Origin of the sequence: Streptomyces pilosus (genome assembly GCF_014649835.1) — a bacterium.
In the GTDB taxonomy this organism is placed as follows: domain Bacteria; phylum Actinomycetota; class Actinomycetes; order Streptomycetales; family Streptomycetaceae; genus Streptomyces; species Streptomyces pilosus.
The window spans coordinates 455,093-512,571 of record NZ_BMTU01000002.1; the positions used below are offsets into that span (position 1 = coordinate 455,093).

Below are 57,479 nucleotides of genomic sequence, written 5' to 3' on the forward strand. Positions count from 1 at the left end.
CACGCTGACAGCGCTCGCGTGCAATTGCACGAGAAATTGCGCGACTTTTTTCGCCATGTGCGGAGGGGGCCGGGCGCGACGGGACGTGAACAGCAAGGAGGCAGCGGTGCCAGGAGCGCGCAACGGAGTCCGGGCCAGCCAGTTGGACGCCCGCTGGATCAAGAGCCGGCACAGCAACGCCGAGGGCAACTGCGTCGAGGTGGCCCCGCTGTCCGGCGGGGACGTCGCCCTGCGCAACTCCCGAGACCCCGACGGCCCCGCCCTCGTCTACACGGCCGCGGAGCTGGCGGCCTTCCTGGCCGGAGCCAAGGACGGCGAGTTCGACCACCTCGTCTGACCGTCCGGAAGGCGACTGTCCGGGCGCGGCCGTCCCGGGGGGCCGACGCCTGTGAACCGGTGCCCCTGAAGCGGAGGCGGCCCACCCACTTCCTTGGAGCCTCCTCCGCGTGGATGCGGTGAGGCACCGTCAGGTGCGATAGTGTGAATCGCCCTTGTGCCGGTCTGCTGGGAGTCAGGATGTCCGCCGCGTCGCCTCGAATCTCCCGCCTGGAACCCTATCTCGACAGGGCCGAGCCCGCGCCCACCCTGCTGAAGATGCTGGTCGGCGTGCAGCTGGCAGGCTTCCGCGAGGACGCCGGGCTGTCCCAGGACCAGGCGGCGCGCACCGTCGGCTTCAGCGGGGCGAAGCTGTCCCGCATCGAGTCGGGCAAGGGCCGCCGCCCGCCCACCGAGCACGACGTCCGGGCGCTGCTGACGCTGTACGGCACCGACGACTACGAAGCCTCGGTACTGCTCAAACTGCTCAAGCGGGCCGGAGAGCCGGGCTGGTGGCAGCGGTACGACAAGCGGCTGATGCCCGAGTGGTTCGACCGGCTGGTCGGTCTTCAGGAGGCCGCCGCAACCATCCGCACCTTCGAGATCCAGTACGTCCCCGGGCTGCTGCAAACCGCGGCCTACACCCGCGCCGTGGTCGAGCGGGGCCTGCCCAACGCTCCGGCAGCCGAGGTGCAGCGGCGGGTGGAGCTGCGCATGCGCCGCGCGGAACTGCTCCGGCGCGAGGCGGCACCGCAGCTCTGGGCCGTCATCGACGAGTCGGTCCTGTGGCGCGTGCTGGGCAGTCCCGCGGTCATGCGGGAGCAGCTCGAGCACCTGGTGACGATGGCCGAGCGGTCCAACGTGACGGTGCAGATCGTTCCGCTGGACGTGACCAACGCGTCGGCGCCGGCGATTCCGGTGACCTATCTGCGCTTCGGCGGACTCGACCTGCCCGACGTGGTCTACCTGGAGCACATCAGGAGCGCCAACTTCCTCGAGGACCGCGACGAGACCGAGGAGTACCGGATCGCGCTGGACCGCCTCGCCGACGAGGCCCTCCAGCCGCGCGACTCGGTGGAACTGCTGCGCCGGACGGCCAGGGAACGCTACTCCGCCACCTGAACGGCCGCGCCGCGGCACCGGCCGGGACGCCGGTGCCGTCGGGAGCGCTACAGCGGGATCCGGCCCACGCCGCCGAACTCGATCCACTCCTGCGTCAGCTGACGGGGCGCCACCTCGGTGTCCGGACGCCAGGTGGACACCTCCACCAGGCCCGGATCCAATATCTCCAGACCCTCGAAGTAGGTCTCGACGTCCTTCGGCTCGCGCACCCGGCCCCAGTGCCCCTGGGTCGCCCGGTCCATGAAATCGGTGACGAACGTGCGGACCTCCGGGTCCTCGCTCACCAGCTGGCACATCACCATGAAGCTGCCGGGGGCGAGGCGTTCGCGGACCCTGCGGGCCACGGCGAGCGGGCCGTCGGCGTCACTGTCCGGGATGCAGTGGAAGACCGAGTTGAACAGGACGCAGACCGGCTCCGAGAAGTCGATCAGACGCTGCGTCTCCGGGTGGCCGAATATCCCGTCGGTGTCACGCATGTCGGCCTGGATGACCACGGTGCGCTCGTCCTGCTCCAGCAGCGCCCGGCCGTGCACCAGCACCATCGGGTCGTTGTCGGTGTAGACCACGCGCGTGCTCGGATCGATGCGCTGGGCGACCTGGTGGACGTTGTCCTGGGTGGGCAGACCGGAACCGTGGTCCAGGTACTGGCGGATGCCGTACTCCTGGGTGAGGATGCGGACCACCCGCTGGAGGAAGCGCCGGTTGTTCAGGGCCAGACGGCGGGTGCTGGGCACCACCTTGTCCAGTTCCTCGACGGCCGCGCGGTCCGCGGCGTAGTTGTCCTTGCCGCCCAGGTAGTAGTCGTACATGCGCGCGGCCGTCGGCACCGTCGCGTCGATCTCGGTGGACAGCTGCTTACCGGTGTGCATCGTTCCCCCTGCGGAGTACCGCGCCAACTGGGCTGGCTGGACAGGGAGTCCATCCTAGGGAGCGCCGCACGGGCCGTGCCAGCCCGTCGGCGAAAGCGCTCGAAGGAATGGAGGGCACCGGCGTCCGTTACTACGGACGGTGCCTGTTGGGTAACGTGGCGTGAGGGTCCGGCGGGGTGAGGGAAGGGGTACCCGCGGGGGCAACGCCGTCATCCACGGGAGGCCGGATCTTGAGCAGCACGCCGGAGCGGATCGCCGACCCCTGGGGTCCACGCACCCCTTACGCGCCCGGCACCCCGTGGCCCGTCCGCACCGACACGCACCTGGCGAACGGGGTGGGGGAGGAGGACGTGCAGCGATGGGTGCGCTCCGCCTCGATCCTGCATTCCAACGGCGACGCGCTGGACATCGCGGTGCGCGACGGCCGCATCGTGGGCGTCCGCGGGCGCGCGAACGACCGTGTCAACCGCGGCCGCCTCGGCCCGAAGGACCTCTTCGGGTGGCAGGCCAACCACTCGCCCGACCGCCTCACCCGGCCCCTCGTCCGGGAGAACGGGCAGCTGGTGGAGTCCGACTGGCACACCGCCATGGACCGCGTCGTCTCCCGGACCAGAAGCCTGCTGGACGAACGCGGCCCCGGTGCCGTCGGCTTCTACACCTCCGGCCAGCTCTTCCTCGAGGAGTACTACACCCTCGCCGTCCTCGCCCACGCCGGCATCCGCACCAACCACCTCGACGGCAACACCCGGCTGTGCACGGCGACGGCCGCGGAGGCCCTCAAGGAGACCTTCGGCTCCGACGGCCAGCCCGGCTCCTACGAGGACGTCGACCACGCCGACGCCATCGCCCTGTTCGGACACAACGCGGCGGAGACCCAGACGGTGCTGTGGATGCGGATCCTGGACCGCCTGGAGGGCTCCGACCCGCCCCGGCTGCTCTGCGTCGACCCCCGGTACACGCCCGTGGCCCAGCGCGCCGACGTGCACCTGGCGCCCCGCCCCGGCACCAACGTCGCCCTGCTCAACGCCCTGCTGCACGAGATCATCCGCACCGGCCGCATCGACCGCGCCTTCATCGACGCGCACACCGTCGGCTTCGACGAGCTCGCCTCCCGCGTCGAGCCGTGCACCCCCCGATGGGCCGCCGGGATCTGCGACGTCCCCGCCGCGCAGATCGAACGGGCGGCGGAGCTGCTCGGCGGCGCGCGGCGGCTGCTGTCCACTGTCCTGCAGGGCGTCTACCAGTCCCACCAGGCCTCCGCCGCCGCCGTCCAGGTCAACAACCTCCACCTGATCCGGGGCATGCTGGGCCGCCCCGGCTGCGGGCTGCTCCAGATGAACGGCCAGCCCACCGCCCAGAACACCCGCGAATGCGGTGCCGACGGCGACCTGCCGGGCTTCCGCAACTGGCAGAACGACCGGCACGTGGCGGAGCTCGCCGAGATCTGGAACGTGGAGCCGGACGCCATCCCGCACCACGGCCCGCCCACCCACGCGATGCAGATGTTCCGCTATGCCGAGCAGGGCTCGCTCGGCATGCTGTGGATCAGCGGCACCAACCCGGCCGTCTCCCTGCCCGAGCTGGCCAGAATCCGCTCGATCCTCGCCCAGGAGCGGCTGTTCACGGTGGTGCAGGACCTGTTCCTGACCGAGACCGCCCAGCTCGCCGACGTCGTCCTGCCGGCCGCGACCTGGGGCGAGAAGACCGGCACCTTCACCAACACCGACCGCACCGTGCACCTGTCGGAGAAGGCCGTCGAACCGCCCGGCGAGGCCCGGCCCGACCTCGACATCTTCCTCGACTTCGCCGCCCGCATGGACTTCCGTGACAAGGACGGCGGCCCGCTGATCGGCTGGCGCGACGCCGAGGGCGCGTTCGCCGCCTGGCAGCGGTGCAGCGCCGGACGCCCCTGCGACTACACCGGCCTGAGCTACGACAGGCTGCGTCACGGCAGCGGCATCCAGTGGCCCTGTACCGAGGACGCCCCCGACGGCACGGCCCGCCTCTACACCGACGGCTTCACCCACGCCCACCCCGACCGGTGCGAGAGCTACGGCAAGGACATGGTGACCGGCGCGACCGTCACCCCGGTCGAATACCGCTCCCTCAACCCGGACGGGAAGGCCGTGATCAAGGCCGCCGCATACCTGCCGCCCCACGAGGACAGCTCACCCGAGTACCCCCTCCAGCTGATCACCGGCCGCACCGTGTACCACTTCCACACCCGCACCAAGACCGGCCGTGCGCCCGAGCTCGATGCCGCCGCCCCCGACGTGTGGGCGGAGATCTCACCGGCCGAGGCCGCCGCGCAGGGACTCGCCGCCGGTGACCTGGTCCAGGTCACCACCCCGCGCGGGGCGATCCGGGCCCGACTGCGTACCACCGCGATCCGCGACGGCGTGGTGTTCGTGCCGTTCCACTACGGCTACTGGGACACACCGCGGGGCCACCGGCCGCCCGACGACCGCCCCGGCCGCGCCGCCAACGAGACGACCGTCACCGACTGGGACCCCCTCTCCAAACAACCCCTGTTCAAGACCTCCGCGGCCCGCATGACGCTGGTCTCCCGCCGCGGCACGGCGACGGACGGCACCGATCGCACGGGGAGCACGGCATGAGCGGCATCGACACCGTCCTGCGCACCCTGCACGACGACGAGCGCGACCTGGAGCAGGATCTGCTGGCCGCCGCGGAGCGCCACCGCGCCGAGCACGAGTTCCACCACGTCGCGACCGATGTCGCCCGCTGGTCCAGGGAACACGCCACCCGGCTCGCCGCCCTCGGCCGCGACCTGTCCGGACCCCGTGAGCACCCCTCTCCCGGCGCGCTCGCCGCCCTGCGGGAGAAGGCCTCGCAGGCCCTCGGGCGCCGCCCGGAGACCGGCCTGCTCCTCCTGCACGATCTGCGGGACCTGCACCTGGCCGCGGTCCGCAACTCCCTGCACTGGGAGATGCTCGCCCAGGCGGCGCAGGCCACCCGGGAGCGGAACCTGCTGGAGCTGGTCTCCGCCTGCCACCCGCAGACCCTGCGCCAGATGCGCTGGACCAACACGATGATCAAGGTGCTCTCGCCGCAGCTCCTCGTGAGCGCGTGAACGGGTGAGCAAGCGGCGGCGTCCGGTTCCGCGCTGACGTCTGCGCGAGCGCTCGTGCCCCGCTATCGTCGGTTTCGTCCCCACGGGGCGTCCGCCGCCGGCGCGGCAGCGGACGGCCCATCCGCTGTCCCGGGAGGCAGGCACCCATGGACGACTACTACGACCTCGGATCCTACGGCCGCCCCGTGACGACGTCCTCCGCCGCAGCCCAACTCTGGTTCGACCGCGGGCTGATGTGGACCTACGCCTTCAACCACGAGGAGGCGGTCGCCTGTTTCGAGAAGGCCGCCGAAGCCGACCCGGACTGCGCCATGGCCCACTGGGGCATCGCCTACGCCCTCGGACCCAACTACAACAAGCCCTGGGAGGCGTTCGACGGCGAGGAACTCACCCGCACCGTCGAACGCACGCACCGGGCGGTGGAGCGTGCCCACGAGAGGTCCGCGCGCGCCACCCCGGTCGAACGGGCACTCGTCGAAGCCCTGCGGGCCCGCTACCCCCAGGCGCGGGCCACCGGGGACTGCTCGGTGTGGAACGAGCCGTACGCGGACCGGATGCTCGCCGTGTACGAGAGCGCCCCGGGCGACCTCGACGTGGCCGTCCTCTGCGCCGACGCCCTGATGAACCTCACTCCCTGGCAGCTGTGGGACCTCAGGACCGGGCGCCCCGCCGACGGCGCCCGCACCCTGGAGGCCAAGGCGGTCCTCGACGGCGCGCTCTCCACCGACGCCGGCTCCCGGCACCCGGGGGTCCTGCACCTGTACGTCCACCTGATGGAGATGTCACCGACCCCGGAGGCGGCTCTGACCGTCGCCGACCGGCTGCGCGGAGCCGTACCCGACGCGGGGCACCTGCACCACATGCCCTCGCACCTGGAAGTGCTGTGCGGCGACTACCGCAGGGTCGTCTCGGACAACACCCGCGCCATCGCGGCCGACGAGAAGTACCTCCGGCGGGCCGGCGCCATGAACTTCTACACGCTCTACCGCGCCCACAACCACCACTTCAGGATCTACGGCGCCATGTTCGCCGGTCAGTCGCGAGTGGCCCTGGACGCCGCGGCCGGGCTCGAGGAGGCCGTTCCGGAGAAGCTGCTCCGGGTGCAGAGCCCGCCCATGGCCGACTGGCTCGAGGGGTTCCTGGCGATGCGCTTCCACGTCCTGATCCGCTTCGGCCGCTGGGAGGACATCCTGGCGCTGCCGTTCCCCGAGGACGGGGACCTGTACTGCGTGACCACCGCCATGCTGCACTACGCCCGGGGTGTGGCCCTCTCGGCGACCGGCGCCACCGAGCAGGCCGAGGCGGAACGCGAGCACTTCCGCGCCGCCGTCGGCCGGGTCCCCGGCACCCGGATGCTCTTCAACAACACCTGCCACGACATCCTGGCCATCGCGTCGGCGATGCTGGACGGCGAACTCGCTTACCGCAAGGGCGAGTACGACACCGCCTTCGCCGCGCTGGAGCGGTCCGTGGAACTCGACGACAACCTGCCCTACGACGAGCCCTGGGGCTGGATGCAGCCCACCCGGCACGCCTACGGGGCGTTGCTGCTGGAGCAGGGCCGCGTCGCCGAGGCCGAGGCCGTCTACCGGGCGGACCTGGGGCTGGACGCCACTCTGCCGCGGCCGCTGCAACACCCGAACAACGTCTGGGCGCTGCACGGCTTCCACGAGTGCCTGCTGCGCACGGGCAAGGACGGCGAGGCCCGGATCATCGCCCGGCAGCTCACGCAGGCGGCCGCACTGGCGGACGTCCCGATCGAGGCGTCCTGCTTCTGCCGGACGCGGACCCGGGGGCCGGCGGCCCACGGGGAGGACCACCCCTGCCACTGAGCGGCCCGGCCGGCCACGAGGGCCGGCCGGACCGAGGCACTCCGTCCCGGGCGGTCAGCCGGTCCGGGTCGCACCGGTACGTCGCGGGCCCTTCAGCGGGACGCCACGACGGCCTGGAACGACTGCATGCAGGAGAAGCAGTGCCGGTCCGTCGTGTCACGCCGGGGCGACTCCTCCTCCTTGTCCACTCCGCACAGGGTCGATGTCTTGTCCGGGGTGAGGACATGCCACACCGGCTCCCCCGAAGTGTCTGCACCGCACCACATCTCGTGCATTCCCAGCTCCCTCCGGGTAGGCATGGAGGCCGCTGCCCATACGAGCACGGGACGCCCGCGCACCGCTCGTCCGGCGGGCCAGTCGGGTGACATGCGGGGCCGGGATGCATACCGGAGGCCGCCGCCGGATGCTGGAAGGATGAAGAAGGCGCCGATCGTGGTGCACCCGCCGCTCGGTTCGGGCGGACGCCGGGTGACGGTACGCGGTGAGATCGTCGGCCTGGCGGGCTCCGACCGCGACGTGGTGGAGTTCCTGAGGCGCGCGGGACTGCCGGACGGCGAACGGCTGCTGGACGATCCCGCCTGGGTCAGGTGGGCGGGCGGCCGGGCCCACGTCTACGACGCGGCCTGACGAGACGCACGCGCGTCACCACCGGCATTCCCGCGCGCACCCTGGTGTTCCCCCGCGCGGCGGTCGCCCGCGCCTGCACGCACGGCGGTCACCGTCGGCGCCGACTCCGACGGTGACCGCACCCGTCCGGGTACCCCCGCTTCTCCCCGCCACGCCCTGACGCGGCCGCCGCCCGCGCACGGACGGCCCGCGCACGGACGGCCCGCGCACCGACGGTCCTCACACGTGTGGTCCTCGCACGTGTGGTCCTCGCACGTGTGGTCCTCGCACGTGTGGTCCTCGCGCGTGCGGCCTCCGCACGGACGGTACGGCGCACGAGACCGGTGAGATTGCCGGTCCGCACCGGCCGCCTCCTCTCCGACAGTGGCACCGCCAGTCCATCGGCGCCGCCCCCGGCCGGGGCACGGTCCCCAGCCACGCCACAGTCCCGCACCCCGGCCGGCCGGGCGGTTCGCCGCGACAGAGAGGACCACTCGTCGTGCAGCAGCACCCCCACACCCGCAGGCGCACGTCCGGCCGCTTCGCCGGACTGACCGCGGCCCTCGCCGCCGTCGTCGCTCTGAGCACCCTCGGCGGCCCCGGCGCCCACGCGGCGGACAACCCCTACGAGCGCGGCCCGGCTCCGACCGAATCGAGCATCGAGGCGCTGCGCGGCCCCTACGCCGTGTCGGACGTCTCGGTCTCCTCGCTCTCCGTCTCCGGCTTCGGCGGGGGCACGATCTACTACCCGACCAGCACCGCCGACGGCACCTTCGGCGCGATCGCCGTCTCGCCCGGCTTCACCGCCTACCAGTCCTCCATCTCCTGGCTGGGCCCGCGCCTGGCCTCCCAGGGGTTCGTGGTCTTCACCATCGACACCAACACCACTCTCGACCAGCCCGCCTCCCGCGGCGACCAGCTGCTCGCCGCGCTGGACTACCTCACCCAGCGCAGCTCGGTGCGCGGCCGGATCGACAGCAGCCGCCTCGGCGTCATGGGCCACTCGATGGGCGGCGGCGGCAGCCTCGAAGCCGCCAAGGACCGGCCCTCGCTCCAGGCCGCCATCCCGCTGACGCCCTGGAACCTCGACAAGACCTGGCCCGAGGTGCGCACCCCCACCCTGATCTTCGGCGCCGACGGCGACACGGTCGCCCCGGTCTCCTCCCACGCCGAACCCCTCTACACCGGCCTGCCGTCCTCGCTGGACCGGGCCTACCTCGAACTGAACGGCGCCACCCACTTCACGCCCAACTCGTCGAACACGACGATCGCGAAGTACAGCATTTCCTGGCTGAAGCGGTTCATCGACAACGACACCCGCTACGAGCAGTTCCTGTGCCCGCTGCCGCGGCCCAGCCTGACGGTCGAGGAGTCCCGGGGCAACTGCCCGCACACCTCCTGAGGTTCCGGACACCCGGTGGCGGCCCGCGCGACGGCGCGGGCCGCCACCTGCGTTGTGCCGGTGCACCGCCGGGCGGCGGACAGCTTGGGCCGCGGCACACTCCGCCCGCCGCCGTACCGGGGAAGACCCGCTGGTGAAGCGGCAGTTGACCGTTCACCCAGAGGTGGACGGATTCCTTCCGTACGACCTTACGCGTGAGTAAGGTCCGGGGAATGACCGGACAGACGACCCTGCGGCAGCAGGTGATCTCCGAGCTGCTGGACACGCTCCGCACCGACGGCGGTGTCCGCGTGGTGACCGGTGAACCCGGCTGCGGCCGCACGGCGTTCCTCCGGCACGCCGCACGCCTCTTCCGCGCCGGGCCGGTGTGGCACCTGCGGCCCGCGGACGGCTCCACCGCGGAGGCGCTGTCCGACGCCCTGTGCGCGGCGGCCCGCACGGCACCCCTCCTGGTCTGCGCGGACGACGCCCACCTGTGGGACGAGGCGGCCCGCGCGGCACTCGCCCGGGCGGCCGCCCGGGTCCACGCGGCGGGGATCCGCGCGGGGCTGCTCCTGACCGTGCCCGGGCACCGGCCCGTCGACCCGGAACTGGCGGCGCTGCCGGTGCTGCGGCTGGGCCCGCTCACGGCCGGGGACGCGGAGCGGCTGGCCGACGACGCGTCGCACGGCGCCGTCCACCCCGCCGTGCGCGAGGAACTGGTGACGGCGGCGGAGGGCAACCCCGCGCTGCTGCTGGCGCTGGTCGACCGGCTGGCGCCCGCCCAGCTCGCCGGGCACCGGGCACTGCCCCGGCCGCTGGCCGACGGAGAGGTCCTGGCCGGGGTCGTCGGCGGGGCTCTGACCGGTGTGCCGCCCGATCGGAGGAGCCTGCTGCTGACCGCGGCGGCCGCCCTGTGGGCGACGGGGGAGCCGGACGCCGACGCGGACCTCGTCCTGCGGGCCGACGGGACCCGTGCGGCGGAGCCGTTGCCCGAGGTGCTGGTCCGGGCCGGTGACCGGCTCCGCTTCCGCAGCCCGCTGCTGGGGCGGGCGGTGTACGCCGGCGCGCCGGCCGAGCGGCGCCGTGCCGCGCACCGCGCGCTGACCGGCGCGCTGCCGGACCCCGAGGGCATCCTCGCGCTGCTGCACCGCTCGTGGACGGTCACCGGCCACGCCCCCGCCCTCTCCGACGCGCTGGCCCGCGCCGCCGCGGATCCGGCGCCGGAGCTGCCACCCGTCCTGCGCCACCGGGCGCTCACCAGGGCGGCCGCCCTCACCCCGGACGACGCGGCGCGCGTCCACCGGTGCACCGCCGCCGCGGAGCAGGCCGCCCTCGCCGGCCACCCGTCCAAGGCCCTGCGCCTGCTCGACGCCGCCCGCCGCCGTCCGGCGCCCGCGGCGGCGCGCGGCGGCGCGGAGCTGCTGCGGGGCGCGGTGCTGCTGGCCGACGGCCCGGTGGACGACGCCCGTGAATCCTTCCTGCTCGCCGCGACGCTGCTGTCGGCCACCGACCCGGAGGCCGCCGCCACGGCGACCCTCGGCGCGGCCGACGCCGCCTGGTCCGCCGGCGACCCCACCGCCTGCCTGGAGGTCCTCACCCCCGCTCCCGCGCCACCGGCCCGCACGCCCCCGTCCGGCACGGACGGCACCGACGCCGCCGCGTCCCACGAGGCCGTGCTGCGCGACCACCGGGACGGGATGCGGGCTGTGCTGCTGGGGGAGTTCGGCCGGGCCGCAGTGCCGTTGCGCCGGGTCGTCGAACGGGGGCTGTCCGGAGGTGACCCCGAGCGGCTGCTGCGCTCCGCCTCCGCCGCCCTCATGCTCGGGGACGTGACCACCGCCCGCCGCGCCGGCGCACGGGCCCTCGCGGCGGCCCGGACCCACGGTCGCGCCGCCCTCGAACCGAGGGCGCTGGAGTACCTCGCGTACGCCGAACTGCGGGCCGGGCGCCACCAGCTGGCCCGCACGCACGCCGAGGAGGGCCTGCGTACCGCCTCGCGGACCGGGCAGCGGAACACGGCCGCCCACCACCACGCCGCGCTCGCGCTCGCCGCGTCGATCGAGGGCGAGCGGGAGGTCGTCGCCGAGCACACGGCGGCCGCCCTGCGCACCGCTCGCCGGCACGGTCTCGCCCAGGCGGCGGCACTCGCCGAGTGGGCCGCCGCCCGCGCCGACCTGGGCGGCGGCCGTCCGCGGGAGGCCGCGGACCGGCTCGGTCCGCTGGTGCGGCCCGGTGCGCGGCGCGGCCACTTCGCGGTGTGGATGCTGGCCGTCCCCTGTTTCGTGGAGGCAGCCGCCCTCGCCGGGCGGCCCGAGCACGCACGCGCGGTCGTCGACGACTTCGCGCTGTGGGCCGCCTGCGGAGCCGACCCGCAGGCCCCCGCCCAGCTCCTGCGCTGCCGCGCGCTGCTGGCCGCCCCGGAGGCGGCAGACGCCCTGTACCGGCGCGCCCTGGAGCGCCACGAGGACACGGCCGGCGACTTCGAGCGGGCCCGCACCGCCCTCCTCTACGGCAAGTGGCTGCGGCGCAGACGTCGGCTGCGCGAGGCGCGGGCCCGCCTCGGTGAGGCCCTGATGGGCTTCGAACGGTGCGGTGCGCACCCCTGGATGCGGCAGACCGCCGCCGAACTGCGCGCGGGCGGCGCGGCCCCGGCCGGCGGCGGGTCCGGGGCGCTGTCCCGGCTGACGCCGCAGCAACTGCGCATCGCGCGGTGCGTCGCCGAGGGCGCCACCAACCGGGAGGTGGCGCTGAGCCTGTCCGTCAGCACCCGCACCGTCGACTACCACCTGCGGAACGTCTTCGCGACGCTGGGCGTCCGTTCCCGGGTCGAGCTTGTCCGACTGGTCGAACACGGGGAAAAGACCGGTGCACAGCTCTAGGGACCGACCGGACGGTATGCCATCCTTCACGGCAGGACGAGTCCGGTGGCGGCCGGCCCATGGGCTCCCCGTCCGGCCGGGCGCCGGTGAGGGGACCGCCGCACGGGCACCGCCGGGAAGCCGACCCTGGGGGAGATGCGCGATGCAACACGCCGTACGGCCACGTACTCTGCTCCGCCCCGGACCCACGCCCGCCGCTCCGCGTCCGCGGGCACCGCGCGTGCGGTCGCTGATCGACGCCGACGCGCTGCGCGTGCTGCACCGGGCGGCCCGTGTGCTGCTGGACGACCTGCCACAGGTCACCGACCGGCTGATCGCCGTACTCCTGGAGCAGGAGCCCGCCTACCGCACCGCGGTGGAGGGCGACGCCCTCGCCACCTGGCAGGAGGTGCACCGCTCACTGCGCCACAGCATCTCCTCGCTGCTCGATCCGCGGGGCGCCCGGGACGGGGCGCGCCGGTGCTCCTGGAAGATCGGTGCCACGCGCGCCGAACAGGGACTGCCGCTGGACGCGGTCCTGCACGCCTTCCGGCTGGGCGGCTCACTGGTGTGGCAGGGCCTCGTCGACGAGACGTCCCGGGCCGCGCCGGAGGACGTCCGGCTGCTGGTGCACGTGGCGTCCGACGTGTGGAACTTCGTCGACGAGCACTGCACGCTCGTCGCGGACGCCTACCGGCAGACCGAACGGCAGCTGGCATGGCGGAGGGAGAACAGGGTGCGTCTGCTGGCGGCGGCCCTGCTGGACGGCACGAGCAGGATCGCCGACCTGCCCGAGGCCGCTGTGGCGCTGGAACTGCCCGAGCACGGGCGCTACGTGGTCGTCGCGGCCGCCGGCGGCGGGCTCGCCGGTTGTCCGGGTGCCCAAGCGGCGCTCGCCCCGGGTGTGCGCGTGCACTGGCACACCGGTGCGGACGCCGATTACGGCATCGTTCTGGTCGAGGACGGTGAGGAGTCGATCGTGCAGGAGGAACAGGCACCCGGGACACGGGTGGGCGTCGGCAGCGCGGTCGAGGGCCTGGCCGCCGTGGGCGAGGCACGGCGACTGGCGGACACCGCGCTGACCCTGTGCCCGGAAGCGGGCGGAACCGTCCGGCTGACCGAGCACCTCCCGGCCGCACTGGTGGCGTCGAGCCCGGAACTCGGCGCCGCGCTCGCCGACCGGCTCCTCGGGCCGCTGGCCCACCTCGAACCCGCCGACGCGGAGGTCCTGCTGGACACCCTGGCCACCTGGCTGGCCTGCGACGGCTCCGCCCAGCGGGCGAGCCGCCGCCTGTACTGCCACCGCAACACCGTCCTCAACCGCCTGCGCCGCTACGAACAACTGACGGGCCGCTCCCTCTCCCGCCCCGCCGACCTCGTCGAGGTCAGCCTCGCCCTCACGGCCCGCACCCTCCTCAACCGCTGAACCCTCCCGAGGGGCGCGGGGAACCGCGCGCAGCGGGGTCCGGGAGCGCGGCCCCCAGGGAAGGGAAGGGGCGGCGGGGGCGGCACCCCCATCCCCACGCCTCCGATGTCACCCCGGCCCGAAGCCGTACCGGCCCCGCCCACCCGCCTGGGCACCCGCACAACCCCCGCCCACCCCCATTGGTACGCCGCAGCGAGCGCCCCTCGAACGCTGTACCGGCCGGTCGCGACCGTGCTGTCGTGGGCTCCCCTTCCCCCGAAGCCGTGCCGCCGCCCGCGGCGCGGTCCCGAGGAGCCGTGATGCCCGAAGCACCACCGGACGGCCTGCCCGCGCTGCGCGTCGAGAACGTCGACGTGACGTACGGGCGTGCGCTGTCCGCTCTCCGTTCCGTGTCCCTGACCGTGCCACCCGGCGCCGTCGTGGCGCTGCTCGGCGCCAACGGGGCCGGCAAGACGACCCTGCTGCGCGCGGTGTCCGGCACGTTGCGCCTGCACCGCGGCGCGGTCACGGCCGGCCGTATCCGCTACGGCGAGACGGTGCTCGACGGCAAGGACCCCGTCGCCGCGGTACGCGCCGGAGTCGTCCAGGTCCCCGAGGGACGGCGGGTGTTCGCCGGACTCTCGGTCGACGAGAACCTCCGGAGCGGAGGTCTCGGCCTCGGCCGCCGCGGCCGCGCCCAGGTCCAGGAGGCCCGCGACCGCGTGTTCGCGCTGTTCCCCAGGCTCGCCGAACGCACCCACCAGGCGGCCGGCCTGCTCTCCGGCGGCGAGCAGCAGATGCTCGCCATCGGCCGCGCCCTGATGGCCGCCCCCCGCCTGCTCCTCCTCGACGAGCCGTCCCTCGGGCTCGCCCCGCAGATGGTGCACCGGATCGCCGAGGTGATCCGCGAGATCAACGCCCAGGGCACCGCCGTGCTGCTCGTCGAGCAGAACGCCGGCATGGCGCTCTCCCTCGCCGACCACGCGCACGTCCTGGAGGTCGGCGAGACCCGGCTGTCCGGCCCCGCCGACGAACTCGCCCGCACCGACGCCGTACGCCGCCTCTACCTGGGCGAGTCGGCCGAGGACCAGGGGGCCGCGTGAACGACCGCACCACCACCGCACCGCCCGTGCTCGACGTACGGGACGTCACCGTGCGCTTCGCCGGACTCACCGCCCTCGACGGCGTCTCCTTCACCGTCACCCCCGGCTCCGTGCACGCGCTCATCGGCCCCAACGGCGCCGGCAAGTCCACCTGCTTCAACGTTCTGTCCGGCCTGTGCCGCCCGGCCGAGGGCACGGTGACCCTCGGGGAGACCGAACTGACCCGGCTCGCCCCGCACCGCATCGCCGCACTCGGGGTGGCTCGCACCTTCCAGAACATCGTCACCACCCACGGCACGGTCGCCGACAACCTCATGCTCGGCCGCCACGCCCTGACCCGCGCCGGCTTCGCCGCGAGCGCACTGCGCCTGCCGAACGCCCGCCGCGAACAGCGCGAGCACCGCGACCGGGCCCGTGAGATCGCTGAACTCACCGGACTGGGAGCACTCTTCGACAGCCCGGTCGCGCTGCTCTCGTACGGCGACCGCAAGCGCGTCGAACTCGCGCGCGCCCTCTGCCTGGAGCCGCGCGTACTGCTCCTCGACGAACCCGTGGCCGGCATGAACGCCTCCGAACGCGCCCGCACCGCCCGGGTCGTGGGCGAACTGCGCGCCGAACTCGGCCTGTCCATCGTCCTCGTCGAACACGACATGGGCCTCGTCATGCGTCTCGCCGACGACGTGACCGTGCTCGACTTCGGCCGGCGCATCGCCCACGGCACCCCCGACGAGGTCCGCCAGGACCCCGAGGTGCTGCGCGCCTACCTCGGCACCGACGCGACCGAGGAGGACGCGGCATGACGGTACTTCTCGACAACATCCTCGGCGGACTCGCACTCGGCGCGGTCTACGCGCTGGTCGCCCTCGGTTTCGTCGTCATCTTCAAGGCCTCCGGCGTCCTCAACTTCGCCCACGGTTCCCTGCTCCTGTTCGGCGGCTACCTCATCGCCGTCCTCCACGACGACCTGGGCTTCGCCGGGGCACTCGCCCTGGCGGTCCTGACCACGGCCGCCCTCGCGGGCGCGCTCGACCGCTTCCTGCTGCAACGCGGCGGTCAGGACGCCCACTCCGCGCACGTGCAGACCATCGTCACCATCGGCATCGACATCGTCCTGCTCACGGACCTCGCCCGGCGCATCGGCGGCGACCTGCTGACCCTCGGCGACCCGTGGGGCGACGCGGTGACCGAACTGGGGCCGCTCACCGTCGCCGACAGCCGGCTCGCCGCGATCGTGGTGTCGGCCGTGGTCATCGGCGCGGTGTTCGCGCTGTTCCGGTTCACCTCGTGGGGGCTGTCCCTGCGGGCCGCGGCCGAGGACCTGGAGGCCGCCGCGCTCATGGGCGTACGGCTCGGCCGGGTCCGCGCCGGAGCCTGGTGCCTGGCGGGCGCGCTCGCCGCCCTCGCGGCGGTGTTCCTCGCCGCGTTCCCCGCACCCGGTCTGGAGCGCACCACCGGCCAGATCGCCCTCAACGCCTTCCCCGCCGCGATCCTCGGCGGACTCGCCTCCCCGGCCGGCGCCCTCGCGGGCAGCCTGATCATCGGTCTCACCGAGGCCCTCGTCGTCGGCTACCAGTCCGAACTGCACGTCCTCGGCGAGGGATTCGGCGACGTCGCCCCGTACGCGGTGATGCTGCTGGTGCTTCTCGTACGGCCCACCGGGCTGTTCGGAGCGAAGGGAGCGGCCCGTGTCTGACCGCCTCCTCCACACCCTGACCCGCCGGCGCGGCCGGCTGCTGCTGCTCGCCGCCGTCCTGTGCCTGCCGCCCTTCTACCTGGACGCCTTCTGGCTGCGGATCGGCCTGTTCTCCATGGCCGCCGCCATCGGAGCCGTCGGGCTCGCCCTGCTCAGCGGCACCGCCGGCCAGCTCTCCCTCGGCCACGCCTTCTTCCTCGCCGTCGGCGCCTACGGCTACTCCTGGTTCGCGGGCGACCCCGGCCCCGGACTGCCCCCGGCGCTCGCCGTGCTCCTCGCGGTGCTGCTCGCCGGGGCGGCCGGGGGACTCTTCAGTCCCGTCGCCGCCCGGGTCAAGGGGATCTACCTCGGTATCGCGACGCTCGCCCTGGTGTTCCTGGGCCACCACGTCCTGCTGACCGCGGACTCCGTCACCGGCGGCTTCAACGGCCGCTCCGTGCCCCCGCTCAGCCTCGGCGGGTTCACCTTCGCGGAGAGCGACCCCGAACTGACCGTCATCGGTGTGCCGTTCGGTGCGGAGGAACGGCTGTGGTACCTGGGACTCGCCCTGTTCGCCTTCACCTGGTTCACCGCACGCGGCCTGCTGCGTTCGCGCCCCGGCCGGGCGCTGGCCGCCCTGCGCGACAGCGAGACCGCTGCCGCCGTGATGGGCGTCGACGTCGCCCGCCACCGCTCCGCGGCGTTCGTGGTGTCGTCGATGTACGCCGGGCTCGCGGGCGTGCTCCTCGCGCTCGCCTTCCGCCGCGTCGTCCCGGACTACTTCTCCCTCGTCCTGTCCGTCGACTACCTCGCCATGATCGTCATCGGCGGACTCGGTTCCGTCGCCGGAGCCACCGCCGGCGCCGTCTTCGTCACGGCGCTGCCCCTGCTGATGACCCGCTACGCCGACCAGCTGCCGCTGGTCGCCGCCCCCGGCTCGACCGAGGGCGCCGTGGGCCCCACCGAGGCCGCCCGCTACCTCTACGGCGCGGCCATCGTCCTGGTCCTGCTGTACGCCCCCGACGGTCTGCACGGCCTGGCACGCCGGGCCGGCGACCGCGTACGGCGCCTCCGATCCCGTCCCCCCGCCGACCCGACCGACCGTCCTTCGTCCCCGCAGCCGACCGCAGCCGCACGACCCAAGGAGCACACCCCGTGAACACCACGCACCACAGGCCCCGCAACGGGCGCCGCACCGCCGGCACCGTCCTCGCCGGCGCCCTCGTCCTGCTGCTCGCGGCCACCGGATGCAGCTCCAAGGCGGAGGACGGCAAGGGCGGCGGCGAAGCCGCCGACGGCGTCCGCACCGGCCCGGGCATCGGCGCCGACACCATCAGACTGGGCGCCCTCACCGACCTGACCGGCCCCTACGCCACCCTCGGCAAGAGCATCGTGCAGGCCCAGCAGATGTGGGCCGACGAGGTCAACGCCGACGGCGGCATCTGCGACCGCAAGATCGAGATCGTGGTCAAGGACCACGGCTACGACGTGCAGAAGGCCGTCACCGCCTACGCCGACATCGCCCCCGACGTGGTCGCCCTGCCCCAGGTCATCGGCTCCCCGGTGGTCGCCGCCCTGCTCGACGACATCCAGCAGGACAAGATGCTCACCTTCCCGCAGGCGTGGGCCGCCTCCCTGCTCGGCAAGGACGCCATCCAGGTGCTCGGCACCACCTACGACGTCGACATGATCGCCGCCGTGGAGTTCCTCACCCGCACCAAGGGCCTGAAGAAGGGCGACACCATCGGTCACGTCTACTTCGAGGGCGACTACGGCGCCAACGCCCTGGAGGGCTCCACCTGGGCGGCCGGACAGGCCGGCCTGAAGGTGACCGGACAGAAGATCAAGGCGACGGACACCGACCTGTCCGCCCAGGTCTCGGCCCTGAGCAAGGAGGGCGTCAAGGCCGTCCTGATCAGCGCCGGGCCCGCCCAGACCGCCTCCCTGGTCGGCGTCGCCGCCTCCCGCGGGCTGAAGGTGCCCGTCGTCAGCAGCGCCCCCGGCTTCGCGCCCCAGCTGATGAAGACGCCGGCCGCGCCCGCCCTGGCCGCCATGCTCAGCATCGTGAGCGCCGCGCCGGCCGTCAGCTCCGAGCTGCCCGGCGTGCAGCGCATGGTGGCGTCGTACCAGAAGAAGTACCCGGACTCGCCGGTCGACTCCGGCGTGCTCTCCGGGTACAACGCCGCCCAGCTGATGGGCGCCGACCTGAAGAAGGCCTGCGAGTCGGGCGGCCTCGGCCGGGAGGACGTCGTCAAGGCGCACCGGTCACAGGCCAACGCCGACACCGGCCTCGGCACCCCGCAGAACTTCTCCGACGTCGACCGCCCCGCGAGCGTCAAGACCTACGTCCTCAAGCCCGACGCCAAGGCGGTCGGCGGCGTGGTGAACGCCGAGGACGCGCACGCGGCGCCGGGAGTGGAGGACTACCTGTCCGGGCGGTGACGGACGGCCGCTCCGGGCGGCCGGCCCCGGCGGACCCCAGGGGAGGGGACCGCCGGGGTCAGCCCCCGGCCGCCTCCGGGTCGCGGTCGGACGACGGCCAGACGTACGGCAGGTCGTCCGGCTCGTCCGGGAAGCGTTCCGCGTACACGTCCGGGTCCTTGCGGAGCAGCGCCGAGCGGTGACTGCGGTGCACCGCCTCGTCCCCGAGCCAGGGCGGCAGCTCACCGGCCCCCGCCAGCTCCCGCTGTGCGCGCACCGGCGCGCCGGGCCGCACCCGCGCCAGGTCGGCCACCAGCGTCGCGGCGCAGCTGTCCTGGTGGCCGAGGTCGCGCCACACCCGGCAGACGTCCAGGCCGTAGCGGACCAGTGCCTCCTCGTAGCCGGTCCACATGCGCACCGCGGGATGGCGGCGCCACCCGTACCCCGGCACGATCAGCCCGCGCAGCACCTGGATGGCCTCGACCCGCTGCTTGCCGAGCCGGCGCCGGTCGAGGACCAGCGCCGACTCCTGGAAGTCGGGGTACGGCAGAAAGGTCTGCATGCGTCCGTCCCTACGGGCCGGGGACCGCCGTGCCGTCGGCGCACGGCTCACCGCACCGCAGTTCCCCTTCCCCGGCGGCCCACACCCCGAGGGGCCCGCACGGCTCAGCCCATCGTGCCCAGACGCGCCTCGCGCCACAGGTCGACGCCGCCGTCGGTGGCGTACGTGTCGATCTCGGCCAGCTCCTCGGCGGAGAAGTCGAGGTTCTCCAGCGCGGCCACGTTCTGCTCCAGCTGCTCGGTGCGGGAGGCGCCCATGACCAGCGAGGTGACCCGCCGGTCCCGGAGCGCCCAGGCGAGCGCCATCTGCGCCAGGGTCTGTCCGCGGCGGGCCGCGATGCCGTTCAGGGCGCGGAGCCGGCCCAGCATCTCCTCGGTCAGCCATCCGCTGTCGAACGACTTGCCCGCCGCCGCCCGGGAGTCCCGCGGCACACCGTCCAGGTAGCGCCCGGTCAGCAGCCCCTGCGCGAGCGCCGTGAACCCGATGACCCCGAAGCCCTCCTCCTGCGCCGCGTCCAGCAGACCGTCCGTCTCGATCCAGCGGTTCAGCATGCTGTAGGACGGCTGGTGGATCAGCAGCGGAGTGCCGAGGTCGCGGAGGATGGCCGCGGCCTCCCGGGTGCGCTCGGCGTCGTACGAGGAGATGCCCACGTAGAGGGCCTTGCCCTGGCGGACCGCCGTGTCCAGGGCCCCCATGGTCTCCTCCAGGGGCGTGGTGGTGTCCAGGCGGTGCGAGTAGAAGATGTCGACGTGGTCCAGGCCCATGCGCTTCAGCGACTGGTCCAGGGAGGCCAGCATGTACTTGCGGGAGCCGCCGCCCTGTCCGTACGGGCCGGGCCACATGTCCCAGCCGGCCTTGGTGGAGATCACCAGCTCGTCCCGGTAGGGCGCGAGGTCCCGGCGCATCAGCCGGCCGAAGTTGACCTCGGCGGAGCCGTAGGGCGGGCCGTAGTTGTTCGCCAGGTCGTGGTGGGTGATCCCCAGGTCGAAGGCGCGCAGGGCGATCTCGCGCTGCGTCTCGAAGGCCCGGTCGTCGCCGAAGTTGTGCCAGTAGCCCAGGGACAGCAGGGGGAGGTCGAGGCCCGAGCGGCCGGTGCGCCGGTAGCGCATGGTGCCGTCGTAGCGCTCGGGGCGGGCGATGTGGTTCATCGGCTGGTCTCCGGTGGTGCGAGTGGGGGCGTCCCGTGGGATGGTGTTGCTCCTCGCCCACACTGCCCCCGCGTGATCCGGAAGTCCAACCGATCCCTTCCATGGAATTCAGCGGTGCCGCTTCTGAATCCCCAGGAGGTCCGCCATGCGCATCCGTTCGCTGACCGTCGGCCTGGCCGCGGCATTCGCGGTGTCCTGCCCGGTCCTGACCGCCCCTTCCGCGGCCGTCCCCTCCGCCGTGACCGCCCAGCCCCTGGTCGTCGACCGGGTGCTCACCTACGACGCGAGAGCCGCCGCGGAGTTCCGGGCCGCCGTCGACCGCGGCGCGGCGATCTGGAACGCGAGCGTCGACGGCGTGGAACTGCGCCCGGCCGGGGCCGGGCAGCGCGCCGACATCCGCGTCGTGGCGGACGACGGCTGGCCGCGCTCCCTCCCGGACTCCCTGGGCCGGGGCACCGTCTACATCGGACGCCAGGCCATCGACCAGGGACACTCGGCGGTCCGCGTCGCGGCCCACGAACTCGGCCACATGCTGGGCCTCCCGGACCGCAAGCCCGGCCCCTGCTCCCGTCTGATGTCGGGCGCCAGCGCCGGGACCTCCTGCACGAACCCGTACCCGAACGCCGCGGAGCGGGCCCAGGTGGAGGAGAACTTCGAGGGAGCCGCCGCCGGGGCGTCCATGTGACGATGTGACAACCGAGGCGATCACCGCTACGGTTGTCACAGGTCAGGGCGAGGAGAACCTCCCACCCCGGGCCGTGCGTTGGTGGTCCAAGGAAAGACGCCCCGCTTCCTGCGGGGAGATGCAGGTGCAAGGCCTGCCCGGCGCTCCGCAGTCGAGCCCCGTCCCGGAGTCCCGGGACGGGGCTCGTGCCGTTGTCGCCGGGTTCAGCGCTGCGCCGGCAGGGTCCAGCAGTTGGAGCGGGTCGGTTCGCCCCGGAGCCGGTCGGTCAGCCACTCCACCGCGTCGCCCTGGTCGGTGAGGAGCGGAGCCAGGTGGTTGGTGAGGATCTTGTCGCCGAGGTTGGGCAGCCGGACCGCCTTGTAGGTCACGTCGCCGCCCTTCTCGCACCAGTCCACGGCCAGTTGGCGGGCCTGCTCGTGGGGGACGATGTCGTCCTGGACGCCGGTGACGAGCCGGACCGGCCCGGTGGGCCTCATCGTGCTGATGCGCTGCTTGTCGAGGGCGGCCTGGGCGGCGGGCTCGGCGGCGATGATCTCGGCGAGGGACTTGCCGCTCGTGGTCCACTTGGTGCTCTTGGTGAAGCCGTGGCCGAGGATCGCGTCGCCGACGCAGGCGGTGGAGACGTCCTTCAGCGCCGCGCGTCCGGCGGCGTTGACGTTCGCCTCGACGACCCGGCGCAGTTCGGGTTCGGCCTGCGCGAAACCGTTGATCGACCAGCCCAGCGCGCCGGCCAGCGCACTGCCGTCGATGCCCTTCATCACGGCCGTCAGATCGGCGGGCGGCGCCCCGCTGTAGGTGCCGGCGAGCGGGACGTCGGGGGCGTAGGTGCTCTGGAGTTCGGCCGCGGAGGCGGTGGCGCCGCCGCCCTGGCTGTAGCCGTACATGCCCACGCGGGAGGCCGGGGTGACGGACGCGCCCGGCACGGCGCGCGCGGCCCGGGCGGCGTCCAGCATGGCGTGTCCCTCGTCGACACGGTTGACGTAGGTGTGCAGCCGGTCCGTCGCCCCGAGGCCGGCGTAGTCGGTGACGACGACGGCCGCCCCGGTGGCGAGCAGCCGGTAGACGGCCAGCGTCTCGTACCCGAACGACACGGTCCGGCCGTTGAGCGTCAGCGGGTTCTGCAGGGCCAGGGAGGGAGCGCACTGGTCGCCCTGGCCCATGGTCCCGGAACCGACGACCACCAGGGGCCGGGGTCCGGCGCCCTTCCAGGCGGCGGACGGCTCGATGTAGGCCCCGGTGACGGCCACCGGCTGCCCGGCCGAGTCGGTGGAGGTGTACATGAGCCGGGTCGCCGTGCCCGGCAGGGTGCGGCCGTCGAGGCCGGGCAGGCTCAGGCCGAGACGCAGCGGCTCGTGGCGGACCAGCACGCCGTTGCCCGCGGGGAGTTCGGCGGGCGGGGTGTAGAAGGCGGGGATGGTGACGCCCCGCGAGACCACGGGGTCGGTCGCGGCGGCGGGCGGCGCGGACACGCACACACAGGCCGTCGTGGCGACGACGGTGGTCAGCGCGCTGCTGATACGGCTCACGGCTCACTCCTCGCTCTGCTCCTGAAGGTGAAACGTGAAACTAACAGCGCTCGCTTACCGCCGGTAACCCATGGGTAAGTTACGTCACGGTAACTTTTGGCCCGCCGCCCGGGCGTGACCCTGGGCGCACACCGGAGCGGGCCCCGCCGGACGGTCGTCCGGCGGGGCCCACTCGTGAACTGCCGGGTCGTCAGGCCGTGTGCAGCGTCAGCCCGTAGCGGTTGAGGATCTCGTTGACCGGCTGGAACCAGGTCTCGCCGCCGCTGGAGCAGTTGCCCCAGCCGCCGGAGGTGACGCCCTGCGCCTGGTCGCCGCTGATGAACGAGCCGCCCGAGTCACCGCCTTGGGCGCACACGCTCGTCTTCGTCATCTGGTGGACCGCGCCCTGGCTGTAGTTGACGGTCTCGTTCTTGGCCAGCACCCGCCCGCAGTGCCAGTGGGTGGTGGAGCCGGAACGGCAGATCGAGGCCCCGACCGGCGCCTCCGCCGAACCGCGCACGAGCTGGTCCGGAACCGTGCCCCAGCCGAGCACCACCGGCACCGTCCACCAGCCGCTGCCCACGTTCACCCAGGCGTAGTCGTTGCCGGGGAACGAGGAGCCCTGGAAGTTGCCGATGTAGGAGCCGTCCCAGCCCCTGACCTGCTGTCCCACCCCGCCGCAGTGCCCGGCCGTGACGAAGCCGCCGTGCACCGAGAAGCCTATGGAGCAGCGGACGTTGCCGGTGTAGTAGGGATCGCCGCCTACGGTCCCGGCGGCGAAGGTCACGGCCGGTGCGGGCACGGTCCGCACGGTGACCGGGCCCGCTTCCCTCGCCTTGTCGACGAAGGCGCGGACATCGTTGTCGGACCGCTCGCCCTCGACCACGTTCACCACGACCGTGTTGCCGGCCGGGTCGACGGACCAACTGCTGACGCCCGACGGCGCGTCGAGGCGGTCGATGCGGGCCTTGGCCGCGTCCAGTCGCCGCGCGCTGTGTTCGACGGTGCGGACGGTGGCGCCGGCCGAACGCAGCGCCTCGACCGTGCCGGCTCCGGCGTCCCGGGTGACGGCGACGGTCAGCTTCTCGCTCCCGGCGTCGAACCAGGCACCGCCGTAGGCCGGTCCCGCGGTCCTGCGCGCCTCGGGTGCGAGGTCGGTGGCCCGGCGTTCGGCGGCCAGCCGGTCCGCCGCCTCGGCGCGGGTCAGGCCGAAGTCCCGCCGCATCGCGTCCAGCAGGGCGGTGGAGGCGGGTGCGGAGTCCGTGCTGCGGGCGGCGGGGGAGTCGGGGGCGCCCTGCGCCGAGGCGGGCACGGTGCCGGCCGCTGTCCAGCTGCCGATCAGGAGCAGGGCGGCCACGCCGGCACGCGTGAATCTGATGCGTCTCATGGAAGGTTGCCCTTCGTCGTTCCAACAAGGTGGGGGCGGAACAACCGCGTGTGAGAGCGCTCTCACCGCGAGGTGAGCCGAGCGTAGCGAGGCGATGGGTGTCAGGTCTATGCCAATGCACGGCCTCATTTGGCTGACGCCCCGTCAGCCGCGTGAGCCCGGCGGCTCCCTTCCGGTCCGGCCGAGGGCGCGACAACCGGCCGCCCGGGCCGCCCCGTTCAGCGCGCGCCCTGCTCGGCCCGCTCGGCCTCCGCGGCGGCTTCGTCCGCCTCCCGCCGGGCCCGGTCCAGGGCGTCCGCAGCCGTCCGGTCCCGCTGCTCCGCCTCGCGCTGCTCCCGCTCGGCCCGTTCCAGCGCCGCGCGTCCCTCCTGGAGCTGTGCCTCCAGCGCCGACACCCGCTCCCCGGTCTCCCGACGGCGCTCGCGCGCCGCCGCCAGCGACGCCGCGGTGTCCTCCCGCTCCACGCGCCGGGCACGCAACTCCTCCTCGGCCGCCCGGGCCGCCTCCCGCGCACGGGCGAGCCGCTTCGCACGCTGTTCCGCGAGCCGGTCCCGCTTCCCCGCCGTGACCGGCCGGTCGCGGGGCGCCCCCCGCGCCGGGCCGGTCCCTTCCGCCGTCTCCGCCGGAAAACCCGACGGCGGGGTCAGCGCGCTCTCCACCCGGCCCGTCGCCCACAGGCCGGCCGCCTCCGGATCGGCGAGCACGGCGCGCAGGGTCGTCTCGACGTCCCGCCGCACCGGCTCCGACAGCGGATGCCCGGCATCCCGCGCCAGCTCCGCCGCCTGCCGGGACAACGCGGAGACGATGCGCCGCCGCTGGGCCGACAACTCCTTCATCCCGCTCGGATCCAGTGTGGCGTGGGCCTCGCGCAGCGCCCGTCCCAGTTCCAGGAACCGCTCCGCCTCGTCGGGCCGGGAGCGCCGGAGCAGATTCGCCGCCCAGGCCGCGAGGGTGGGGCGGCGGGCGGCGTGGATGCGGCGGGCATCGTCGGCCCGCCCGGCCGTCCGGGCGGCCGCGGCCCGTTCCTCGCGCCGGGTGACGAAAGCGGACGGCGGCAGCGCGTACAGCTCGTCGAGGACCGCCTCCACGTCCTCGCCCCCGCCGTCCCTCACACCCTTGCGCCGCATGATCCCCAGACTCCACCGAACCCCGCGGCCGCGCACGCGGGGCGGCACCCCCCACGGTGCCGGCCCGGTCGGGAGGCTCCGGCGAGCGGCGCCGCGAGAGGAGACCGGGCCCGGGGAACGGTGCCCGGGCCGACGCGGTCCGGCCGTCGAGGCCGTCGTCACGAGCCGCCCGGGGGAGCCGCCCCGCGCCCTCCCGGGGCCCGCGGGCCGTTCACGCCGGCTGTCCCGCCACGGACGGGAGCTCCCCGGGACGGCGGCGGCCGGCACGGCGAGGCACCCGTCTGCCGCACCCGTCAGGATTGAATGCCACGTCAGCGGGCACTCTGGGGCCCCGACCGGGGTACACCCCCACGACCGAGCGGGCCGCTGCCGACGGCCGAATTCCACGAAGGAGTTGGTGCGGTGCTGTTCCTGCTTGCCGCCCATGCGGGTGTCGCGGCGGCGATCCCCTGGTGGCAGCGGCGGCTGGGCCGTGCCGTGTGGATCGTGGCGGCCCTGGTGCCGCTGGCGACGGTGGCCTGGGCGGGCACGTGGACGGCGGAGGTCCTGGACGGCGGGGACCACCGGGAGTCCCTGTCCTGGGCCCCGGCACTCGGGCTGACGATCGACCTGAGGCTGGACGCCCTGTCCCTGCTGATGCTGTGGATCGTCGCCGGCGTCGGAGCCCTGGTCCTGCTGTACTGCCGGTACTACGTCGAGCGGGACGCGGGCCGGCAGGCCGCCCTGCTGCTGGCCTTCGCCGGGACGATGGCGGGACTCGTGCTGGCCGACAACCTCTTCGTCCTGTACGTCTTCTGGGAACTGACCACGGTCGCCTCCTTCCTGCTCATCCAGCAACGCGGTGAGCGGGAGGAGGAGCGCCGCGCCGCCCGGCAGGCGCTGCTGGTGACCACGGCCGGCGGCCTGGTCATGCTGCTCGGCTTCATCATGCTCGGGCAGGCCGCGGGCACCTACCGCGTCTCGGAGATCCTGGCCGACCCACCGCGCGGCGGCACGGTGTCCGCCGCGGTCGTGCTCGTCCTGATCGGCGCGTTCGCCAAGTCCGGGCAGATGCCGCTGCACGGCTGGCTGCCCGCGGCGATGGTGGCCCCCACACCGGTCAGCGCCTACCTGCACGCGGCCGCGATGGTCAAGGCCGGGGTCTACCTGGTGGCCCGGCTGGCACCGGCCCTCGCCGAGGTGCCGCCGTGGCGGCCGATGGTGCTGGCCGTCGGTCTGACGACGATGGTGCTTGCCGCCTGGCGTGCCCTGCGCGCGACCGACCTCAAGCTGCTCCTGGCCTACGGCACGATCAGCGAACTCGGCATGCTGACCGCCCTGCTGGGAGCCGGCACGCGGACCGCCGCGCTCGCCGGCACGGTGATGCTGCTCGCCCACGCGGCGTTCAAGGCGGCGCTGTTCCTGACGGTGGGGATCCTGGACCACCGGACCGGGACCCGGGACATCCGGGAACTGTCGGGGGCGGGACGCCGTATGCCGGTGCTGTGCGCGGTCGCCGTGCTCGCCGCCGCCTCGATGGCCGGTCTTCCGCCGCTCCTGGGATTCGTCGGCAAGGAAGCCGCCCTGGAGGCGTTCTGGAAGGGCACGGACATCGGCGGCAACGAACTGCTGGGCGTGGCCCTGGTCATCGGCTCCGTCCTGACCGTGGCGTACGCGGCGCGGTTCGTGACGGGTGCCTTCGGCGGACGCCCGAACGCCGCGGTGGACGGGGCGGAGCGCCCCGAGCCCGGCTTCGTCGCACCGGTGGCCGTCCTGTCGGCCGCGGGCCTGGTGCTCGGCGTGGGACACGCGGCCACCGCGGCCGTCACGACCGCCTACGCGGACGTGTACCCGCCCGGACCGCACGGCCCGTACGAGCTGTCCCTGTGGCACGGCTTCACACCCGTGCTCGGCCTGTCGGCGCTCACCCTGCTCCTGGGCGCTCTCGTGCACGCGGTGGGCCCCGGCAGGTGGGCGGTGCCCCGGCTGCCGGACGTGCAGCGCGCCTTCGACCGCGCGACCGCGGGACTGGACCGGCTGGCCACGGTCGTCACCCGGCACACCCAGGTGGGGTCGCTGCCGGTCTACCTGACCGTGCTGCTGGTCACCCTGGTGGCGGTGCCGGGTGTCGCGCTGGCGGCCGCGGCACCCTCGCCGGGCTCCCCGCCGCTGTGGTGGTCCCCGGTCGAGCCGTTCCTCGCGGTGGTGATCCTGGGGGCGGCCGCGGCCGTCGTCGCCACCCGGTACCGGCTGACCGGGGTGCTCCTCGCCGGCGCGGCGGGCTACGGGGTGGCGGCGGTGTTCGTGGTGCGGGGCGCGCCCGACCTGGCGCTCACCCAGTTCCTCGTGGAGACCATGACGCTGGCCATGGTGGTCTTCGTACTGCGCCGCATGCCGCCCCGGTTCAGCCCGGGCCGGGTCCGCCGGCGCGCCCGCCTCGTGCGGGCCGCGGCGGCCGGGGCCGTGGGCGTCCTCGTCACCTGCTTCGCCCTGGTCGCCTCCGCCGCCCGCACGGCTCCGGCGATCTCGACGGAGTACGCGCGGCAGGCCGCGGAGACGGGTGCCAAGAACGTCGTCAACGCCATCATCGTCGACTTCCGCGCGCTGGACACCGTGGGAGAGATCGCGGTGCTGCTGGTCACGGCGGTCGGCGTCATGAGCCTGGTACGGGTGCGCGGAGCCGAGGAGCGGATCCCGGGCGGCGGCGCGCCCGGCACGTTCCCGACCGCGCACTGGGACGAACCGGCGCGGACCTGGCTGCCGGGCGCCGGCGAACGGCCCGGCGGCGAACGGTCGGTGCTGCTGGAGGTGGCCACCCGTCTGCTGTTCCCCTCGATCCTCCTGCTGTCGCTGTTCCTGCTGTTCTCCGGCCACTACCGCCCGGGTGGCGGCTTCTCCGGCGGCCTGGTGGCCGGCCTGGCCTTCGTGCTGCGGTACCTGGTGGGCGGACGGGCGGATCTCGGGGCGGCCGTCCGGGTGCCGGCGGGCGCGGTCGCCGGCTCGGGCCTGATGCTCGCGGCCGGCGTCGGCCTCGCACCCCTCGCCTTCGGCGGCGTACCGCTGGAGAGCGCGCTGGTGACGGTCCGTCCGCCGCTGCTCGGCACGGTCGAGATCGCCACCAACCTGTTCTTCGACGTCGGTGTCTACCTGCTCGTCGTCGGAGTCGTACTGAAACTGCTGTCGGGAGTGGGCGTCTCGCTCGAACACGACGGCACCCCGGCGGACGGGGAGAGGGAGGGAAGTCACCGGTGAACTCGGTCGACGTGACGATGGCACTGGTGGTCGGCGGCCTGTTCACCGCGGGATTCCACCTCATGCTCCAGCGGTCACTGATGCGGATCGTCTTCGGCTTCATCCTGCTCGGCCACGGCACCAACCTGCTGCTGCTGGTGGTCGGGGGCAGCCCGGGACGGCCACCGGTCGTGCAGGGGGAGGGGACCGCGCCGACGGCCGACCCGCTGCCGCAGGCCATGGCCCTCACGGCGATCGTGATCACCTTCGGTCTCACCGTCTTCCTCGTGGCCCTGGCCTACCGGTCCTGGCGCCTGTCCGGGCACGACGAGGTGCGCGACGACCTGGAGGACCGGCGGATCGGCACCGCCCGGGAACGCGCCGGGAACGACCCAGGACCGGAACACGGTGCGGTGGACGGCACGACGGACGGAGCGGACCGATGACGGGCGTCCTGCCGGCCCTTCCCGTCCTGCTGCCGGTCCTGGGCGCCGGCCTGACCCTGTTCCCCCTGTCCCACGCCGTGGTGCGCGCCCTCAGTACGGGCGTCCTCACCCTCGTCCTGGCCTGTGAGGCCGCACTCCTCGTGCTGGCCGACACCCGCGGACCGCAGGCGCTGCACGTCGGCGGCTGGCCCGCCCCGCTCGGCGTCACCCTCGTGGCCGACCGGCTGTCGGCCCTGCTGCTCACCGTGTCCACACTGGTCGCCCTGGCCGTGCTGGTCTTCGCCATCGGCCAGGGCACCGCCGAGGACCGCACCCCCTCCGTGGTGGTCTTCCACCCCGCCTTCCTGCTGCTCATCACGGGCGTCAGCCTGGCCTTCCTCTCCGGCGACCTGTTCAACCTCTTCGTCGCCTTCGAGGTGATGCTCGCCGCGTCGTACGTGCTGATCACCCTGGACGCCGACGAGAACCGCACCCGTGCGGGAATGACGTACACGATCGTCAGCCTGACGTCGTCCCTGCTGTTCCTCTCCCTGATCGCCCTGGTCTACGCGGCCACCGGCACCGTCACGCTGGCCCAGCTCGGTCCGCGGCTCGCCGAACTGCCCGACGGGCTGCGCGGCGCGTTCGCCCTGCTCCTGCTGACGGTCCTCGGCATCAAGACGGCCGTCATCCCCCTGCACTTCTGGCTGCCCGACAGCTACCCCACCGCCCCCGCGCCGATCACCGCCGTGTTCGCCGCCCTGCTGACCAAGGTCGGCGTGTACGCGCTGCTGCGCACCCAGACGCTGCTCTTCCCCCGCACCGACGTGTGGACCCTGCTGGCCTGCGCGGCGATCATCACCATGATCGTGGGGATCCTCGGCGCCATCGCCCAGGACGACCTCAACCGGCTGCTGTCCTTCACCCTGGTCAGTCACATCGGTTTCATGCTGTTCGGGCTGGCGCTCTTCGACGCGCGGGGCCTGACCGGCTCCATCCTCTACGTCATCCACCACATCGTCGTCCAGGCGGCCCTCTTCCTCGCCGCCGGGCTCGTCGTGGGCCGGACCGGCACCGCGGCGCTGCACCGGATGGCGGGGCGGTGGCCCCCGGGCGTCCTGGTGATCGCGCTGTTCGCGGTCCCCGCCATGAGCCTGTCGGGGATCCCGCCGTTCTCCGGCTTCGTCGCCAAGCTGGCCCTCCTCGAGGCCGGAGTGGCGCAGGGCGGCCCGGTGGCGTACGCACTCGCCGCGGCGGCCCTCCTCACCAGCCTCCTGACGCTGTACGCCATGACCCGGGTGTGGACCGTGGCCTTCACCGCGCGGGTGGCCGGCCACCGCGAGGAGCCACCGCCGGAACCGGACACCCCGGCGGCCCGCCCGAGCGGGACGCGGTTCATGTTCGCCGCGGCGGCCGGCATGACGGTGGCCGGGATCGCGATCGCCGTGTGCGCGGGTCCGCTCGCCGAGCTCGGTGAGCGGGCGGCCGAGGACCTGCTGCACCCGCGGGACTACCGATCCGCCGTCCTGGGGGAGGGGGACCGGTGACCGGCCCGACGGACACCCCGCGCCGCGGCCGCCGGGCGCTGCGCCATCTGCCGCTGGTGGTCTGGCTGTGGATCCTGTGGATCCTGCTGTGGGGCTCCACCGGATCGACCGGGCCGGTGGTGTTCGCCGGCGGCCTGCTCGTGGCCGTCGCCGTGGTCGTGTCCTTCCCCCTGCCTCCCCTGCAGCCGGGAGCGGTGCCCCGGCCACTGCGGATCGGGCGACTGCTGGCCCACCTGCTCACGGACATCGTCGGAGCCGGCGCCACCGTCGCCTGGCAGGCGCTGCGCCACGGCAGGAGAACCTCCACGGCGATCATCGAGGTCCCGCTGCGGGTCGACACCGACCTGCTGATCACCCTGGTGGCCGAGGTCGTCACCATCAACCCGGGCACCGTGGTGACGGAGATCGACCGGCGCCGCGGGGTGCTGTACGTGCACGCGCTGCCGATCCGCGACGAACGGGACCTCGCCCGCCTCCGCGAGGAGGTGCGGGCCGTGGAACGCCGGGTCGCGCGCGCGGTCGGCCACAGCCATGGCCCCGACGACCGGGAACCTGCCCCCGGCGCACCGGACGGGCCGCAGGAACAGTCCCGCGAGGGGGAGCGATGACGGTGCTCTACGGCGTCACCCTGACCGTGCTGGCCGTGGCCGGCCTGCTGACACTTTTGCGCCTGGTCCGCGGCCCGGCCGCGCTCGACCGCATCATGGCGCTCGACGTCCTCGTGACCATGGTCCTCGCCGGGACCGCCGTGGGCATGATCGCGCGGGACGACACCACGTCCGCCCCCGTGCTCGTCGTCGTCGCCCTCCTCGCCTTCATCGGGTCGGTGACGGCGGCTCACCTGATCGAGAAGCGCAAGGGGATGCGATGACCGTCGTACGGGACGTCGTCACGGCGGTGCTCCTCCCGGCCGGAGCCGTCTTCTGCCTGCTGGGCGCGCTGGGACTGCACCGCTTCCCCGACACCGTGAGCCGGCTGCACGCCGCCGCCAAGGCACAGACGCTGGGAGTGCTGCTCGTCCTGGTGGGAGCGGCCGCGCAGATGTCGCCGCGTCACGCCCCGGTGCTGCTCCTCGTCGCCCTCTTCCAGCTGTTCACCGTGCCGATCACCAGTCAGATCATCGCCCGCACGGCCTACCGCACCCACGGACTCGACCGCGACCGGCTGCTGCGCGACGAGCTCGGGGACCGTCTCGCCCGCGACGGCACGCCCGTGGACGCCGGGGACGGTGCCGGACGGGACGACGACGCGGAGCGCTGACGGGGGCCGGCGCCCGGACCGCCCCCGCCCGGCGGTACGGGCGCGGACAGGCGGCGGACCGGGGACCGCGGTGCGCGGGGCACCGCCGTCCGGGCCCCGCCCGCCACCGTGGACGGACGGGGCCCGGCGTCACCTCACAGGGTGCGCTCCAGCCGGTCCGCCATCTGCTGGACGAAGCGCGCCGGGTCCTTCGGCCGGCCGCCCTCCGCCAGCACGGCCAGCGTGTGGAGCAGTTCGGCGGTCTCGGTGAGTTCCGCGTGGTCCCCACGCTCCCCGTACGCCTCGTTCAGGCCCTTCACCAGGGCGTGGTCCGGGTTGAGTTCGAGGATGCGCCGGGCGCGCGGCACCTCCTGGCCCATGGCCCGGTACATGCTCTCCAGCGCCGGCGTCATGTCGTTCGCGTCGGCCACCAGACAGGCCGGCGAGACCGTCAGCCGCGTCGACAGCCGCACCTCCTTGACGTCCTCCTCCAGCCGCTCCCGCATCCAGCCGAGCAGGCCCGCGTACGCCTCGGCCTGCTTCTCCCGGTCGTCCTCGCCGCGGTCGTCCTCCCGGGCGGCGAGGTCGATCTCGCCCTTGGCCACCGACCGGAGCCGCTTGCCCTCGAACTCGCCCACCGCGTCGGTCCACACCTCGTCGACCGGGTCGGTGAGCAGCAGCACCTCGATACCGCGCTCCCGGAAGGCCTCCATGTGCGGGGAACCGTCGACGCTCTCACGGGACTCGCCGGTGATGTAGTAGATGTCGTCCTGCCCGTCCGGCATCCGCTCCACGTACTGCTTCAGCGTGACCGTCTCCCCCTCCCCGCGGGTGGTCGCGAACGACGCCACCGCCAGCAGCGCGTCACGGTTGTCGGGGTCGGTGACCAGTCCCTCCTTCAGCACCGCGCCGAACTCCCGCCAGAAGGTGGCGTACCGCTCGGCGTCACCGGTCAGCATGCTCTTGACCGACGCCAGCACCTTCTTGGTCAGCCGGCGCTGCATCATCCGGATGTGCCGGTCCTGCTGGAGGATCTCGCGGGACACATTCAGCGAGAGGTCCTGGGCGTCCACCACACCCTTGACGAAGCGCAGGTACGGCGGCAGCAGCGCCTCGCAGTCGTCCATGATGAAGACGCGCTTCACGTAGAGCTGCAGCCCGTGCCGGAAGTTCTGGTTGAACAGGTCGTGCGGGGCGTGCGAGGGGAGGAACAGCAGGGCCTGGTACTCGAAGGTGCCCTCGGCCTGCAACTGGACGGTCTCCAGGGGTTCGCGCCAGTCGTGGCCGATGTGCTTGTACAGCTCGTGGTACTCCTCCTCGGACACCTCCTCGCGCGAGCGTGCCCACAGCGCCTTCATCGAGTTCAGCGTCTCGGGCTCCGCCACACCGCCGTCCCCGTCCTTCTCGCCGACCAGCTTCACCGGCCAGGTGATGAAGTCCGAGTACCGCTTGACGATCTCCTTGATCTTCCACACCGAGGTGTAGTCGTGCAGCTGGTTGTCCGGGTCGGCCGGCTTGAGGTGCAGGACGACCGAGGTGCCCCGGGGCGCGTCGTCGACCCGTTCCAGGGTGTAGGTGCCCTCGCCGCGGGACGTCCAGCGGGTGCCCTGCGGCTCCCCGGCCCGGCGGGTGAGCAGGGTGACCTCGTCCGCGACCATGAATCCCGAGTAGAAGCCGACGCCGAACTGGCCGATCAGGCCCTCCGCCCCGGCCGCGTCCTGCGCCTCCTTCAGCTCCCGCAGGAACGCGGCGGTGCCCGAGTTGGCGATGGTGCCGATGAGCTGCCCGACCTCGTCGTACGACATTCCGATGCCGTTGTCCCGCACGGTGAGCGTGCGGGCCTCCCGGTCGATCTCGAGCTCGATGTGCAGGTCGGAGACGTCGGCGTCGAGCGTGTCGTCCCGCAGCACGGCCAGACGCAGCTTGTCGAGCGCGTCGGAGGCGTTGGAGACGAGTTCACGAAGGAAGACGTCCTTGTTCGAGTAGACCGAATGGATCATCAGCTGGAGCAGCTGACGGGCCTCTACCTGGAACTCAAACGTTTCGGTCGGCATGGTTCGCGATTACCTCACTGGTCCATGAATCGCCGGATACTGGCGCGCCCACTGTAGTCAACGCACCGTCACCTTCCGGCCGCATGCCCCGGACCGGGCGCCGTCACCGCCGAGTCCAGCAGCGGGCCGAGTTCCCGGGACACCTCCGTCAGGGCCCGGGAGCTGCGCTCGGCGCGGGCGAGGAGGATCGCCCCCTCGAGCGAACTGATCATGAGCGTGGCGAGGGGACCCGCGCGTCCGGCGGGGACCCCCAGGTCCGTCAGGGCCCGCGCCACCGCCGTCGTCCACTCGGTGAAGGCGGCGGACGCGGCCTCCCGCGCGGAGTCCGTGGACGTCGCGAGATCCACCGTGGCGGCGGCCACGGGACAGCCCCCGGCGAAGCCGTCGGCCTCGTACTCGTCCGTCCACTGCCGGACCATCTCGGCGAACAGCAGGGCGGGCGTCGGCTCGGGCAGCGCGGCCAGGAAGCGGGCCACACGCTTCCCGGCGTACCGGCCCGCCCAGCCCACCGCCTCGTTGACGAGCTGCTCCTTGCCGCCGGGGAAGTAGTGCTGGAGCGATCCGCGCGGCGCCCGGGCGTGCGCGGCGACCTCGCGCATCCCTGTCGCGCCGACCCCGTCGCGCCGGATCAGCTGGGCAGCGCTGAACACCATCCGCTCTCTCGGTCCCCGTCCGGACACCCGCCACCTCCCGCCCACATGCCTTGCGCCCCGACCCTATGACCGCCGTCATGGCAGCCGCTACTATGACGACGGTCATGACGGACATCCGGGAAGTGGCCCGCCCCGCGGCGCGGCCGGGAAACGGCGGTGCGACGTGCTCGTGGGTTTCATCGGACTGGGAGTCATGGGCCGGCCCATGGCGCTCAACCTCGTCCGGGCCGGAACGCCCCTCGTCGTGTGGAACCGCACGCCCGAGCGGTGCGCGCCCCTGCGCGAGGCCGGGGCGGAGCAGGCCGCGAGCGCCGCCGAGGTCTTCGAACGGGCCGCCACCGTGATCCTCATGCTGGCCGACGAAGCGGCCGTGGACGCGGTGCTGGGCCGGGGCACACCGGACTTCGCCACCCGTGTCGCCGGGCACACCGTCGTCCACATGGGCACCACGTCGCCGGAACACTCGGCCGCCCTCCAGGACGACATCCGCGGCGCGGGCGGCGCGTACGCCGAGGTCCCGGTGTCCGGATCCCGGACCCCCGCTGAGCGGGGCCGTCTCGTCGCGATGCTCGCGGGCGACGACCACGCGCTGGCCTCCGTACGGCCCCTGATCGCCCCGATGTGCGGCGAGGCGTTCGACTGCGGCCCCGTGCCGAACGCCCTGCTGATGAAACTCTCCGTGAACCTGTTCCTGATCACCCAGGTCACCGGCCTGACCGAAGCCTTCCACTTCGCCGACCGGCACGGGCTGGACCGCGGCCGCTTCCTCGACGTCCTGGCCGCGGGGCCGATGGCCAGTGCCGTCTCTACGATGAAGGCCCCCAAACTGCTCACCCGGGACTTCACGGTCCAGGCCGCGGCCACCGACGTGCTGAAGAACAACCGCCTCATCGCCGGGGCCGCCCGCAGGGCCCGGCTCGCCTCCCCGCTCCTCGACGTCTGTCACACCCTCTTCGACGAGACGGTGGCCCGCGGCCACGGCGGCGAGGACATGGTGGCCGTGCTGCGCGCGCTGGAGGCCAGGACGGACGGCGCGCGCTCCGGCGCCCCGGTCGACGACGGCCCTCGCTGAGGCCCTGCGCAGGGCCACGGAGGGATCACCGGCCCGGCGTGCGAGCATGGGCTGATGAGCATCCATCGCAGGAACAACATCCGTGTGACCGGGCGCGCCTCCGGCCGCACCGTGGTGCTGGTGCACGGATTCGGCTGCGACCAGAACATGTGGCGTCTCGTGGAGCCCGCCCTGGCCGAGGATAACCGCGTGGTCCTCTTCGACTACGTGGGTGCGGGCGGCTCCGACCTGTCGGCCTGGCAGGAGGAGCGCTACTCGTCCCTGGACGGCTACGCCCGTGACGTGGTGGAGGTCTGCGAGGAACTCGACCTGCGCGACGCCGTCGTGGTCGGGCACTCCGTGAGCGCGATGACCGGCGTGCTGGCCCGCGCCCTGGCCCCGGAGCGGATCGGTTCCCTGGTCATGGTGTGTCCCTCACCCCGCTACATCGACGAGGACGGCTACCGCGGCGGCTTCACCGCGGAGGACATCGAGGAACTCCTCGAGTCGCTGGAGTCCAACTACCTGGGCTGGTCGGCGACGATGGCCCCGGTGATCATGGGCAACCCGGACCGGCCGGAGCTGGGCGAGGAACTCACCAACAGCTTCTGCGCCACCGACCCCGACATCGCCCGCGTGTTCGCGCGCACCACGTTCCTGTCCGACAGCCGCGAGGACCTCGGCGGCGTCACCGCCCCCACGCTGATCCTGGAGTGCGAGCAGGACGCCATCGCGCCCCCGGAGGTCGGCGCCTACGTCCACGCCGCGATACCCGGCAGCCGGCTGGTCACCCTGGCCGCCACCGGCCACTGCCCCCAGCTGAGTGCCCCGGAGGCCACCGCGGCCGCGATCAGGTCGTTCGTGTCGGCCCTGGGACGATGAACCGGCCCGGAGGCGGGCCGGAGGAGCCGGGCGCGGGCCTGCCCGGCACGCACGCCGCCTTCACCGCGCTGCTGGAGGACTCGGCGGAGGAGCTCTACGAATCCGCTCCCTGCGGCTACCTGTCCACCCTGCTGGACGGCACCATCGCCAAGATCAACGCGACCCTGCTGGGCTGGCTCGGCCTGTCCCGCGGCGAGGTGGTGGGCCGGATGCGCTTCAGCGACCTGCTCACCGTCGGCGGCAAGCTCTACCACGAGACCCACTTCGCCCCCCTGCTGCGCATCCAGGGACACCTCAACGGCATCGCGCTGGACCTGAGGACCGCCACCGGTTCCCGGCTGCCGGTCCTCGTCACCTCGACCCTCAAGAGGAGTCAGGACGGCGAGCCGCTGCTCATCCGCACCACCGTCTTCGACGCCACGGAACGGCGCGCCTACGAGCAGGAACTGCTCCGGGCCCGCCGCGCCGCCGAAGAGGCCCGCCGCGCCGCCGAAGAGGCCCGCCGACAGGCCGAGGCCGACCGCGAGCGGCTGTGCCAGACACTGGCCGTCCTCCAGCACAGTCTGCTGCCCGAGACCCTGCCCGACATACCGGGCGTACGGACCGCCTGCCACTACCACACGGCTTCCACCATGCAGCTCGGCGGCGACTTCTACGACCTCTTCGAGCTCGACGACCGGCGGACCGCCTTCTTCCTCGGCGACGTGTGCGGCAAGGGGCCGCAGGCCGCCGCCCTCACCTCCCTCACCCGCTACACCCTGCGCACCGCCCTGCTCCACGACGTCGACCCGGTCGCCAACCTGGGCACGCTGAACACCGTCCTGCTCGACCGGTACACCGGCGACGACCCCCGCTACTGCACCGCCGCGGTCGGGGTCATGGAGCGGGTGGGGGACACGCTGGAGGTCCGCCTGGCCTCCGGTGGCCACCCACCCGCACTGGTGATACGTGTGGACGGCCGGGTGGAGACCCTCGACACCCGGGGCGGCATGCTGGTCGGAGCCCTTCCCGCGGCGCGGTTCGTCCCGGCGCGCACCACCCTGCGACCGGGCGACACGCTCCTCCTGTACACCGACGGCCTCACCGAGGCCCGTGTCGGACCGCACCGCGAGCTGTACGGTGACGAGGCCCTGGTGTCCTTCGCCGCCGGGCTCGCCCCCACGGGCCCGCACCGGCTGGTCGAGGCCCTCAAGGACCTGCTGCGGGGCTTCGGTGACGGACTGGACGACGACACCGCCCTCCTCGCCATCGGCCTCCCCGCCCGTACCGACACCGGACCCGGAATCGCGACATGACACCCCTGACGATCAAAGAGTCACCGACGTCCACCGGCATCGCGCTCGAGGTCGCCGGCGACCTCGACTACACCAGCGCGCCACAGCTGCGCCAGGCCGCGCACACCACGGTCCTGTCCTCCGGACGGCGCCTGACCATGGACCTCGGCGGGCTGGAGTTCTGCGACTCGAGCGGCATCACCGCGCTGATCGCCGTGCGCAACCACGCCGTCTCGGCCGGTGCCGAGGTCCTCCTGGTCGCCGTTCCCGCCCACCTCCGGCGCCTGCTGGACCTCACGGGACTTGATCAGGTGTTCGACATGCGCGAGAGCCCGTAGGACGGCGCGCACGGCCGTCCCGCAGCGCCCTCGGCGTACGGGCTCCACCCGCTCATCCGAGCGGAGGAAGGTCGTCATCCGATTGCGTCCACCGCTTCCGGGGCACCCGGGACGTGCCGCATCCACCGCCGGTGACCTCGGGGCCCGGGCGGGGGCGGCTCGGACCAAGGGCAAGGGGAGCAGCAGTGACGGTGCGCATCGGAGCAGAGGAAGAGTTCCACGTCGTGGACGTGGAGAGCGGCCGGCTCGTGCCGAGGGCCGACACGCTGCTCGGGCGGCTCGAAGGATCAGGATTCAGCCGCGAGCTGCAGCAGACGACCGTCGAGACCAACAGCGGCGTCCACGACACACTGGACGCCCTCTTCGCGGACCTGTCCGCGACCCGGCGCCGGCTGGACGCCGCCGCCTCCTCGGCCGGCCTGGCCGTCGTGGCCGCCGGCACCGTTCCGCTGGCCCGCGTCACCTCTCGCGACGTCACCGCGGACGCACGTTTCCGGCGCATGGCCGACGACTACCGCCGGCTCGCCGACGAACAGCTGATCTGCAGCGCGCAGATACACGTCGACATACCCGACCGGGACACCGCGGTGCGCGCCATGTGCCTGGTGTCGCCCTGGCTGCCGCCGTTGCTGGCCCTGTCGGCCAGCTCCCCGTTCTGGCTCGGCTCCGACACCGGCTACGCCAGCTGGCGCACCATGCTCTGGCAGCGGTGGCCCACCGCGGGACCCGCCGGCTGCTACGGGAGCGCCGCCGAGTACGACGCCGCCATGGAGGAGCTGATCGGCGCGGGCGTCATCAGCGACACCGGGATGCTCTACCAGGACGTACGGCCGTCGGCCCACCAGCCCACGCTGGAACTGCGCGTCTGCGACGCCTGCCCGCGCACCGAGACCGTCGCGCTCGTCGCCGGACTCTTCCGCGCCCTGGTGATCGACGCCCTGCACCGCCTGGAGCGCGGCGACGACACCGGATGCGACGGACACCACGAGTGGCTGCGGGCCGCCACCTGGCGCGCCGCGCGCTCCGGCCTGGAGGGCCCGCTGGTCGACCCGGCGACCCGCCGCGCGGCTCCCGCCCCCGCGGTGCTGCGCGCGATGCTGCGCCGGCTGCGCCCCGCCCTGGAGGAGTCCGGCGACTACGCCACCGTGCACGCCCTGCTCGAAGAGGCCCTCGCGACCGGCAGCGCGGCCCACCGGATGCGCCGCACGGCCGAGGACGAGGACCTGCTCGCCGGTGTCGACCTGCTGGTCGCCGAGACCCGCGGCGACCCCCTGGCGCCCGGCGCCGCCGGCCGGCCCGGCTCGGGCCGGACCCCGGCCCGCGTCGCCTCGGCCCCGGGCACCCCCGGCTGACCCGGAGGGGCCGCCCGGCCCCGGGTCCACCCCCATGCACGACCACAGCCATCCCTGACCAAGGAGAGTGTCACAGCGCCATGCCCAGCAGCACGCACGCTTCCCCGCCCCGGGAGCAGTACCAGGACCGGGACCGCGACCACGGCCTTGATCCGGCCCCGAGGGACAGGAGGACCCTCTGATGTGCGGCCTCAGCGGGGAGATACGGTTCGACGGCGGAACGCCGGACATCGCGGCGGTGGCGCGCATGACCGACCGGCTCGCGGCCCGCGGCCCCGACGGGCGCGGCCTGTGGTCCCAGGGGCCGGCGGCCCTGGGACACCGCCGGCTCAAGATCATCGACCTGTCGGAGAGCGGCGCCCAGCCCATGAGCGACCCCCGGGCCCGCCTCGCCGGCGTCTTCAACGGCTGCGTCTACAACTACCGCGAGCTGCGCGACGAGCTGCACGCCCTCGGCCACCGCTTCTTCTCGCACTCCGACACCGAGGTGGTGCTCAAGGCCTACCAGCAGTGGGGCACGGCCTGCGTCGAGCACTTCCACGGCATGTTCGCCTTCGTCATCGTCGAGCAGGACACCGGCCGTGTGGTCCTGGCCCGTGACCGGCTCGGGATCAAGCCGCTCTACCTCTCGGCCACGCCCGAGCGCCTCAGGTTCGCCTCCTCGCTGCCCGCGCTGCTCGCGGCCGGCGGAGTCGACACGTCGCTGGACCCCGTGGCGCTGCACCAGTACTTCTCCTGGCACGCCACCGTCGCCGCGCCCCGCACCGTCCTCAACGGCGTGCGCAAGCTGCCCCCGGCCACGGTACGGGTCGTCCAGCCCGACGGCAGCCACCACGACCACCTTTACTGGAACCCCGTCCACACCCGCCGCCCCGAGTACGCCGGCATGGACGCCGACGACTGGACCGACGCCGTCCTGGACGCCCTGCGCACCGCCGTGCGCCGCCGGATGGTCGCCGACGTCCCGGTCGGCGTGCTGCTCTCCGGCGGCCTGGACTCCAGCCTGATCGTGGCGCTGCTGGCCGAGCAGGGCCAGGACGACCTCGCGACCTTCAGCGTCGGCTTCGAGTCCGAGGGCGACGAGGAGGGCGACGAGTTCCACTACTCCGACCTCGTGGCCCGGCACTTCGACACCCGCCACCACCAGCTGATGGTCCCCTCCGACCGGGTGGCGGGCGCCCTCGACGGGGCGGTCCGCGCCATGAGCGAACCGATGATGAGCCACGACGTGGTGGCCTTCCACCTGCTGTCGGAGCAGGTGGCCAAGGAGGTCAAGGTCGTGCAGAGCGGCCAGGGCGCCGACGAGGTGTTCGCCGGGTACGACTGGTACCCGCGGATGGCCGGCGCGCCGCGCTCCCGTGCCGCCGAGGCCTACATCGACACCTACTTCGACCGCTCGCACGCCGACCTCGCGGGCATGCTCCACCCGGACCTGCTGCCCGCCCGGGACACCTCCGCCGAGTTCGTCCGCGCGCACATGGCGGCCGACGGCGCCGAGACGGCGCTGGACGCCGACCTCCGCCTGGACACGCTCGTGATGATGGTCGACGACCCGGTCAAGCGGGTCGACAACATGACGATGGACTGGGGCCTGGAGGCCCGGGTGCCGTTCCTCGACCACGAACTCGTCGAACTGGCCGCCGCCTGCCCGCCCGAGCTGAAGCTCGCGGACGACGGCAAGGGCGTCCTGAAGGCCGCCGGCCGCCGGGTCCTGCCGCGCCAGGTCGTCGACCGGCCCAAGGGCTACTTCCCCGTCCCGGCGATCAAGCACATGGCAGGCCCCGTCCTCCAGCGGGTCCGCGAGACCCTGACCGCCCCCGAGGCCAGGGCCCGCGGCGTCTTCCGCCCGGAGTTCGTCGACGCACTGCTGGCCGCGCCCAACGAGCACCGCACCAGGCGAGGAGCGAACACCCTGTGGCAGACCGCGCTGCTGGAGACATGGCTGCAGACGCACGGGATCCGCTGACGGTCATGGAGACCCGCACCGACACCGTCACGCGGACACTGCCCGCACCGGAACCCGCCCCGCTCGCCGACACCGCCACCCCGTACGACGTGCCGCCCCCGGCCGTCCACGGCTGCTGGTACCCGTCGGTCGATCCCGAGGGACGCAACGTCGCCTTCATCTGCGACCGGGCCGGGGTGCCGCAGCTGTGGACCGCGCCGGTGGCCGGTGAGGAGGTGCGCCGGCTGGACGCCGGGCCCGACCCGGTCACGGAGGTGTCCTGGTCCCCGGACGGGCGCTGGATCGCCTACACGGTGGCGCCGGACGGCGGAGAGCTGACCAGCGTCCTGTGCGTGCGCCCCGACGGCACCGGCCGGCACCTGCTGGCCGGCGGTGAACCGGGCACCTCGGCCCGCCTGGGGTGCTGGCAGCACGACGGTTCGGCGGTCGCGGTCACCGTCACCGACTCCGCCCCGGCCGGACAGCCGTTCACGCCGCATCCCGGGGCGAACGGCGCCTCCCACCCCGCCCGCGCGGGGTGGGACCCCCGGGCCGTGCTGCTGGAACCCGGCATGGCGGCTCCCGGCCCGGTGGCGGCCGCCGACGGCGAGCGGACCCGGGCCGCGGGGGAGCCGGAACCCAGGGCCCTGTCCGCCTACCTCGTCGACCCCGAGGGCATGGCGGCCCCCGTGCTGCTGGCGAGCGAACGCGGCGCGGCCAACCAGCGCGTCTGCGATCTCAGCCGGGACGGGAAGCTGGCGTTGGTGTACCGGGGCCCCCGCGGGCGCCGCGAGGCCCTGGTCGTCCGCACCGGCGACCGGGTGGTGACCTGCGTGCTGCCGGTGGCCGACGGCGACCCCTGGATCGGGGGCTTCTCGCCGGACGCCCGCACGGTGTGGCTGCGCAGCGACGGCGACCGCGAGCACGCCGCCCTCGTCGCCGCGCACCTCGACCCGCTGGGACACCTGCTCGACACCACGGTGGTCGCCGAGCGCCCCGACTGCGGACTGGAACTGCTCGCCCTGGGCCGGGACGGCCGCCGCGCGGTCCTGGCGTGGAACGTGCGCGGGGTCAGCGAGCTGGAACTGGTCGAACTGAGCGCGGCCCGGCCGGCCGACCCGCCGGCCGGGCTCCCGTCCCACCGGCCCGCCACCGCCGGCGCCCCCCGTGGCGTCGAGCTGCCCCACGAGGTGGTCACCCGGATCGCCCCGACCGCCGACCCGGACAACACCGTCGTCGCGCTGTCCGGCTCGCGGCGGCACCCCGGGGTGTGGTGGCTGCCGCACGGTCTGCCCCTGCGCACCGCGTGGTCCTCCCGGGACGAGGACGCCCTCCCGGCCGGCCGCACGCCCGTGCGGCCGATGCCCATGAGTCCGAAGGCGCGCGACGGACTCACCCTCGGCGGCTGGTACTACCGGGCGCCGGGCCGCTCGCCCGGCGAACCCGCACCGTGCGTCCTGCACCTGCACGGCGGGCCGGAGGAACAGGAACGCCCGGTGCTGGAGCCGCTCTACCTCGAACTGCTCGGCAGGGGACTGGACGTGTTCGCGCCCGACGTGCGCGGTTCGTCCGGGCACGGCCGCTCCTTCGTCGACGCGGACCTGGGCGCGGGGCGTTTCGACGCGATCAACGACGTCGCGGACTGCGCCGCGCACGTCATGGTGCGCGGTCTGGCCGATCCGCGGCGGATGGCGGTGATGGGCCGCTCCTACGGCGGCTACCTGGTGATGGCGTCCCTGGTGTGGCATCCGGACCTGTTCCGCACCGGTGTGGCGGTCTGCGGCATGTCGGACTTCGCCACCTTCTTCGCCGGGACCGAACCGTGGATCGCGCAGTCCGCCGCCCACAAGTACGGGCATCCGGAACACGACCGGGAACTGCTGCGCTCGCTGTCGCCGATGAGCCGTATCGACGCCCTGCGTGCCCCGGTCCTCGCCGTGCACGGCGAGCACGACAGCAACGTGCCGCCGGGGGAGTCCGAACAGTTCGTGCGGGCCGCGAGGGAACGGGGACTGGAGGCCGAGCTGCTCCTGCTGCGCCACGAGGGCCACGACTTCCGGCGCGCCGACAACCGCCGCCGGTTCCGCCGCACCGCCGCCGACTGGATGGAACGGCACCTGGCGGACTGAGGTGTCCGAGGTACCTGTCACACTTCTGTGGCGTGCGGGGGAGCGATGCGGGTAGTCGCGCGGTGTGATCGGTGAGTAAAGGCGGACCGGATGGAACCAGTTCCTTTCGACGAGAGGGAGACGGTGCCTCGCGCACCCGGGCGGCGGGCTTCCTACGCCCTGGAGGGGGACGGCGCCTGGATCGCCCAGGCCCGCCACCTCGCCGCCGCGTTCCTCACCCGGGCCCGGGCGGAGGACGGTGCGCGGGTGTCGACCCGCGCGGTCGAGATCACCCAGCTCGTCGTGAGTGAACTGGTCACCAACGCCCGCAAGTACGCGCCGGGCCCCGTCGGTCTCGATCTGCGGCTCACCGGCGACGCCGTCGAGGTGGTCGTCCACGACGGCAACCCCGAGGCGCCCGTGGCGCGCAACGCCGACCCCGACCGGGTGGGCCAGCACGGACTGGAGATCGTGATGGCCGTCGCCCAGGCCCTGGACGTACGCCAGGAAGCGGCCGGCAAGAGCATCACGGCGCGCATCTCCCTCCTCACCTGACCCCTTCCCCGCGGGCCCCCGGGGCTCAGCCGTACCGTTCGAGCAGGGCCTCCACATAGTCCTCCAGCCGCCGCGTCATGACGCCGGGCGTCAGATCGGTGCGGCCCAGCTCCCGCCAAGGGGTGGCGACCTTCTCCGCGTCCGGAGCGAAGGCCAGGGCATCGAGCAGCCGCCAGTAGAGGTGGGCGGCGGGATCCTCGTCGAGGGTGCCGCCCGCGGAGGTGTACAGGTCCGCGAAGCGCATCCCGTGGGGGACCCCGTGCAGCAGCGCCAGGGCCGTCGCACAGTGGGCGACGTCCAGGTCGGCCGGTCCCCAGGAGGTCTCCACCCAGTCGACCACCCCGCTGATCCGCAGGTCCGCGCCGTCCCCGGAGAACAGCACGTTGCCGGGGTGGAAGTCCCGGTGCAGGAAGCACCCGCGGTGGGGCGGCGGGTCCCGGCGGATCACGTCGACTGCGCGCCGCCACAGCTCCGGCCGTCCGGTGCGCTCCGGCGGACGCACCCGCCCGGCCGACGTCCACGCCTGGTGGGCGCGGGGCCTGCTGTCCCCGGCCACCGGCACGCGGTGGATGCGCAGCAACTGCCGCGCGAGCGGTCCGGCACGCTCGGCGGCGGTCCCGTCGTCCACCCGTACCGACCCGGGCAGCAGCGACATCAGCAGCGAGGGCCGGTCGCAGTGGTGCGCCCCCGCGTCCACCGCGACGAGCGCGGCGGCGGGCACGTCCGTCTTCCGGAGCAGGGTCAGCACGGCGGCCTCACGGTTCAGCAGCCCCTCCGCATGCCGTACGAAGAACGGGTCGACGAACGTCCGCAGCACCAGTGAGCGCCGCCCGCCGGGCCCGCGCAGATCCAGCCTGCGCATCTCCGACGTCCAGCCCCCGCGCAGCGGCACCACCCCCTCCACGCGCTCACCCGTCGACAGCTGCTTCTCCACCCAGGCCCGCGTGTCGGTCAGCACGCGGGAAGCCTAGTCAGCCCGCCCCACGGCGGCCCGCGCAGGCCCGGAACAATGAGGTGGACGACGGGGTTCTCACTGGGGAACGTCGCAGCACACCTGGGAGAAGGGCAGGACGAGATGACGAGGACCGAGGAGAGGGCACTGCTCGCGGGCGGCTGCTTCTGGGGCATGCAGGAGCTGATCCGCACCTTCCCGGGCGTGCTCAGCACTCGCGTCGGATACAGCGGCGGCGACGTGCCCGACGCGACCTACCGCAACCACGGCACCCACGCCGAGTCGATCGAGATCACCTTCGACCCGGAGGTGACCGACTACCGCAGGATCCTGGAGTACTTCTTCCAGATCCACGACCCGAGCACGAAGAACCGGCAGGGCAACGACATCGGCACGAGCTATCGCTCCGCCGTCTTCTACTTCGACGACGAGCAGAAGCGCGTGGCCGAGGACACGATCGCCGACGTCGACGCCTCCGGGCTGTGGCCTGGCCCGGTGGTGACCGAGGTCGCGCCGGCCGGGCCCTTCTGGGAGGCCGAGCCGGAGCACCAGGACTACCTCCAGCGCTACCCCGAGGGCTACACCTGCCACTTCGTGCGGCCGGACTGGCGTCTGCCGCGGCGCGCGGAGTCCTGAGCCGACGGCGCGGACAACGGGGGCGCACTCGCTCGGCGAGTGCGCCCCTTCGTCGTGCGCGGGTTCCGGTGCGGCCTCAGCCGAACTGGCCGGGCCGGTAGTCGCCGGCCGGCTGCCGGTTGATGACGTTGATGCGGTTGTAGGCGTTGATGACGGCGATCAGCGAGATCAGCGCGGCGAGCTGGTCCTCGTCGTAGTGCTTGGCCGCGTCCGCCCAGGCCTCGTCCGTGACGCCGCCGGCGGCGTCCGCGATGCGGGTGCCCTGCTCGGTCAGCTCCAGTGCGGCGCGCTCGGCGTCGGTGAACACCGTGGCCTCGCGCCAGGCGGCGACCAGGTTGAGGCGCAGTGCGGTCTCGCCCGCGGCGGCCGCGTCCTTGGTGTGCATGTCGGTGCAGAATCCGCAGCCGTTGATCTGGCTGGCGCGGATCTTCACCAGTTCCTGGGTGGTGTGCGGCAGCCCGGACTCCGTCACCGCCCTGCCGGCCGCGTTGATGTGGCGCAGCACCTTGGCGGCGACGGGGTTGCCGAAGAAGTCGAGACGCGGGTTCATGGGGATCTCCCTGGTCGGTTCCGCTGGTTACACCCCACTGACGGACCGGGTCCCCGCGGTGTGACGGCAATGTGGGTGTGACCTACGTCTCTTGAGCGCGCGTCACCGTGCGGCCCGGTCGACCGCGGGGCACCGTACGGCCGATAGCCTGGCCGGGTGGACGGGGAGCGGAGCGTCGGTGAGTGAGCGTCGGGAACGCGACTGGACGGACATGACGCCCGGGGAATTCGACCGTGAGGCCCCGCTGTGCCTCAACGTGGGCACGGGACCCGTCGCGGTGCCGGCCGAGCCCGACGAGTACGGCACCGAGCCGCTCTTCGGCGAGCAGGCCCCCGCGCGGCAGCCCGCCCCGCCCCGCCCGCAGCGCCGTACCGCCCCCGCCGAGCAGGGGCACCTGTTCTGACCCTCCGGCGGACGCCGTGCCGAATACCCATGCCTTGACTCCGTGCCCAGGGGTACGCGGGCTGGGCGGTCGATCCGGCGGACGAGGGGAGGGCCCGGGAGGCGGGTGGTGCGGGTGGGGGTTCACTCCGTCGCCGCACGCCCGCTGCGGTGCGCACCTCACCGTGAGAGGTTGACGGAACCCGGTGCCTTTTTCGAGTGCTTTGTGCCGCCGGATCGCCCGCAATCGGCAACCGAACACACGGCCACCGTCCTTCCGTGGCCGGTCCTGAGCGGAGGAGTGTCAACCCCATGAGCGAGGCCAACCCCGTCAAGCGGGCAGCGAAGAAGATCACCGAGACCCTGCAGGGCGACGCCTCGGCCCCCGCCGACGGGATCCCCGGCCGGCCGAACTCCGAGCCGCCCTCCGTGGCCGAGCCGACCGAGCCCCGTGAGCCGCTGCCGCCGAAGCCCGACCAGAGCGGTCCGGACACGGTGTCGCCCACCGGGTCACCGACCGGGGCCGACCAGGCCCGGATGGCCCAGTCCGGCAGCTACCTGACGAACGCGCAGGGCACGCGGCTGTACGACACCGACCACTCGCTCAAGGCGGGCCCGCGCGGTCCCGTACTGCTCCAGGACCACCACCTGCGCGAGAAGATCATGCACTTCGACCACGAGCGCATCCCGGAGCGCGTGGTCCACGCCCGGGGCGCGGGCGCGCACGGTGTCTTCCAGAGCTACGGCAGCGCGGCCTCCGTCACCAAGGCGGGCTTCCTCGCGGCGGACGTGGAGACACCGGTGTTCGTCCGGTTCTCCACGGTGGTCGGCTCGCGCGGCTCCGCCGACACGGTGCGCGACACCCGGGGCTTCGCCACGAAGTTCTACACCAGCGAGGGCGTCTTCGACCTGGTCGGCAACAACATCCCGGTCTTCTTCATCCAGGACGCCATCAAGTTCCCCGACGTGGTGCATGCCGCGAAGCCGCACCCGGACAGGGAGATCCCGCAGGCGCAGAGCGCGCACGACACCTTCTGGGACTTCGTCTCGCTGCACACCGAGGCCACTCACCACACGCTCTTCTTCATGGGCGACCGCGGCATCCCGCGCTCCTACCGGATGATGGAGGGCTTCGGCGTCCACACCTTCCGTCTGGTGAACGCCGAGGGCGGCACGACCCTGGTCAAGTTCCACTGGAAGCCCAAGCTGGGCGTGCACTCCCTGGTGTGGGACGAGGCCCAGCTCATCAACGGCAACGACCCCGACTTCCACCGCCGGGACCTCGCCGACGCCATCGAGACGGGTGCCTACCCGCAGTGGGAACTGGGCATCCAGACCTTCCCCGACACCCCCGACCAGACCTTCGAGGGCATCGACCTGCTGGACCCGACGAACATCGTGCCCGAGGAGCTCGCGCCGGTGCAGCCCATCGGACTGATGACCCTCAACCGCAACCCCTCCAACTTCTTCGCCGAGACCGAGCAGGTGGCCTTCCACGTCGGCCACCTCGTGCCCGGCATCGACGTCACCGACGACCCGCTGCTCGCCGGACGGCTCTTCTCGTACCTGGACACCCAGATCACCCGCCTGGGCGGCCCCAACTTCCCGCAGCTGCCCATCAACCGTCCCCACGCGCCGGTCAACGACATGCTGCGCGACGGCATGCACCAGACCGCCGTGCACCGGGGGGTCGCCCCCTACCGGCCCAACTCCCTCGACGGCGGCTGCCCGTTCACCGCGGGCGCGGACATGGGCGCCTTCGTCGAGGCGCCGGTCACCGTCCCGGAGGGGCGGAAGGTGCGTGAGGCGCCGGAGTCGTTCGCCGACCACTTCAGCCAGCCCCGCCGGTTCTGGCTGAGCATGAGCCCGGTGGAGCGCGAGCACATCATCGGCGCCTACACCTTCGAGCTGGGCAAGTGCTACGAGGAAGCCATCCGGGTGCGGACCCTGCAGGTCCTGGCCAACATCGACCCCGAGCTGTGCGCCGGCGTCGCCGAGGGGCTCGGGCTGCCCGCGCCGGAGCCCACCGTGCCGCTCGCCGACGTCGAGCCGAGCCCGGCGCTCTCGCAGGTCGGGCGGACCTGGCCGGTGGACGGCCGTGTCATCGGCATCCTCACCGCCCCGGACGGCGACCTCGACGGGGTGCACGCGGTCCGTGACGCGGTGCTGGAAGCCGGCATGGTTCCGCTGGTCGTCGCCCCGAACGGCGGCACGCTCGGTACGGGCGGCAGCACACTGACCGCCCAGCGCAGCTACGTCACCGCGCGCTCCATCGAGTTCGACGCCGTCCTGGTGGCGGGCCCGCCGGCCGTCGGCGGCGACGCGCCCGGCGTGCGCGACGGCAAGGGCGCGCCCGGCGAGCCCCGGCCGGCGACGGACCCGCGGGTCGACCAGCTGCTGGCCGAGGCGTTCCGGCACGGCAAGGCGATCGGCGCCTGGGCGGGCGGCGAGACGGCCCTCACCGCGGCCGGCGTCCCCGCCGACGCCCCCGGCGTCGTCGTCGCCGACTCCGGGACCGCCGTCCTCACCCAGGTCCGCGAGCTGCTGGGCGCCCACCGCGTCTGGGAGCGCTTCACCACCCGGGCCTGACCCGCCCCGGCCCCTCCGCCACCACGGTGCGAGCGAACGGCCGCCGGTGCCTCCGGCGGCCGTCCGGCCCGCACCGACCCGGTGGGGCCGCGGGCCGCCGGTGCGCCGCGGTGCCACCGGCCGCACCGGCCGGCCCGCCGCCGTACAGTGGAGCGGACGGCCGGATTCCGCCGGATCCGGCCGGCGGGCGCCCCGCGCACCGCCACCCCGTCCGAGCAGCCGGTCAGGACATGAGCCACTCTTCCCCCTCCCACGGCCCCCAGGAGCCGCTCTTCGGACTCGACGAGCTGCCGCGGGCCCCCGCGACCGGGCCGGCGCCCACCACCTCCGCCTTCCGGGACTCCGCGCAGGCGCGCCGGCTCCTGGCGATCCGGGAGATCCACGCCGAACCGGCCGCCGCCGTCTCGCCCCGCGGCCGGGAGATCCTGGCCCGGTTCCCCGGGGCACGGCTGATCGAGGTGGACTCCCACTGGCGCATCCCCGCACTGCACGGCAACGAGGGAAGCGCCGACCGCTGGATGCGGATCAAGCGCGAGACCCTCGTGCTGGGCGTGAAGAAGACGCTCACCACGCGCCCCAACGGCCGCTCCGCCGACTGGATCGCCCCCGGCCCCTCCAACGGCTGCGCCCTGTCCTGCGTGTACTGCTACGTGCCCCGCCGCAAGGGCTTCGCCAACCCGATCACCCTCTTCACCAACATCGACCGGATCATCGCCCACCTGGGACGCCACGTCGCCGCGCAGGGGCCCAAACCGGAGCCCAACCAGTGCGACCCCGAGGCCTGGGTGTACGACATCGGGGAGAACGGCGACTGCTCCGTCGACGCCCTCGTCTGCGACAACACCGCCGACCTGGTGCGCGCCTTCCGCGACTGGCCCACCGCCAAGGCGTCCTTCGCGACGAAGTTCGTCAACCCCGACCTGCTGGACCTCGACCCGCGCGGACGCACCCGGGTCCGGTTCTCGGTGATGCCGGCCGGGGACTCGCGCCTGCTGGACCTGCGCACCAGCCCGGTCGACCGGCGCATCGCCGCCGCCGCGGACTTCCTCGACGCCGGCTACGAGGTGCACTTCAACCTCTCGCCCGTCGTCGTCCGCCCCGGCTGGCAGGAGGCATGGGCGGAACTGCTGCGGCACATGGACGACGTACTGCCGCAGCGCGTCAAACGGCAGGCGCTCGCCGAGGTCATCATGCTGACCCACAACGCGGACCTGCACGACGTCAACCTCCGCTGGCACCCGCGCGGGGAGGACCTGCTGTGGCGGCCGGCCGAGCAGGAGACCAAGCGCTCGCAGAACGGCGCCCTCAACCTCCGCTACCGCGCGGACATCAAGCGGGGCGCCCTCTCGGAACTGCGTGACCTCCTCGCCCGCCACGCTCCGTGGCTCGGCGTGCGCTACGCCTTCTGACGGCCCGCCAGGAACCTCCCGGCCTTGTCGCAGGTCACACCGCGATCACGAGAGCTAAGGGTAGGCTAACCTTGGTCCGTGATTCCTGGTGAAGAGGCGGCCCCCGGCCCGCGCGGCCACGAACTGTCGGCCACCGATGTGACCGTCGCGTACGACGGCACGGACGTCGTGCACGACGCGGCGCTGACCCTGCGGCCCGGCGAAGTGACAGCGCTGGTGGGCCCGAACGGCAGCGGCAAGTCGACCCTGCTGCGCACGGTCGCCCGGCTGCAGCGGCCCCGCAGTGCCGCGCTCACGCTCGACGCCGCCACCGACGCGCTCGCCCTCAGCCCGCGGGAGTTCTCCCGCCGCGTCGCCCTGCTGCTGCAGGGGCGCCCCACGCCCAGCGGACTGACCGTGCGCGACGTCGTCGAGTTCGGCCGCTACCCGCACCGCGGCCGCTGGGGCGGCACGGACCCCGGCGGACACGCGGCCGTGGACCGGGCGCTCGCCCTGACCGGCGTAGCGGAACTCGCCGGGCGCGGAGCCGAACACCTCTCCGGAGGACAGCTCCAGCGCGTGTGGCTGGCCGGCTGCCTCGCCCAGGAGACCGGGGTCCTCCTCCTGGATGAACCCACCACCTACCTCGACCTGCGCTACCAGGTCGAACTCCTCGACCTCATGCGCGACCTCGCCGAGGACCACGGCATCGCCGTCGGTGTCGTCCTGCACGACCTCGACCAGGCCGCCTCCGTCGCCGACCGGATCGTGCTGCTCGCCGCCGGCCGCGTCGTCGCCGAGGGACTGCCCGAGGAGGTCCTCACCCCGGAACGCCTGACCGAGGTCTACGGCATCCGGATCGACGTCGACACCGACCCCCTGACCGGCCGGCTGCGCACCCGCGCCATCGGCCGCCACCACACCCGAAGCGAAAGGCTCCGTACCACCTCATGAGACGCCTCCTGCGCACCGCGCCCCTGGCCGCCGCCGCCCTCCTGCTCGCCGCCTGCGGGACCACCGAACCCGCCGCCGACGACGCCAAGGAGTCCACCGAGGCGATCACCCTCACCGACGCCTCCGGCGCGAAGGTCGAACTCGACGGCCCCGCCAAGAAGGTCGTCGGCACCGAGTGGAACGTGGTCGAGCACCTGGTCTCGCTGGGCGTCGACCCGGTCGGCGTGGCCGACGTCAAGGGTTACCAGGCCTGGGACTCCGCCGTTCCGCTGAAGAACGAGCCCAAGGACATCGGCACCCGCGGCGAACCCAGCATGGACACCATCGCCTCCCTCAAGCCCGACCTCATCGTCGCCACCAGCGACCTCCAGCCGGCCGCGGTCGAGCAGCTGCGCAAGGTCGCCCCGGTCGTCACCGTGAAGTCGGCCGACGCCGCCGACCCGGTCGGGCAGATGCTGAAGAACCTCGACCTCATCGCCGAGGCCACCGGGACCACCGAGCGCGCCGCGACCCTGAAGAAGGACTTCGACGCCAAGCTCGCCGAGGGCAAGAAGGCCCTCGCCGACGCCGGACTGAACGGCGCGGAGATCGCCTTCGCCGACGGCTACGTCACCTCCAACCAGGTCTCCGTCCGCCCCTACACCTCCGGTTCGCTCGTCGGCGGGGTCAACGAGCGGCTCGGACTGAAGAACGCCTGGAAGCTGAAGGGCGACGAGGCCTACGGCCTGGCCGCCACCGACGTGGAGGGCCTGACCGGCCTCGGCAAGGTGCAGTTCGTCTACGTCGCCAACAAGGGCGACGCCAGCAGCGACCCCTTCGGCAAGGAACTCGCCGGCAACTCCGTGTGGAAGTCCCTGCCGTTCGTGAAGTCCGGTGACGTGCACCGGCTGTCCGACGGCATCTGGATGTTCGGCGGCACCGGCTCGATGGAGGCGTACACCGACGCCCTCGTCGCCTCGCTGACGAAGTAGCGCGATGGCCGTCACCGCCACCCCACCCACCGCCCGTCCGGCGACGGCGTCGTCCCGGACGGGCGCGGCCGCGGTGACGACCGCGCTCGTGCTCCTGGTCGCCGCGCTCGCCGTCGTCGACATCACCCAGGGCACGGCCGCGGTCGGCCCGGCCGAGGTCCTCAAGGCCCTCACCGGCCGGGCCGACCCGGCCGACGCGTCCGTCGTCATCGCCTCGCGGCTGCCCAGGATGACCGCGGGGCTCCTCGTCGGCGCGGCCCTCGGCATGGCGGGCGTCGCCCTGCAGGCCGTCAGCCGCAACGTCCTGGCCTCACCGGACACCCTCGCCGTCAACGCCGGCTCCTACCTCGCCCTCGGCATCGCGGCCGTCACCGGTGTGTCGCTGCCGCTGTTCGCCTCCTCCGGCATCGCCTTCGCCGGCGGACTCGCGGCGGCCGCCGTCGTCCTCGGGCTGTCGGGCCTCGGCGCGGGCACCGTACGCCTGGTCCTCGCCGGGACCGCGCTCGCCCTCGGACTGACCGCCGTCACCGAGGGGCTGCTCCTGCTGTTCCCGGAGGAGACCGAGGGTCTCTACCAGTGGAACCAGGGCAGCATCGGCCAGAACGGCTTCGACGGCGTCCTGCGGATGCTGCCCGTCGCCGTCGCCGGGTTCGCCGGACTGATGCTCATCGCCCGCCGGGTCGACGCCCTGGCCCTCGGCGACGACACCGCCCGCGGACTCGGCGTCCCGGTGCGGGCCACCCGGATCACCGCCGTGGTGCTCGCCACGCTGCTCTCCGCGGCGGCCGTCACCCTCGCCGGACCGATCGGCTTCGTGGGCCTGTGCGCCCCGGCCCTCGTCCGCCCGCTCGCCCGCCGGGTCCGCGGGATCACCAGGCTGCGGACCGGGGTGCCGCTCGCGGGCCTGGTCGGCGCCGCGCTGGTCCTCGGAGCGGACGTGCTGCTGCGCGCGCTCATCGACTCCGACACCGCGGTGGCCGTCCCGACCGGAGTGGTCACCAGCCTGGTCGGCGCGGTGTTCCTGGTGGTGATGGCGGCCCGGCTCCGCGACGGCGCCGGAGCCGCCGCGCCGGACCGGCTGCGCATCCGCAGCCGCGCCGTGTTCGTCACCACCCTCACCGTGCTCTCGCTCGCCCTGGTCGGCATCACGGTCGCCGCCGTCCTCGTCGGCGACAGCAAGCTGCTCCTCGGCGACGTGGTCAACTGGCTGCAGGGCAGGGCGGGCCGCACCGTCTCCTTCGTCCTGGAGACCCGCACCCCCCGGGTGCTCGCCGCGCTCCTCGCCGGTGCCGCGCTCGCGCTGGCCGGCACCCTGGTGCAGGCCGTCACCCGCAACCCGCTGGCCGAACCCGCCGTCCTGGGCGTGTCCGGCGGCGGCGCGCTCGGCGCCGTGATCCTCGTGACGAGCGTCCCGGTCGCCGGGGCGTGGGGGATCGCCGGGGCGGCCTTCACGGGGTCCGCCGTCACCGCGGTCGTGGTGTTCGGCCTCGCCGCGCGCGGAGGCTTCCAGCAGAACCGGCTGGTGCTCGTCGGTGTCGGTGCGGCGGCCGGTACGACGGCCCTGATCAGCCTGCTGATCGTGCTCACCGACCCGTTCAACGCCACCAAGGCCCTCACCTGGCTCTCCGGCTCCACCTACGGCCGGACCCTGCCGGACGTCCTGCCGCTGGCCGCGGTGCTCCTCGCCGCCGTCGTGGTGGCCGGGGTGCGGCACCGGGAACTCGACCTCGTCTCCCTCGACGAGGACACCCCCCGGCTCCTCGGACTCGACCTGGCGCGGGGCAGGCTGGGCTTCCTCGTGGTGAGCGTGCTGCTCACCGCGACCGCCGTGGCCGCCGCCGGGACCATCGGCTTCGTCGGCCTGGTCGCCCCGCACGCGGCACGCGCCCTCGTCGGGCGACGGCACACCCGGGTCCTCCCGGTCGCGCTGCTGCTGGGCGCCGTACTGGTGTGCACGGCGGACCTGCTGGGCCGCACCGTCATCGCGCCGGCCCAGCTGGGTGCCGGCCTCATGACGGCCGTCATCGGCACCCCGTACTTCCTGTACGTGCTGGTGCGCAGCCGCCGCTAGCGCGCCGTCCGGACCGGTCGGGTGCCCCGCGACCGGTCCGGACGGTCCGCCGCCGCCGGGTCCGCGGCGCTCCGGGACAGGGTCTCCTGTACGGCTGCGAACGCCCCGTGCTACTGTCGATCTCGGTTGTAGTCGTGGTTGATCGTCGCGGTCGCGGTGATCGAGAAAGCCGCAGGCCGGAAAGACCGCCCCTGCGCCATACTGACGTCTACGTCGCAGCTGGGGTCGGCACCAGAAGGTGCGGGCTCCGGTTCGCTGCTTTTTCAGGGGTCTCGTCTCATGGACCGGGCGGAACAGCCGACGTGACCACTTCGATCCGGCTCGTTCTTGCAATTCCCTGCGTTGTACCACTGCGGCGGACATTCCTTGATACGTGCCACATCAGGGAAGGTTCCACTTGACCCAGGCTCGTGCGAACAATCGGACGACCCGTGCCCGCTCCGGCGGACAGGGATTCACCAAGCAGGGCCGCCGCACGTCGGCCGCGGCCGACCGCGTCGGCGCACAGCGGCGCCCCAAGAACTCCGGCGGCCGGCGCACCCCGGCGACGGGCGAGTTCGCCCTCCCGGTGACCACCACCCCCGCGCTCCCCGCGGTGGACGCCTTCGCCGAACTGCCCCTGCCGGGCGAGATCCTGGCCACCCTCGGTCAGGAGGGCGTGACGGTCCCGTTCCCCATCCAGGCGGCCACACTGCCGAACTCCCTGGCGGGCCGTGACGTGCTCGGCCGCGGCCGCACGGGTTCGGGCAAGACCCTCGCCTTCGGCCTGGCGCTGCTGGCCCGTACGGCGGGCCGCCGCGCGGAGCCCCGCCGGCCGCTCGCGCTCGTCCTCGTACCCACCCGCGAACTGGCGGGGCAGGTCACCGACGCGCTCACGCCGTACGCCCGCTCGGTACGGCTCCGGCTGGCCACCGTGGTCGGCGGGCTGTCCATCGGCAAGCAGGCGTCCGCGCTGCGGGCCGGCGCCGAGGTCGTCGTGGCGACGCCCGGGCGGCTCAAGGACCTGATCGAGCGCGGGGACTGTGTCCTCGACGAGGTCGCCGTCACCGTCCTCGACGAGGCCGACCAGATGGCCGACATGGGCTTCCTGCCGCAGGTCACCAGGCTGCTCGACCAGGTGCGCGCCGACGGCCAGCGGATGCTCTTCTCGGCCACCCTCGACCGCAATGTCGACCAGCTGGTGCGGCGCTACCTGACCGACCCGGTGGTCCACTCCGTCGACCCGTCGGCGGGCGCCGTCACCACGATGGAACACCACGTCCTCCACGTCGACGACACGGACAAGCGCCGGACGACGACCGAGATCGCGGCCCGCGACGGCCGAGTGATCATGTTCTTGGACACCAAGCACGCGGTGGACCGGCTCACCAAGCACCTGCTGAACAACGGCGTGCGCGCCGCCGCGCTGCACGGCGGGAAGTCCCAGCCGCAGCGCACCCGGACCCTGACCCAGTTCAAGGACGGACAGGTGACGGTGCTGGTGGCGACGAACGTCGCGGCGCGGGGCATCCACGTCGACAACCTCGACCTGGTCGTCAACGTCGACCCGCCCAGCGACCCCAAGGACTACCTGCACCGCGGCGGACGCACCGCCCGCGCCGGCGAGTCCGGCAGCGTCATCACCCTGGTGACCCGCGACCAGCGGCGCGAGTTCAGCCGGCTGATGACACAGGCCGGCATCGCACCGAGCATCACCGAGGTCCGGTCGGGCGACGCGGAGCTGAGCCGCATCACCGGAGCCCAGGCGCCCTCCGGCGTTCCCGTCGTCATCGCGGCGCCGGTCGTGGAGCGCCCGCGCCGTGCCGCGACCTCCTCGTCCCGCAACCGCCGGGGCGGCCGCAACGCCCGCGGGCGTACCGGACAGGGCCGCGACCCCCAGGCCCGCACGGCCGAGGGCCGCACCACCGAGGAACGCCCCGCACAGGGCCGCAGGACTCAGGGCGGCCGCACCGCACAGGACCGTCAGGACCAGGGCCGCACCACCGCGGGGCGGCGCACCGCCGAGACACCGCGCCGCCGGCCGCGGACGAAGCCGTCCGGGGACCGCGCGGCCTAGCACGGCGGCGCGACCCACGACGACAAGGCGACATGACGACACGGCGGTACGCCCCCGGTCGTCATGTCGCCCCGCCGTTCCTCCCCGACTCCCGCACACCGCCGGCCCACACCCTCCCGGGGCCGGCCCGCCGCTCCCCTTCTCCCCATGTGAGGCACCATGCGCTGTGTCATCGCCCGCTATCCGTTCGACCTGACCAAGGCCGGCGTCCTGGAATCGATGAAGGGCGTCACCCCCGAGCCGGTCACGGGAGAGTCCGTGACCGTCGGCCGCCGCCGCTACCCCGTCAAGCAGGTGGGCCAGGTCGTCACCCGGCAGGACCGCCGCGACTTCACCAGCGGCGAGGTCGTCCGGGCCATGACCCGCCTCGGCTTCACCTGTCACCCGCACCCCGACGCCGCTCCGCCCGCGCCCGCCCTCTCCCCGCTCGAGGCCGCGTCGGAACTGCTCGGCAGCCCTGCCGGTCCTGCCGGCCCGGTCAGCCCGGCAGGTCCGGCCGACGGGACCGACCCGCGGGCCTGAGACACGGCCGTCGCTCGACCACCGACGCCGTCCGTCACCGGCCCCTCGGCAGCCGCCGAAGGGCCGGCGGGCTAGCGTCCTCCCATGAACGCTTCCCCGCGCCCCCGCCGCCCCCGCACCTCACCGGACGATGACACGGTGAGGGAGGGCGCGGCATGACACCGGTGGAGATGGCCGGCGTCTTCGCGGCGGGCGTCGGCGCCGGCGCCATGAACGCGGTCGTCGGCTCGGGAACCCTGGTCACCTTCCCCGTCCTGCTCGCCACCGGACTCTCCCCCCTCACCGCCACCGTCTCCAACGCCCTCGGCCTGATCCCCGGCGCCGTCAGCGGAGCCATCGGCTACCGGCGGGAGCTCGCCGGCCAGGCCCGCCGCGTCCGCAGGCTCGGCATCGGTTCGGCCCTGGGCGGCATCGTGGGGGCCTCTCTCCTGCTGGCCCTGCCCGCCGAGGCGTTCGAGACCATCGTCCCGGTGCTCGTCGGGCTCGCCCTGGTCCTCGTCGCGCTCCAGCCCCTCATCGGCAGGAAGGTGCGCGAGAGGCGCCGCTCGCAGGAACGGCCCGTCCGGCCCGACGGCGGATGGCCGCTCTTCACCGGCCTCACCCTGGCCAGCGTCTACGGCGGCTACTTCGCCGCCGCGCAGGGCATCCTCTACATGTCCCTCATGGGCCTGCTCCTCGACG

The 57,479-nt window shown here is 73.5% G+C and carries 50 protein-coding genes (1 of these 50 cut by a window edge); 39 read left to right on the forward strand and 11 right to left on the reverse strand.

Annotation, left to right across the window (positions count from 1 at the left end):
* Nucleotides 1-106 precede the first annotated feature (106 nt).
* Complete coding sequence (locus IE118_RS07025; RefSeq protein WP_189556486.1) at nucleotides 107-337, forward strand: DUF397 domain-containing protein; 231 nt, start codon at nucleotides 107-109, stop codon at nucleotides 335-337.
* Between the two features lie 179 nt (nucleotides 338-516).
* Nucleotides 517-1,437 carry a helix-turn-helix domain-containing protein gene (locus IE118_RS07030; protein ID WP_189556488.1) on the forward strand — a complete coding sequence of 307 codons (921 nt, stop codon included), beginning with the start codon at nucleotides 517-519 and terminating at the stop codon, nucleotides 1,435-1,437.
* Nucleotides 1,438-1,484: 47 nt separating this feature from the next.
* Here the strand turns inward: IE118_RS07030 and IE118_RS07035 are convergent, their stop codons facing one another.
* Complete coding sequence (locus IE118_RS07035) at nucleotides 1,485-2,306, reverse strand: SAM-dependent methyltransferase (protein ID WP_189556490.1); 822 nt, start codon at nucleotides 2,304-2,306, stop codon at nucleotides 1,485-1,487.
* A gap of 230 nt (nucleotides 2,307-2,536) precedes the next feature.
* Here IE118_RS07035 and IE118_RS07040 point away from each other — a divergent pair, with 230 nt between their 5' ends.
* From IE118_RS07040 to IE118_RS07050, 3 genes are all read left to right on the forward strand, one after another.
* Complete coding sequence (locus IE118_RS07040) at nucleotides 2,537-4,924, forward strand: molybdopterin oxidoreductase family protein (RefSeq protein WP_189556492.1); 2,388 nt, start codon at nucleotides 2,537-2,539, stop codon at nucleotides 4,922-4,924.
* On the forward strand, nucleotides 4,921-5,400 hold the full coding sequence (locus IE118_RS07045) for a hypothetical protein (RefSeq protein ID WP_189556494.1): 480 nt from the start codon (nucleotides 4,921-4,923) through the stop codon (nucleotides 5,398-5,400). Before IE118_RS07040 ends, IE118_RS07045 begins: the two co-directional genes overlap by 4 nt.
* Before the next feature lie 146 nt (nucleotides 5,401-5,546).
* Nucleotides 5,547-7,232 carry a tetratricopeptide repeat protein gene (locus IE118_RS07050; RefSeq protein WP_189556496.1) on the forward strand — a complete coding sequence of 562 codons (1,686 nt, stop codon included), beginning with the start codon at nucleotides 5,547-5,549 and terminating at the stop codon, nucleotides 7,230-7,232.
* A 92-nt stretch (nucleotides 7,233-7,324) separates the two neighbouring features.
* Here IE118_RS07050 and IE118_RS07055 read toward each other — a convergent pair whose 3' ends face one another.
* Complete coding sequence (locus tag IE118_RS07055) at nucleotides 7,325-7,507, reverse strand: hypothetical protein (RefSeq protein ID WP_229846694.1); 183 nt, start codon at nucleotides 7,505-7,507, stop codon at nucleotides 7,325-7,327.
* A gap of 139 nt (nucleotides 7,508-7,646) precedes the next feature.
* On the opposite strand from IE118_RS07055, the gene IE118_RS07060 reads away from it, so the two are divergent.
* The 9 genes from IE118_RS07060 (at nucleotide 7,647) to IE118_RS07100 (ending at nucleotide 18,702) form a co-directional block, all read left to right on the forward strand.
* Entirely contained in the window at nucleotides 7,647-7,859 is a 213-nt protein-coding gene (locus IE118_RS07060) for a hypothetical protein (protein WP_189556500.1), read from the forward strand.
* Between the two features lie 478 nt (nucleotides 7,860-8,337).
* A complete protein-coding gene (gene bdeA, locus IE118_RS07065; RefSeq protein ID WP_189556502.1) occupies nucleotides 8,338-9,240 on the forward strand; it encodes a bis(hydroxyethyl) terephthalate hydrolase in 903 nt (300 codons plus the stop codon).
* A gap of 212 nt (nucleotides 9,241-9,452) precedes the next feature.
* A complete protein-coding gene (locus tag IE118_RS07070; RefSeq protein ID WP_189556504.1) occupies nucleotides 9,453-12,101 on the forward strand; it encodes a helix-turn-helix transcriptional regulator in 2,649 nt (882 codons plus the stop codon).
* Between the two features lie 142 nt (nucleotides 12,102-12,243).
* Nucleotides 12,244-13,506, forward strand: a complete 1,263-nt coding sequence (locus IE118_RS07075; RefSeq protein WP_189556506.1) for a PucR family transcriptional regulator — start codon at nucleotides 12,244-12,246, stop codon at nucleotides 13,504-13,506.
* 299 nt (nucleotides 13,507-13,805) lie between these two features.
* Nucleotides 13,806-14,588 carry an ABC transporter ATP-binding protein gene (locus IE118_RS07080; RefSeq protein WP_189556508.1) on the forward strand — a complete coding sequence of 261 codons (783 nt, stop codon included), beginning with the start codon at nucleotides 13,806-13,808 and terminating at the stop codon, nucleotides 14,586-14,588.
* On the forward strand, nucleotides 14,585-15,388 hold the full coding sequence (locus IE118_RS07085; protein ID WP_189556510.1) for an ABC transporter ATP-binding protein: 804 nt from the start codon (nucleotides 14,585-14,587) through the stop codon (nucleotides 15,386-15,388). The genes IE118_RS07080 and IE118_RS07085 overlap by 4 nt, the downstream gene beginning before the upstream one ends.
* Nucleotides 15,385-16,281 carry a branched-chain amino acid ABC transporter permease gene (locus IE118_RS07090; RefSeq protein ID WP_189556512.1) on the forward strand — a complete coding sequence of 299 codons (897 nt, stop codon included), beginning with the start codon at nucleotides 15,385-15,387 and terminating at the stop codon, nucleotides 16,279-16,281. The genes IE118_RS07085 and IE118_RS07090 overlap by 4 nt, the downstream gene beginning before the upstream one ends.
* Nucleotides 16,274-17,419, forward strand: a complete 1,146-nt coding sequence (locus IE118_RS07095; RefSeq protein WP_189556514.1) for a branched-chain amino acid ABC transporter permease — start codon at nucleotides 16,274-16,276, stop codon at nucleotides 17,417-17,419. The genes IE118_RS07090 and IE118_RS07095 overlap by 8 nt, the downstream gene beginning before the upstream one ends.
* Nucleotides 17,416-18,702: an ABC transporter substrate-binding protein gene (locus IE118_RS07100; protein WP_189556516.1), complete on the forward strand. Its 1,287-nt coding sequence runs from the start codon at nucleotides 17,416-17,418 to the stop codon at nucleotides 18,700-18,702. Before IE118_RS07095 ends, IE118_RS07100 begins: the two co-directional genes overlap by 4 nt.
* A 58-nt stretch (nucleotides 18,703-18,760) precedes the next feature.
* Here IE118_RS07100 and IE118_RS07105 read toward each other — a convergent pair whose 3' ends face one another.
* Both IE118_RS07105 and mgrA read right to left on the reverse strand, forming a co-directional pair.
* Nucleotides 18,761-19,243 (reverse strand): MSMEG_6728 family protein, encoded by a 483-nt coding sequence (locus tag IE118_RS07105; protein ID WP_189556518.1) that lies wholly within the window; start codon nucleotides 19,241-19,243, stop codon nucleotides 18,761-18,763.
* A gap of 104 nt (nucleotides 19,244-19,347) precedes the next feature.
* Entirely contained in the window at nucleotides 19,348-20,391 is a 1,044-nt protein-coding gene (gene mgrA, locus IE118_RS07110; RefSeq protein WP_189556520.1) for an L-glyceraldehyde 3-phosphate reductase, read from the reverse strand.
* 145 nt (nucleotides 20,392-20,536) lie between these two features.
* Between mgrA and IE118_RS07115 the strand changes: the two genes are divergently transcribed.
* Nucleotides 20,537-21,076 (forward strand): snapalysin family zinc-dependent metalloprotease, encoded by a 540-nt coding sequence (locus tag IE118_RS07115; RefSeq protein WP_189556522.1) that lies wholly within the window; start codon nucleotides 20,537-20,539, stop codon nucleotides 21,074-21,076.
* A gap of 203 nt (nucleotides 21,077-21,279) precedes the next feature.
* On the opposite strand, the gene IE118_RS07120 is transcribed toward IE118_RS07115, so the two are convergent.
* From IE118_RS07120 to IE118_RS07130, 3 genes are all read right to left on the reverse strand, one after another.
* Nucleotides 21,280-22,602, reverse strand: a complete 1,323-nt coding sequence (locus IE118_RS07120; protein ID WP_189556524.1) for a lipase family protein — start codon at nucleotides 22,600-22,602, stop codon at nucleotides 21,280-21,282.
* Nucleotides 22,603-22,792: 190 nt separating this feature from the next.
* The gene (locus IE118_RS07125; protein ID WP_189556526.1) at nucleotides 22,793-23,968 is read right to left on the reverse strand and encodes a S1 family peptidase; all 1,176 of its coding nucleotides are present in this window, start codon (nucleotides 23,966-23,968) and stop codon (nucleotides 22,793-22,795) included.
* Between the two features lie 218 nt (nucleotides 23,969-24,186).
* A complete protein-coding gene (locus IE118_RS07130; protein ID WP_189556528.1) occupies nucleotides 24,187-25,095 on the reverse strand; it encodes a hypothetical protein in 909 nt (302 codons plus the stop codon).
* Nucleotides 25,096-25,497: 402 nt separating this feature from the next.
* On the opposite strand from IE118_RS07130, the gene IE118_RS07135 reads away from it, so the two are divergent.
* From IE118_RS07135 to mnhG, 6 genes are read left to right on the forward strand one after another with little or no spacing between them, the layout of a single operon-like run.
* Nucleotides 25,498-28,326, forward strand: a complete 2,829-nt coding sequence (locus IE118_RS07135) for a Na+/H+ antiporter subunit A (RefSeq protein ID WP_189556530.1) — start codon at nucleotides 25,498-25,500, stop codon at nucleotides 28,324-28,326.
* On the forward strand, nucleotides 28,323-28,751 hold the full coding sequence (locus IE118_RS07140) for a Na(+)/H(+) antiporter subunit C (protein ID WP_189556532.1): 429 nt from the start codon (nucleotides 28,323-28,325) through the stop codon (nucleotides 28,749-28,751). Before IE118_RS07135 ends, IE118_RS07140 begins: the two co-directional genes overlap by 4 nt.
* Nucleotides 28,748-30,277 (forward strand): Na+/H+ antiporter subunit D, encoded by a 1,530-nt coding sequence (locus IE118_RS07145; RefSeq protein WP_189556534.1) that lies wholly within the window; start codon nucleotides 28,748-28,750, stop codon nucleotides 30,275-30,277. The genes IE118_RS07140 and IE118_RS07145 overlap by 4 nt, the downstream gene beginning before the upstream one ends.
* Nucleotides 30,274-30,885 carry a Na+/H+ antiporter subunit E gene (locus IE118_RS07150; RefSeq protein WP_189556536.1) on the forward strand — a complete coding sequence of 204 codons (612 nt, stop codon included), beginning with the start codon at nucleotides 30,274-30,276 and terminating at the stop codon, nucleotides 30,883-30,885. Before IE118_RS07145 ends, IE118_RS07150 begins: the two co-directional genes overlap by 4 nt.
* Nucleotides 30,882-31,148, forward strand: a complete 267-nt coding sequence (locus IE118_RS07155; RefSeq protein ID WP_189556538.1) for an MrpF/PhaF family protein — start codon at nucleotides 30,882-30,884, stop codon at nucleotides 31,146-31,148. The genes IE118_RS07150 and IE118_RS07155 overlap by 4 nt, the downstream gene beginning before the upstream one ends.
* Nucleotides 31,145-31,537, forward strand: a complete 393-nt coding sequence (mnhG, locus tag IE118_RS07160; protein ID WP_189556540.1) for a monovalent cation/H(+) antiporter subunit G — start codon at nucleotides 31,145-31,147, stop codon at nucleotides 31,535-31,537. The genes IE118_RS07155 and mnhG overlap by 4 nt, the downstream gene beginning before the upstream one ends.
* Before the next feature lie 134 nt (nucleotides 31,538-31,671).
* Here the strand turns inward: mnhG and htpG are convergent, their stop codons facing one another.
* Entirely contained in the window at nucleotides 31,672-33,570 is a 1,899-nt protein-coding gene (gene htpG / locus IE118_RS07165) for a molecular chaperone HtpG (RefSeq protein ID WP_189556542.1), read from the reverse strand.
* A 68-nt stretch (nucleotides 33,571-33,638) separates the two neighbouring features.
* Nucleotides 33,639-34,223, reverse strand: a complete 585-nt coding sequence (locus IE118_RS07170) for a TetR/AcrR family transcriptional regulator (RefSeq protein ID WP_189556544.1) — start codon at nucleotides 34,221-34,223, stop codon at nucleotides 33,639-33,641.
* Between the two features lie 163 nt (nucleotides 34,224-34,386).
* On the opposite strand from IE118_RS07170, the gene IE118_RS07175 reads away from it, so the two are divergent.
* From IE118_RS07175 to IE118_RS07210, 8 genes are all read left to right on the forward strand, one after another.
* Entirely contained in the window at nucleotides 34,387-35,295 is a 909-nt protein-coding gene (locus IE118_RS07175) for an NAD(P)-dependent oxidoreductase (RefSeq protein ID WP_189556546.1), read from the forward strand.
* Nucleotides 35,296-35,349: 54 nt separating this feature from the next.
* Nucleotides 35,350-36,156 carry an alpha/beta fold hydrolase gene (locus IE118_RS07180; protein WP_189556547.1) on the forward strand — a complete coding sequence of 269 codons (807 nt, stop codon included), beginning with the start codon at nucleotides 35,350-35,352 and terminating at the stop codon, nucleotides 36,154-36,156.
* Complete coding sequence (locus IE118_RS07185) at nucleotides 36,153-37,451, forward strand: PP2C family protein-serine/threonine phosphatase (RefSeq protein WP_189556549.1); 1,299 nt, start codon at nucleotides 36,153-36,155, stop codon at nucleotides 37,449-37,451. The genes IE118_RS07180 and IE118_RS07185 overlap by 4 nt, the downstream gene beginning before the upstream one ends.
* The gene (locus IE118_RS07190) at nucleotides 37,448-37,768 is read left to right on the forward strand and encodes an STAS domain-containing protein (protein ID WP_189556550.1); all 321 of its coding nucleotides are present in this window, start codon (nucleotides 37,448-37,450) and stop codon (nucleotides 37,766-37,768) included. Before IE118_RS07185 ends, IE118_RS07190 begins: the two co-directional genes overlap by 4 nt.
* Before the next feature lie 185 nt (nucleotides 37,769-37,953).
* The gene (locus IE118_RS07195; RefSeq protein ID WP_189556552.1) at nucleotides 37,954-39,120 is read left to right on the forward strand and encodes a carboxylate-amine ligase; all 1,167 of its coding nucleotides are present in this window, start codon (nucleotides 37,954-37,956) and stop codon (nucleotides 39,118-39,120) included.
* Between the two features lie 181 nt (nucleotides 39,121-39,301).
* Complete coding sequence (locus tag IE118_RS07200) at nucleotides 39,302-41,086, forward strand: N-acetylglutaminylglutamine amidotransferase (protein WP_189556554.1); 1,785 nt, start codon at nucleotides 39,302-39,304, stop codon at nucleotides 41,084-41,086.
* A 5-nt stretch (nucleotides 41,087-41,091) separates the two neighbouring features.
* The gene (locus tag IE118_RS07205) at nucleotides 41,092-43,194 is read left to right on the forward strand and encodes a S9 family peptidase (protein ID WP_229846716.1); all 2,103 of its coding nucleotides are present in this window, start codon (nucleotides 41,092-41,094) and stop codon (nucleotides 43,192-43,194) included.
* Between the two features lie 90 nt (nucleotides 43,195-43,284).
* Entirely contained in the window at nucleotides 43,285-43,728 is a 444-nt protein-coding gene (locus IE118_RS07210) for an ATP-binding protein (RefSeq protein ID WP_189556558.1), read from the forward strand.
* 25 nt (nucleotides 43,729-43,753) lie between these two features.
* Here IE118_RS07210 and IE118_RS07215 read toward each other — a convergent pair whose 3' ends face one another.
* Entirely contained in the window at nucleotides 43,754-44,686 is a 933-nt protein-coding gene (locus IE118_RS07215; protein WP_229846695.1) for a phosphotransferase family protein, read from the reverse strand.
* Between the two features lie 117 nt (nucleotides 44,687-44,803).
* Here IE118_RS07215 and msrA point away from each other — a divergent pair, with 117 nt between their 5' ends.
* Nucleotides 44,804-45,316, forward strand: a complete 513-nt coding sequence (gene msrA / locus IE118_RS07220) for a peptide-methionine (S)-S-oxide reductase MsrA (RefSeq protein WP_189556559.1) — start codon at nucleotides 44,804-44,806, stop codon at nucleotides 45,314-45,316.
* Between the two features lie 76 nt (nucleotides 45,317-45,392).
* Here the strand turns inward: msrA and IE118_RS07225 are convergent, their stop codons facing one another.
* Entirely contained in the window at nucleotides 45,393-45,866 is a 474-nt protein-coding gene (locus IE118_RS07225; RefSeq protein WP_189556561.1) for a carboxymuconolactone decarboxylase family protein, read from the reverse strand.
* 178 nt (nucleotides 45,867-46,044) lie between these two features.
* Between IE118_RS07225 and IE118_RS07230 the strand changes: the two genes are divergently transcribed.
* From IE118_RS07230 to IE118_RS07270, 9 genes are all read left to right on the forward strand, one after another.
* Nucleotides 46,045-46,269 carry a hypothetical protein gene (locus IE118_RS07230; RefSeq protein WP_189556563.1) on the forward strand — a complete coding sequence of 75 codons (225 nt, stop codon included), beginning with the start codon at nucleotides 46,045-46,047 and terminating at the stop codon, nucleotides 46,267-46,269.
* A 290-nt stretch (nucleotides 46,270-46,559) separates the two neighbouring features.
* Nucleotides 46,560-48,836 (forward strand): catalase, encoded by a 2,277-nt coding sequence (locus tag IE118_RS07235; protein ID WP_189556565.1) that lies wholly within the window; start codon nucleotides 46,560-46,562, stop codon nucleotides 48,834-48,836.
* Between the two features lie 230 nt (nucleotides 48,837-49,066).
* Nucleotides 49,067-50,245, forward strand: coding sequence for a spore photoproduct lyase family protein (locus IE118_RS07240; RefSeq protein WP_189556567.1), 1,179 nt, complete (start codon nucleotides 49,067-49,069; stop codon nucleotides 50,243-50,245).
* Between the two features lie 78 nt (nucleotides 50,246-50,323).
* Entirely contained in the window at nucleotides 50,324-51,178 is an 855-nt protein-coding gene (locus tag IE118_RS07245) for an ABC transporter ATP-binding protein (protein WP_189556569.1), read from the forward strand.
* Nucleotides 51,175-52,149, forward strand: coding sequence for an ABC transporter substrate-binding protein (locus IE118_RS07250; protein ID WP_189556571.1), 975 nt, complete (start codon nucleotides 51,175-51,177; stop codon nucleotides 52,147-52,149). Before IE118_RS07245 ends, IE118_RS07250 begins: the two co-directional genes overlap by 4 nt.
* Nucleotides 52,150-52,153: 4 nt before the next feature.
* Nucleotides 52,154-54,220 (forward strand): iron ABC transporter permease, encoded by a 2,067-nt coding sequence (locus IE118_RS07255; protein ID WP_189556572.1) that lies wholly within the window; start codon nucleotides 52,154-52,156, stop codon nucleotides 54,218-54,220.
* Between the two features lie 397 nt (nucleotides 54,221-54,617).
* Nucleotides 54,618-56,276 (forward strand): DEAD/DEAH box helicase, encoded by a 1,659-nt coding sequence (locus IE118_RS07260; protein ID WP_189556574.1) that lies wholly within the window; start codon nucleotides 54,618-54,620, stop codon nucleotides 56,274-56,276.
* Between the two features lie 159 nt (nucleotides 56,277-56,435).
* Nucleotides 56,436-56,798 (forward strand): SCO5918 family protein, encoded by a 363-nt coding sequence (locus IE118_RS07265; RefSeq protein WP_189556576.1) that lies wholly within the window; start codon nucleotides 56,436-56,438, stop codon nucleotides 56,796-56,798.
* Nucleotides 56,799-56,953: 155 nt separating this feature from the next.
* Nucleotides 56,954-57,479, forward strand: the 5' portion of a protein-coding gene (locus IE118_RS07270; RefSeq protein WP_189556578.1) for a sulfite exporter TauE/SafE family protein. It continues 242 nt past the right edge of the window; the window shows 526 of its 768 coding nt (coding positions 1-526); the start codon lies at nucleotides 56,954-56,956; its stop codon lies beyond the right edge, outside the window.

Coding starts and splice junctions, on each gene's coding strand:
- IE118_RS07170 (WP_189556544.1), bottom strand. CDS start 34,223: ATGGTGTTCAGCGCTGCCCAGCTGATCCGGCGCGACGGGGTCGGCGCG.
- IE118_RS07050 (WP_189556496.1), top strand. CDS start 5,547: ATGGACGACTACTACGACCTCGGATCCTACGGCCGCCCCGTGACGACG.
- IE118_RS07075 (WP_189556506.1), top strand. CDS start 12,244: ATGCAACACGCCGTACGGCCACGTACTCTGCTCCGCCCCGGACCCACG.
- mnhG (WP_189556540.1), top strand. CDS start 31,145: ATGACCGTCGTACGGGACGTCGTCACGGCGGTGCTCCTCCCGGCCGGA.
- IE118_RS07080 (WP_189556508.1), top strand. CDS start 13,806: ATGCCCGAAGCACCACCGGACGGCCTGCCCGCGCTGCGCGTCGAGAAC.
- IE118_RS07045 (WP_189556494.1), top strand. CDS start 4,921: ATGAGCGGCATCGACACCGTCCTGCGCACCCTGCACGACGACGAGCGC.
- IE118_RS07155 (WP_189556538.1), top strand. CDS start 30,882: ATGACGGTGCTCTACGGCGTCACCCTGACCGTGCTGGCCGTGGCCGGC.
- IE118_RS07205 (WP_229846716.1), top strand. CDS start 41,092: ATGGAGACCCGCACCGACACCGTCACGCGGACACTGCCCGCACCGGAA.
- IE118_RS07240 (WP_189556567.1), top strand. CDS start 49,067: ATGAGCCACTCTTCCCCCTCCCACGGCCCCCAGGAGCCGCTCTTCGGA.
- IE118_RS07070 (WP_189556504.1), top strand. CDS start 9,453: ATGACCGGACAGACGACCCTGCGGCAGCAGGTGATCTCCGAGCTGCTG.
- mgrA (WP_189556520.1), bottom strand. CDS start 20,391: ATGAACCACATCGCCCGCCCCGAGCGCTACGACGGCACCATGCGCTAC.
- IE118_RS07035 (WP_189556490.1), bottom strand. CDS start 2,306: ATGCACACCGGTAAGCAGCTGTCCACCGAGATCGACGCGACGGTGCCG.
- IE118_RS07125 (WP_189556526.1), bottom strand. CDS start 23,968: ATGAGACGCATCAGATTCACGCGTGCCGGCGTGGCCGCCCTGCTCCTG.
- IE118_RS07185 (WP_189556549.1), top strand. CDS start 36,153: ATGAACCGGCCCGGAGGCGGGCCGGAGGAGCCGGGCGCGGGCCTGCCC.
- IE118_RS07055 (WP_229846694.1), bottom strand. CDS start 7,507: ATGCACGAGATGTGGTGCGGTGCAGACACTTCGGGGGAGCCGGTGTGG.
- IE118_RS07250 (WP_189556571.1), top strand. CDS start 51,175: ATGAGACGCCTCCTGCGCACCGCGCCCCTGGCCGCCGCCGCCCTCCTG.
- IE118_RS07090 (WP_189556512.1), top strand. CDS start 15,385: ATGACGGTACTTCTCGACAACATCCTCGGCGGACTCGCACTCGGCGCG.
- IE118_RS07145 (WP_189556534.1), top strand. CDS start 28,748: ATGACGGGCGTCCTGCCGGCCCTTCCCGTCCTGCTGCCGGTCCTGGGC.
- IE118_RS07105 (WP_189556518.1), bottom strand. CDS start 19,243: ATGCAGACCTTTCTGCCGTACCCCGACTTCCAGGAGTCGGCGCTGGTC.
- IE118_RS07210 (WP_189556558.1), top strand. CDS start 43,285: ATGGAACCAGTTCCTTTCGACGAGAGGGAGACGGTGCCTCGCGCACCC.
- IE118_RS07115 (WP_189556522.1), top strand. CDS start 20,537: ATGCGCATCCGTTCGCTGACCGTCGGCCTGGCCGCGGCATTCGCGGTG.
- msrA (WP_189556559.1), top strand. CDS start 44,804: ATGACGAGGACCGAGGAGAGGGCACTGCTCGCGGGCGGCTGCTTCTGG.
- IE118_RS07200 (WP_189556554.1), top strand. CDS start 39,302: ATGTGCGGCCTCAGCGGGGAGATACGGTTCGACGGCGGAACGCCGGAC.
- htpG (WP_189556542.1), bottom strand. CDS start 33,570: ATGCCGACCGAAACGTTTGAGTTCCAGGTAGAGGCCCGTCAGCTGCTC.
- IE118_RS07225 (WP_189556561.1), bottom strand. CDS start 45,866: ATGAACCCGCGTCTCGACTTCTTCGGCAACCCCGTCGCCGCCAAGGTG.
- IE118_RS07030 (WP_189556488.1), top strand. CDS start 517: ATGTCCGCCGCGTCGCCTCGAATCTCCCGCCTGGAACCCTATCTCGAC.
- IE118_RS07060 (WP_189556500.1), top strand. CDS start 7,647: ATGAAGAAGGCGCCGATCGTGGTGCACCCGCCGCTCGGTTCGGGCGGA.
- IE118_RS07265 (WP_189556576.1), top strand. CDS start 56,436: ATGCGCTGTGTCATCGCCCGCTATCCGTTCGACCTGACCAAGGCCGGC.
- IE118_RS07130 (WP_189556528.1), bottom strand. CDS start 25,095: ATGCGGCGCAAGGGTGTGAGGGACGGCGGGGGCGAGGACGTGGAGGCG.
- IE118_RS07235 (WP_189556565.1), top strand. CDS start 46,560: ATGAGCGAGGCCAACCCCGTCAAGCGGGCAGCGAAGAAGATCACCGAG.
- IE118_RS07190 (WP_189556550.1), top strand. CDS start 37,448: ATGACACCCCTGACGATCAAAGAGTCACCGACGTCCACCGGCATCGCG.
- IE118_RS07180 (WP_189556547.1), top strand. CDS start 35,350: ATGAGCATCCATCGCAGGAACAACATCCGTGTGACCGGGCGCGCCTCC.
- IE118_RS07255 (WP_189556572.1), top strand. CDS start 52,154: ATGGCCGTCACCGCCACCCCACCCACCGCCCGTCCGGCGACGGCGTCG.